Annotated in this window: 59 protein-coding genes, 2 tRNA genes and 1 riboswitch (2 of these 62 cut by a window edge); of the genes, 44 read left to right on the forward strand and 17 right to left on the reverse strand. The window is 48.4% G+C overall.

All coding sequences use genetic code 11. The features are described 5' to 3' along the window. Positions 1–423, forward strand: the end of a protein-coding gene (locus tag OUY18_RS02195) for a methyl-accepting chemotaxis protein (RefSeq protein ID WP_268057076.1). It extends 1,641 nt beyond the left edge of the window; 423 of the gene's 2,064 nt are visible here — the last part of the coding sequence; the start codon falls outside the window, past its left edge; its stop codon occupies positions 421–423. 125 nt (positions 424–548) lie between these two features. Here the strand turns inward: OUY18_RS02195 and tnpA are convergent, their stop codons facing one another. Together tnpA and OUY18_RS02205 are read right to left on the reverse strand one after the other, a co-directional pair. Continuing rightward, complete coding sequence (gene tnpA, locus OUY18_RS02200; RefSeq protein ID WP_268057077.1) at positions 549–995, reverse strand: IS200/IS605 family transposase; 447 nt, start codon at positions 993–995, stop codon at positions 549–551. Between the two features lie 203 nt (positions 996–1,198). Further along, a complete protein-coding gene (locus OUY18_RS02205) occupies positions 1,199–2,731 on the reverse strand; it encodes a YifB family Mg chelatase-like AAA ATPase (RefSeq protein WP_268057078.1) in 1,533 nt (510 codons plus the stop codon). A gap of 161 nt (positions 2,732–2,892) precedes the next feature. Between OUY18_RS02205 and dinB the strand changes: the two genes are divergently transcribed. The 11 genes from dinB (at position 2,893) to OUY18_RS02260 (ending at position 14,243) form a co-directional block, all read left to right on the forward strand. Next, positions 2,893–4,107 carry a DNA polymerase IV gene (gene dinB / locus OUY18_RS02210; RefSeq protein WP_268057079.1) on the forward strand — a complete coding sequence of 405 codons (1,215 nt, stop codon included), beginning with the start codon at positions 2,893–2,895 and terminating at the stop codon, positions 4,105–4,107. Positions 4,108–4,258: 151 nt separating this feature from the next. Then, entirely contained in the window at positions 4,259–4,849 is a 591-nt protein-coding gene (locus OUY18_RS02215; RefSeq protein ID WP_268057080.1) for a sigma-70 family RNA polymerase sigma factor, read from the forward strand. 108 nt (positions 4,850–4,957) lie between these two features. Further along, positions 4,958–5,233 carry a zinc-ribbon domain containing protein gene (locus tag OUY18_RS02220; protein ID WP_038323857.1) on the forward strand — a complete coding sequence of 92 codons (276 nt, stop codon included), beginning with the start codon at positions 4,958–4,960 and terminating at the stop codon, positions 5,231–5,233. A gap of 155 nt (positions 5,234–5,388) precedes the next feature. Further along, a complete protein-coding gene (locus OUY18_RS02225) occupies positions 5,389–5,592 on the forward strand; it encodes a DUF1858 domain-containing protein (protein WP_268057081.1) in 204 nt (67 codons plus the stop codon). Between the two features lie 118 nt (positions 5,593–5,710). After that, entirely contained in the window at positions 5,711–6,415 is a 705-nt protein-coding gene (locus tag OUY18_RS02230; RefSeq protein ID WP_268057082.1) for a class I SAM-dependent methyltransferase, read from the forward strand. Continuing rightward, a complete protein-coding gene (locus OUY18_RS02235) occupies positions 6,412–7,182 on the forward strand; it encodes a Nif3-like dinuclear metal center hexameric protein (protein ID WP_268057083.1) in 771 nt (256 codons plus the stop codon). Before OUY18_RS02230 ends, OUY18_RS02235 begins: the two co-directional genes overlap by 4 nt. A gap of 24 nt (positions 7,183–7,206) precedes the next feature. Then, complete coding sequence (locus OUY18_RS02240; RefSeq protein ID WP_268057084.1) at positions 7,207–8,997, forward strand: Rqc2 family fibronectin-binding protein; 1,791 nt, start codon at positions 7,207–7,209, stop codon at positions 8,995–8,997. A 31-nt stretch (positions 8,998–9,028) separates the two neighbouring features. Further along, on the forward strand, positions 9,029–10,561 hold the full coding sequence (locus OUY18_RS02245; RefSeq protein ID WP_268057085.1) for an O-antigen polysaccharide polymerase Wzy family protein: 1,533 nt from the start codon (positions 9,029–9,031) through the stop codon (positions 10,559–10,561). After that, on the forward strand, positions 10,558–11,778 hold the full coding sequence (locus tag OUY18_RS02250) for a glycosyltransferase (RefSeq protein ID WP_268057086.1): 1,221 nt from the start codon (positions 10,558–10,560) through the stop codon (positions 11,776–11,778). The genes OUY18_RS02245 and OUY18_RS02250 overlap by 4 nt, the downstream gene beginning before the upstream one ends. Beyond that, complete coding sequence (locus OUY18_RS02255) at positions 11,775–12,947, forward strand: glycosyltransferase (RefSeq protein WP_268057087.1); 1,173 nt, start codon at positions 11,775–11,777, stop codon at positions 12,945–12,947. Before OUY18_RS02250 ends, OUY18_RS02255 begins: the two co-directional genes overlap by 4 nt. A 33-nt stretch (positions 12,948–12,980) precedes the next feature. Continuing rightward, positions 12,981–14,243, forward strand: coding sequence for a polysaccharide biosynthesis tyrosine autokinase (locus OUY18_RS02260; RefSeq protein ID WP_268057088.1), 1,263 nt, complete (start codon positions 12,981–12,983; stop codon positions 14,241–14,243). Between the two features lie 119 nt (positions 14,244–14,362). Here OUY18_RS02260 and OUY18_RS02265 read toward each other — a convergent pair whose 3' ends face one another. Then, a complete protein-coding gene (locus OUY18_RS02265; RefSeq protein ID WP_268057089.1) occupies positions 14,363–15,448 on the reverse strand; it encodes a radical SAM protein in 1,086 nt (361 codons plus the stop codon). Positions 15,449–15,677: 229 nt separating this feature from the next. Beyond that, positions 15,678–15,753, reverse strand: a tRNA-Trp gene (locus OUY18_RS02270). 212 nt (positions 15,754–15,965) lie between these two features. On the opposite strand from OUY18_RS02270, the gene rpsU reads away from it, so the two are divergent. From rpsU to OUY18_RS02315, 9 genes are all read left to right on the forward strand, one after another. Further along, positions 15,966–16,142, forward strand: coding sequence for a 30S ribosomal protein S21 (gene rpsU, locus OUY18_RS02275; protein WP_009060718.1), 177 nt, complete (start codon positions 15,966–15,968; stop codon positions 16,140–16,142). A gap of 93 nt (positions 16,143–16,235) precedes the next feature. After that, a complete protein-coding gene (locus OUY18_RS02280) occupies positions 16,236–16,751 on the forward strand; it encodes a YqeG family HAD IIIA-type phosphatase (protein ID WP_268057090.1) in 516 nt (171 codons plus the stop codon). Between the two features lie 12 nt (positions 16,752–16,763). Beyond that, the gene (aroQ, locus tag OUY18_RS02285; protein ID WP_268057091.1) at positions 16,764–17,201 is read left to right on the forward strand and encodes a type II 3-dehydroquinate dehydratase; all 438 of its coding nucleotides are present in this window, start codon (positions 16,764–16,766) and stop codon (positions 17,199–17,201) included. A 78-nt stretch (positions 17,202–17,279) separates the two neighbouring features. Then, complete coding sequence (efp, locus tag OUY18_RS02290) at positions 17,280–17,837, forward strand: elongation factor P (protein WP_268057092.1); 558 nt, start codon at positions 17,280–17,282, stop codon at positions 17,835–17,837. Positions 17,838–17,882: 45 nt separating this feature from the next. Then, positions 17,883–18,296, forward strand: coding sequence for a CD1247 N-terminal domain-containing protein (locus OUY18_RS02295; protein WP_268057093.1), 414 nt, complete (start codon positions 17,883–17,885; stop codon positions 18,294–18,296). A 126-nt stretch (positions 18,297–18,422) separates the two neighbouring features. Beyond that, entirely contained in the window at positions 18,423–19,469 is a 1,047-nt protein-coding gene (locus OUY18_RS02300; protein ID WP_268057094.1) for an ABC transporter substrate-binding protein, read from the forward strand. Then, complete coding sequence (locus tag OUY18_RS02305; protein WP_268057095.1) at positions 19,444–20,229, forward strand: ABC transporter permease; 786 nt, start codon at positions 19,444–19,446, stop codon at positions 20,227–20,229. The genes OUY18_RS02300 and OUY18_RS02305 overlap by 26 nt, the downstream gene beginning before the upstream one ends. Positions 20,230–20,243: 14 nt before the next feature. Further along, the gene (locus OUY18_RS02310) at positions 20,244–20,861 is read left to right on the forward strand and encodes an ABC transporter ATP-binding protein (protein WP_268057096.1); all 618 of its coding nucleotides are present in this window, start codon (positions 20,244–20,246) and stop codon (positions 20,859–20,861) included. Between the two features lie 101 nt (positions 20,862–20,962). Continuing rightward, positions 20,963–22,873 carry a nucleoside-diphosphate sugar epimerase/dehydratase gene (locus OUY18_RS02315; RefSeq protein WP_268057097.1) on the forward strand — a complete coding sequence of 637 codons (1,911 nt, stop codon included), beginning with the start codon at positions 20,963–20,965 and terminating at the stop codon, positions 22,871–22,873. Positions 22,874–22,926: 53 nt separating this feature from the next. Here the strand turns inward: OUY18_RS02315 and OUY18_RS02320 are convergent, their stop codons facing one another. Then, complete coding sequence (locus OUY18_RS02320; RefSeq protein WP_268057098.1) at positions 22,927–23,511, reverse strand: thymidine kinase; 585 nt, start codon at positions 23,509–23,511, stop codon at positions 22,927–22,929. 126 nt (positions 23,512–23,637) lie between these two features. Here OUY18_RS02320 and OUY18_RS02325 point away from each other — a divergent pair, with 126 nt between their 5' ends. The 5 genes from OUY18_RS02325 (at position 23,638) to OUY18_RS02345 (ending at position 26,626) form a co-directional block, all read left to right on the forward strand. Then, positions 23,638–24,414 carry a polysaccharide deacetylase family protein gene (locus tag OUY18_RS02325; RefSeq protein ID WP_268057099.1) on the forward strand — a complete coding sequence of 259 codons (777 nt, stop codon included), beginning with the start codon at positions 23,638–23,640 and terminating at the stop codon, positions 24,412–24,414. A gap of 165 nt (positions 24,415–24,579) precedes the next feature. Further along, positions 24,580–25,389: a delta-lactam-biosynthetic de-N-acetylase gene (gene pdaA, locus OUY18_RS02330; RefSeq protein ID WP_268057100.1), complete on the forward strand. Its 810-nt coding sequence runs from the start codon at positions 24,580–24,582 to the stop codon at positions 25,387–25,389. A 104-nt stretch (positions 25,390–25,493) separates the two neighbouring features. After that, positions 25,494–25,712 carry a hypothetical protein gene (locus tag OUY18_RS02335; RefSeq protein WP_268057101.1) on the forward strand — a complete coding sequence of 73 codons (219 nt, stop codon included), beginning with the start codon at positions 25,494–25,496 and terminating at the stop codon, positions 25,710–25,712. Between the two features lie 75 nt (positions 25,713–25,787). Next, a complete protein-coding gene (locus OUY18_RS02340; RefSeq protein WP_268057102.1) occupies positions 25,788–26,330 on the forward strand; it encodes a hypothetical protein in 543 nt (180 codons plus the stop codon). 98 nt (positions 26,331–26,428) lie between these two features. Beyond that, positions 26,429–26,626 carry an alpha/beta-type small acid-soluble spore protein gene (locus tag OUY18_RS02345; protein ID WP_268057103.1) on the forward strand — a complete coding sequence of 66 codons (198 nt, stop codon included), beginning with the start codon at positions 26,429–26,431 and terminating at the stop codon, positions 26,624–26,626. A 54-nt stretch (positions 26,627–26,680) separates the two neighbouring features. On the opposite strand, the gene OUY18_RS02350 is transcribed toward OUY18_RS02345, so the two are convergent. Both OUY18_RS02350 and OUY18_RS02355 read right to left on the reverse strand, forming a co-directional pair. Then, positions 26,681–27,337 (reverse strand): pentapeptide repeat-containing protein, encoded by a 657-nt coding sequence (locus OUY18_RS02350; protein WP_268057104.1) that lies wholly within the window; start codon positions 27,335–27,337, stop codon positions 26,681–26,683. Between the two features lie 212 nt (positions 27,338–27,549). Beyond that, on the reverse strand, positions 27,550–28,077 hold the full coding sequence (locus OUY18_RS02355) for an acetylglutamate kinase (protein WP_268057105.1): 528 nt from the start codon (positions 28,075–28,077) through the stop codon (positions 27,550–27,552). Between the two features lie 367 nt (positions 28,078–28,444). On the opposite strand from OUY18_RS02355, the gene OUY18_RS02360 reads away from it, so the two are divergent. Then, the gene (locus OUY18_RS02360; RefSeq protein WP_268057106.1) at positions 28,445–28,720 is read left to right on the forward strand and encodes a hypothetical protein; all 276 of its coding nucleotides are present in this window, start codon (positions 28,445–28,447) and stop codon (positions 28,718–28,720) included. Here the strand turns inward: OUY18_RS02360 and OUY18_RS02365 are convergent. Continuing rightward, positions 28,717–29,118 carry a ferritin-like domain-containing protein gene (locus tag OUY18_RS02365; protein ID WP_268057262.1) on the reverse strand — a complete coding sequence of 134 codons (402 nt, stop codon included), beginning with the start codon at positions 29,116–29,118 and terminating at the stop codon, positions 28,717–28,719. The genes OUY18_RS02360 and OUY18_RS02365 overlap by 4 nt on opposite strands. A gap of 309 nt (positions 29,119–29,427) precedes the next feature. Here OUY18_RS02365 and OUY18_RS02370 point away from each other — a divergent pair. From OUY18_RS02370 to OUY18_RS02415, 10 genes are all read left to right on the forward strand, one after another. Then, positions 29,428–29,503: transfer RNA gene (locus OUY18_RS02370), tRNA-Ala, on the forward strand. A 222-nt stretch (positions 29,504–29,725) separates the two neighbouring features. Continuing rightward, positions 29,726–29,932, forward strand: coding sequence for a hypothetical protein (locus OUY18_RS02375; RefSeq protein ID WP_268057107.1), 207 nt, complete (start codon positions 29,726–29,728; stop codon positions 29,930–29,932). 171 nt (positions 29,933–30,103) lie between these two features. Then, positions 30,104–30,781: a hypothetical protein gene (locus OUY18_RS02380; protein ID WP_268057108.1), complete on the forward strand. Its 678-nt coding sequence runs from the start codon at positions 30,104–30,106 to the stop codon at positions 30,779–30,781. Continuing rightward, positions 30,757–30,954 carry a tyrosine-type recombinase/integrase gene (locus OUY18_RS02385; RefSeq protein WP_268057263.1) on the forward strand — a complete coding sequence of 66 codons (198 nt, stop codon included), beginning with the start codon at positions 30,757–30,759 and terminating at the stop codon, positions 30,952–30,954. The genes OUY18_RS02380 and OUY18_RS02385 overlap by 25 nt, the downstream gene beginning before the upstream one ends. Positions 30,955–31,070: 116 nt before the next feature. After that, positions 31,071–31,162: riboswitch (cyclic di-GMP riboswitch) on the forward strand. A 401-nt stretch (positions 31,163–31,563) separates the two neighbouring features. Continuing rightward, positions 31,564–32,013 carry a sigma factor-like helix-turn-helix DNA-binding protein gene (locus OUY18_RS02390; protein ID WP_268057109.1) on the forward strand — a complete coding sequence of 150 codons (450 nt, stop codon included), beginning with the start codon at positions 31,564–31,566 and terminating at the stop codon, positions 32,011–32,013. Positions 32,014–32,203: 190 nt separating this feature from the next. Then, positions 32,204–32,449 carry a helix-turn-helix domain-containing protein gene (locus OUY18_RS02395; RefSeq protein WP_268057110.1) on the forward strand — a complete coding sequence of 82 codons (246 nt, stop codon included), beginning with the start codon at positions 32,204–32,206 and terminating at the stop codon, positions 32,447–32,449. Then, complete coding sequence (locus OUY18_RS02400) at positions 32,430–34,415, forward strand: TerB N-terminal domain-containing protein (protein WP_268057111.1); 1,986 nt, start codon at positions 32,430–32,432, stop codon at positions 34,413–34,415. The genes OUY18_RS02395 and OUY18_RS02400 overlap by 20 nt, the downstream gene beginning before the upstream one ends. 13 nt (positions 34,416–34,428) lie before the next feature. After that, entirely contained in the window at positions 34,429–35,766 is a 1,338-nt protein-coding gene (locus OUY18_RS02405) for an ATP-binding protein (protein ID WP_268057112.1), read from the forward strand. Further along, positions 35,763–37,943 (forward strand): DEAD/DEAH box helicase, encoded by a 2,181-nt coding sequence (locus tag OUY18_RS02410; RefSeq protein WP_268057113.1) that lies wholly within the window; start codon positions 35,763–35,765, stop codon positions 37,941–37,943. Before OUY18_RS02405 ends, OUY18_RS02410 begins: the two co-directional genes overlap by 4 nt. Before the next feature lie 20 nt (positions 37,944–37,963). Then, the gene (locus OUY18_RS02415) at positions 37,964–38,269 is read left to right on the forward strand and encodes a hypothetical protein (RefSeq protein ID WP_187035032.1); all 306 of its coding nucleotides are present in this window, start codon (positions 37,964–37,966) and stop codon (positions 38,267–38,269) included. 76 nt (positions 38,270–38,345) lie between these two features. Here the strand turns inward: OUY18_RS02415 and OUY18_RS02420 are convergent, their stop codons facing one another. The 8 genes from OUY18_RS02420 to OUY18_RS02455 form a co-directional block, all read right to left on the reverse strand. Further along, a complete protein-coding gene (locus OUY18_RS02420; protein ID WP_187035034.1) occupies positions 38,346–40,982 on the reverse strand; it encodes a calcium-translocating P-type ATPase, PMCA-type in 2,637 nt (878 codons plus the stop codon). 577 nt (positions 40,983–41,559) lie between these two features. Beyond that, the gene (locus tag OUY18_RS02425; protein WP_187035036.1) at positions 41,560–42,780 is read right to left on the reverse strand and encodes an iron-sulfur cluster carrier protein MrpORP; all 1,221 of its coding nucleotides are present in this window, start codon (positions 42,778–42,780) and stop codon (positions 41,560–41,562) included. Positions 42,781–42,793: 13 nt separating this feature from the next. After that, on the reverse strand, positions 42,794–43,624 hold the full coding sequence (locus OUY18_RS02430; RefSeq protein WP_187035038.1) for an MBL fold metallo-hydrolase: 831 nt from the start codon (positions 43,622–43,624) through the stop codon (positions 42,794–42,796). Further along, positions 43,621–44,496 carry an ATP-binding protein gene (locus OUY18_RS02435; protein ID WP_187035041.1) on the reverse strand — a complete coding sequence of 292 codons (876 nt, stop codon included), beginning with the start codon at positions 44,494–44,496 and terminating at the stop codon, positions 43,621–43,623. The genes OUY18_RS02430 and OUY18_RS02435 overlap by 4 nt, the downstream gene beginning before the upstream one ends. After that, positions 44,468–45,349, reverse strand: coding sequence for an ATP-binding protein (locus tag OUY18_RS02440; protein ID WP_268057114.1), 882 nt, complete (start codon positions 45,347–45,349; stop codon positions 44,468–44,470). Before OUY18_RS02440 ends, OUY18_RS02435 begins: the two co-directional genes overlap by 29 nt. Next, positions 45,339–45,704, reverse strand: coding sequence for a NifB/NifX family molybdenum-iron cluster-binding protein (locus OUY18_RS02445; RefSeq protein ID WP_187035046.1), 366 nt, complete (start codon positions 45,702–45,704; stop codon positions 45,339–45,341). The genes OUY18_RS02440 and OUY18_RS02445 overlap by 11 nt, the downstream gene beginning before the upstream one ends. After that, complete coding sequence (locus OUY18_RS02450; RefSeq protein WP_187035048.1) at positions 45,679–46,083, reverse strand: DUF134 domain-containing protein; 405 nt, start codon at positions 46,081–46,083, stop codon at positions 45,679–45,681. The genes OUY18_RS02445 and OUY18_RS02450 overlap by 26 nt, the downstream gene beginning before the upstream one ends. Before the next feature lie 105 nt (positions 46,084–46,188). Next, on the reverse strand, positions 46,189–46,416 hold the full coding sequence (locus tag OUY18_RS02455; protein WP_268057115.1) for a DUF5320 domain-containing protein: 228 nt from the start codon (positions 46,414–46,416) through the stop codon (positions 46,189–46,191). Between the two features lie 1,215 nt (positions 46,417–47,631). On the opposite strand from OUY18_RS02455, the gene OUY18_RS02460 reads away from it, so the two are divergent. Continuing rightward, complete coding sequence (locus OUY18_RS02460; protein ID WP_268057116.1) at positions 47,632–48,015, forward strand: recombinase family protein; 384 nt, start codon at positions 47,632–47,634, stop codon at positions 48,013–48,015. Between the two features lie 411 nt (positions 48,016–48,426). On the opposite strand, the gene OUY18_RS02465 is transcribed toward OUY18_RS02460, so the two are convergent. Next, positions 48,427–48,621 (reverse strand): RNA polymerase sigma factor, encoded by a 195-nt coding sequence (locus OUY18_RS02465; RefSeq protein ID WP_268057117.1) that lies wholly within the window; start codon positions 48,619–48,621, stop codon positions 48,427–48,429. Positions 48,622–48,755: 134 nt separating this feature from the next. Between OUY18_RS02465 and OUY18_RS02470 the strand changes: the two genes are divergently transcribed. From OUY18_RS02470 to OUY18_RS02495, 6 genes are all read left to right on the forward strand, one after another. Further along, positions 48,756–49,961, forward strand: a complete 1,206-nt coding sequence (locus tag OUY18_RS02470) for an ROK family transcriptional regulator (RefSeq protein WP_268057118.1) — start codon at positions 48,756–48,758, stop codon at positions 49,959–49,961. A 442-nt stretch (positions 49,962–50,403) separates the two neighbouring features. Next, complete coding sequence (locus OUY18_RS02475; protein ID WP_268057119.1) at positions 50,404–52,527, forward strand: FAD-dependent oxidoreductase; 2,124 nt, start codon at positions 50,404–50,406, stop codon at positions 52,525–52,527. Positions 52,528–52,603: 76 nt separating this feature from the next. Continuing rightward, on the forward strand, positions 52,604–53,764 hold the full coding sequence (locus OUY18_RS02480; RefSeq protein ID WP_268057120.1) for a substrate-binding domain-containing protein: 1,161 nt from the start codon (positions 52,604–52,606) through the stop codon (positions 53,762–53,764). A gap of 208 nt (positions 53,765–53,972) precedes the next feature. Further along, the gene (locus OUY18_RS02485; protein ID WP_268057121.1) at positions 53,973–55,478 is read left to right on the forward strand and encodes a sugar ABC transporter ATP-binding protein; all 1,506 of its coding nucleotides are present in this window, start codon (positions 53,973–53,975) and stop codon (positions 55,476–55,478) included. Then, positions 55,475–56,494, forward strand: coding sequence for an ABC transporter permease (locus OUY18_RS02490; RefSeq protein WP_268057122.1), 1,020 nt, complete (start codon positions 55,475–55,477; stop codon positions 56,492–56,494). Before OUY18_RS02485 ends, OUY18_RS02490 begins: the two co-directional genes overlap by 4 nt. Then, positions 56,491–56,716, forward strand: partial view of an ABC transporter permease gene (locus OUY18_RS02495; protein ID WP_268057123.1) — the beginning only. 746 nt of this gene lie beyond the right edge of the window; the window shows 226 of its 972 coding nt (coding positions 1–226); the start codon lies at positions 56,491–56,493; the stop codon falls past the right edge of the window. Before OUY18_RS02490 ends, OUY18_RS02495 begins: the two co-directional genes overlap by 4 nt.

A 56,716-nucleotide genomic window follows, 5' to 3' on the forward strand; every position in this document is an offset into this window, starting at 1 on the left:
GAGGCGGCGAAAAATACCACTACGCTGATTCAAAATTCGATTCAAGCTGTGGAGAACGGTTCCCGGATTGCACATGAAACCGAAGAATCCCTCAACGCAATTATCGGAAAGGTAAAGAGTGCAACCGAACTGATCGGTGAGATTTCCAGATCCTCCAAAGACCAGGCGTCTTCCATCAATCAGATTACCTTGGGGGTCGATCAGATTTCCGCAGTTGTGCAGACGAATTCCGCCACTGCCGAGGAAAGTGCGGCAACCAGTGAGGAATTAAGCGGCCAGGCACAGCAAATGAAGGATATTTTGTCTATGCTGAAACTGAAGGATGTTTCCGGTGAAATCCAGCATGGCCCGACCGGTGAAACGAATTTCCCCGCAGCAGAATCCCCAAGCCGGAATACATATAACACTTCGGATAAATATTAATAATCGATAGTCAATACCACCCGTAAAACGGGTGGCCTGAACGAGCCCTAAAAGGGCATAAGATTGCCAGCGCCTAAAAGACGCTGGCTTTCACTTTGTTCAAGCCGTAGTGGATTGAATACCGGCTAACCCTTAAAAGGGTCTTGGTATTCCTTTGTTGTTAACTTATCCTCAATGAGGTCCTGCTTTTCCTGATCTCGGATATATTTTGCTATAGTTGCCTCATTGAGCCCAACCGTACTCACGTAATATCCTGTTGACCAAAAGTGCTTGTTGCCAAACTTGTATTTCAGATTTCCATGTTTCTCAAAAATCATAGTTGCTGTCTTTCCTTTGAGGTATCCCATGAAACTTGAAATATTGTGTTTTGGTGGGATAGACAGTAAGAGATGGATGTGATCTGGCATCATGTGTCCCTCTATGATTTCTACGCCTTTCCATTTACACAAGTCTTTTATGTCTTTTTGAATATCTGCCCTCAACTGGTTATAAATGATCTTTCTGCGATATTTGGGGGTGAAAACGATATGATACTTGCACACCCATTTTGTGTGTGCTAAACTGTTTGCCATAGAGCATCACCTTTCTTCTGCTTTTTGACGGCTTGAACACTCGTCATTATACCAGAAAGGTGATGCTCTTTTCTTAAGCTTTTAATCTCACGCGCGTAGCGCGCGGGTTTTTCTTTTTCAAACGGCAAGACGTTTGAAAAACCTGCTAAAGCAGACTAAAAGGAATCCCCCGTAACTTCACAAGTGAAGTTGCGGGGGATGTTCTATAATTCTTTCGTCCAGTATTTTCGGTCCAGACTTCGGTACTGGATTGCTTCGGCAACATGCCTTGGTTCAATCTCCTCACTTTTGTCAAGATCCGCAATCGTTCTGGAAACTTTCAGAATTCTGTCGTACGCCCGGGCGGAAAGGCCGAGCTTCTCGAACGCTTTTTTAAGAAGGTTTCGGCCGGGGTCGCTAAGATGGCAAACCTCATGGAGAATATCCGGTGTAATGCGGGCATTGCAGGCGATGGCGGTGCCTTTAAAGCGCGCATTCTGTATGCTTCGGGCTTCATTGACGCGGGCTTTAATCACACTGGAGCTCTCCGCTTTTTCATCCGAACTGATTTCATCAAATTCGACGGGGGGAACCTCGATATGTAAATCCAGCCTGTCTAAAAGCGGCCCGGAAACGCGGGAAAGATAGCGGGAAACCGCATGGGCGGAACAGGTACAGGGCTTTGTCGGATGCCCGAAATATCCGCACGGACAAGGGTTCATGGCCGCGACAAGCATGACGGTACAGGGGTAGGAAATGGTTCCGTTGACGCGGGAGATCGTCACTTTTCCGTCTTCAATCGGCTGGCGCAGAACCTCCATTGCGCTGCGTGAAAACTCCGGCAGCTCGTCCAGAAACAGAACGCCGTTATGGGCGAGCGAAATTTCCCCGGGGCGCGGGATGCTTCCGCCGCCGGAAAGGCCGGCGGGGGAAACCGTGTGGTGCGGCGCGCGAAACGGACGGGTTTGGATTAAAGAGGCTCCGTCCGGTATTGCGCCTGCTATCGAGTGTATTTTTGTTGTTTCGATGATTTCTTCGAAAGTCATGTCCGGCAATATGGAGGGCAGCCGTTTCGCAAGCATGCTTTTGCCCGCGCCCGGGGAACCGATTAAAAGAACATTGTGCCCGCCCGCTGCCGCTATCTCGAGCGCACGCTTGGCTTCAAACTGACCGCGCACTTCCGAAAAATCCGGGAGCGGGACCGGATTTGAAAGAGTATCCTCCCGTTTAACGGCAGGAAGGATTTCTTCCTGCCCACTTAGATGCCTGAGAAGCGAGGGCAGATCGCTGACGGGGTAAACGGTCATTCCTTCGACAACAACCCCTTCGGGGGAATTTGCCGCCGGAATATAGAGCTTTTTGTAGCCGCTTTTCTGTGCCTGTATCGCCATCGGAAGAATTCCGCGTACGGGCCTTGCCTCGCCGTTCAGGGAGAGTTCCCCGATGAATACACTGTCATCCAGATTAGCGTCAAGCTGGCCGCTGGCCTTCATAAGGGCAATAAAAAGCGGCAAATCGTAAATAGGCCCTTCCTTCCGTTTATCTGCCGGTGCAAGATTTACCGTTATTTTATGTACCGGAAACTGAAAACCGCAGTTTTTCATAGCGGAACGGACTCTGTCGCGCGATTCCCTTACGGCGGCGTCCGGAAGGCCCACTACTTCAAAACCGGGAAGCCCAACGCTTACGTCGGCTTCCACCGCAACGACGAAAGCCTCCATGCCGTACAGCCCCATACTGTAGGAACGAGATACCATTGCCTTCCCTCCCAAAATCGAATAAGGTTATTATACTATATAAGAATTGCAATCGCAAATTTATGTGAATAGGGAGTGATTTTTGCTCTTTACGGAACATAAGTTCTGATGTATAATGAATGAGGAAATTGAAATCATGTAGTGGGAAAGGGAGGCTGAAAATGGAACGGATCATACTGCACTGTGATTTGAATAATTTTTTTGCCTCCGTTGAATGCAGGGATCATCCGGAGCTGAAAGACCGGCCCATTGCCGTTTGCGGCAGTGTGGAGGACCGGCACGGGATTGTCCTTGCCAAAAATGAACCGGCAAAGCGTTTCGGCATAAAAACGGCGGAAACCGTCTGGCAGGCAAAAAAGAAGTGTCCCGATCTTTTTATTGTGCCGCCGCATTTTAACCGATACTACTATTTTTCAAAGTTCATAAAACAAATTTATCTTTGCTATACGAATCAGGTGGAATCTTTCGGAATTGATGAATGCTGGCTGGATGTTACCGGAAGCACGCGCCTTTTCGGCAGCGGAACGGATATTGCCGAGGAAATTCGGGCACGCACAAAAGCAGAAGCCGGGCTGACGGTGTCCGTCGGCGTAAGCTTTAATAAAATTTTTGCCAAATTGGGAAGCGACCTGAAAAAGCCCGATGCCGTAACGCAAATCAGCCGTGAGAATTTCAAGCAAAAAATATGGCCTTTGCCGGTGGATGCGATGCTCGGTGTGGGGAAAAAAACGGCCAAACGCCTGAAAGAATTGGGTATCCGGACAATTGGCGACCTTGCCGCGGCGGATTTGAAATACATGGTATCGATTTTCGGAAAATCCGGGCAGGATATGTGGAGGAATGCAAACGGCCTTGATCTGTCCGAGGTTTCGGCGGCCGATGCGGACCCCGCGCCCAAAAGCATTGGAAACAGCGTTACCTGCGTCCACGATTTATTCGATATGGAAGAAGTATGGCCGGTCCTTCTGCACCTTTCGGAGAAGATTTCCCGCAGAATGCGCGACGCCGGCGTGATCGCTTCGGGTATCCAGCTTTCCGTTAAAGACAGCCGTCTGCACGTTACACAGCATCAGGTGCATTTTTCCGCGCCGACACGCCTTACGATGGATCTGGCCGCCGCGGCGAAGGAAATGTTTTTGAAAAACTATACCTGGAAATCCCCCGTCCGCGCTTTGGGAATCAGCGGATTTGCCCTGGTTCCCGAATCCGAAATGCAGCAGGCATCCTTTTTTCAGAATATCCTGCAAAATGAAAAGAATGAACGGCTGGAAAGCGAGATGGAAACCCTGCGGGAAAAATACGGGAATGCATCCATCACACGCGCCGCGTTGATGACATCCATGCCTCTGCCCGGAAGCCAAAACCATGAGAAATAGAAAACTTGTTGAGAATTTAACGGTTTCAAAATATCTTTTTATAAAATAAAACAAATATTTAGCTTCAAAAGCAAAATATTTGTTGACTTAATAGACACAATGAGGTATGATATATCCAGTGTTTAATTAATGTAGCCATGAGGTGTTGGGCTTGGTTGATAATGACCATTTTAATAAAATGGCAGATTATACCGACAATCAGCTTGCTGACCTTGTGAGCGATGGAAATTCAGATGCTTTTGTTGAACTGACCGCGCGTTACATGTCGTTAATCAGAGTAAAGGCGGCGCCGTTTCGCAGTACGATGCTTGAAGCCGATGATTTATGCCAGGAGGGTCTGTTGGGCCTTTTGAATGCTGCGCGTACTTATGACGTGTCCGGGAAAGCCGGTTTCAGAACTTATGCCGGTGTTTGCATTCAAAATCGTATCATTATGGCGTATCGTACATCCGGACGTAAAAATCTGCCTCTCAATAATGCCGTTTCTTTAAATGACGACGGGGCGCACGTGGATATATCGAATTGTGCCGTAGATCCGGAAACATTGCTGATGGACAGTGAAAGTTTTAAAGCAATGCAGCAGTGTATTCGGCAATTGCTCTCCAAATTGGAACAGCAGGTTCTGATGCTTTATTTAGGCGGTTGCAGCTATAGTGAAATCGCTGAAAAACTCAGGGTGACCTCTAAGGCAGTTGATAACGCTTTACAGCGGGTTCGGCTTAAACTGAAACAACTGCTTTAGTAAAAACTAAATATGCCCAGGTAGCTTAAGTAGAGCGTTGGTAATCAAAGGCGTCGGTGCGAATCCGTCTATGGGCAAATATCTTTATCCAAAAGCGAGGTAAATTAAATGTACGAAGACAAGACTCTCATCTGCAAAGAATGTGGCGCTGAATTTGTATTCACCGCCGGTGAGCAGGAATTCTATGCTTCCAAAGGCTTTGTAAATGAGCCGCAGAGATGCAAGGCCTGCCGCGATGCTCGTAAAAATGCTGCTAAGCCTGAGCGCGAGATGTACACAGCCATCTGCGCAAGCTGCGGCAAAGAAGCAAAGGTCCCCTTTAAGCCGCGTGAAGACCGTCCTGTATATTGCAGCGAGTGCTTTGCAAAGATGAGGGAAGAATAAGCATATATTCCTTATTCGAGACCAGGGTACCCCGGATTTTTATCCGGGGTATTTTTTATAGGAAATCGGCGGGAAAACAGAAATGTATTGCAATGCCGGAATACGGGTATTATAATAGACATGAAAAATATGCAGAATGCTGGAGGATGAAAATCATGGCAGTTATAACAAAAGATACAATTATCGGAGATATTCTTGATATTGACAAAACTACGGCGCCGTTCTTTCTGGAAATGGGAATGCATTGTCTCGGCTGCCCTTCTTCACGCGGAGAAACTTTGGAGCAGGCCTGTATGGTACACGGCGTAGATGTGAATGAGTTGGTGGACAAGCTGAACGCACATATTTCTGCCAAATAATCCCGATAAAATCAATACGATCTTTTCTTTCTGTGTGAATATGGCCGTCCGTCAATTAAGTTGCCGGGCGGCAATTCGTTGTTTGGAATGATAACTGCTTCGATAGGAGGTTTGCTTTGTGGGTCTGCATCCCTTATTTACACTTGGCGGAAGGCTACAGCTTTGCGCTTCCATGGTACGAGACCAAACCACGCTGGCGGATATCGGAACGGATCATGCCTATCTTCCGATTTGGCTTGCAAAGCAGGGGCTTGTTTCCAGAGCGATTGCCTCCGATGTCCGGCCCGGGCCGCTGAAGACGGCGGAACAGAATATCCTCCGGTACCGTGTGCAGGATATTGTTTCCACCCGGCTTTCCGATGGGCTTCAGGCGATTTTGCCGGACGAAGCGGAGGATATCGTTCTGGCCGGAATGGGCGGCGAACTGATGAAACAGATTCTCTCTGCCGCGCCTTGGGTGAAGGAGGAGCATAAAAGGCTGATTTTGCAGCCGATGACCTCCATCCCGCAGCTTCGCGGTTTTCTGGCGGAGCGGGGCTTTGCCATCCTGCGGGAACAGGCGGTTATGGAAGAAGACCATGCCTATACGGTCATGCTTGCCGGTTATCGGCCGCAGGAAGTGAGTACGGACGCACTGTATCCCTACATTGGGAAACTCGACGCCAAAACGGCGGACAACCGGGAATACATGCGACGGCTGGCTGCGAATTTAGAAAAAAAAGCGCGCGGATTCCGCATTTCCGGTAAAAACGAGGACGCGGATGCGTTAAATGCAATCATCGGGAAGATCAAAGAAATCACGGAAAAGGGGGAAAGGCAATGATTTTTGCGGGTGACATCTACGACTTTATCGACGGTATAGCACCGTTTCATACGGCAATGGGTTTTGACAACCCCGGCCTGCTGGTAGGCGGACGCAATACGCCGGTTCAGGCGGCGCTACTCTCGCTGGATATTACCCCCGCAGTTGTCCGGGAAGCGAAGGAACTGCAGGCCGATTTAATCATCAGCCACCATCCGGTGATTTTTCATCCTTTGAAAAGAATCGATGCGGATACCGCACCGTACCTGCTTGTAAAATTCGGTATCGCGGCGATCTGTGCCCATACGAATCTCGATATGGCTGCGGAAGGGGTCAATACCTGCCTTGCAAAAAGGCTGCGGCTGAAAAATATCCGGATGTTGAAAGAATATGAAAATACGGGTCTGCCGGAAGCCCTCGCGGGGGAAACGGAGCAGGAATATTCTCCCCGGGCGTTCGCCGGGTTTGTAAAGGAAGTTCTCGGCTGCGACGGGCTTCGCTATACGGACGGAGGCCGTCCCATTTCCAAAGTGGGCCTTTGCAGCGGAGGCGGGGCGGATCTGGTTTATGATGCGGCCCAATACGGATGCCAGGCCTTTGTTACCGGCGAGAGCAAGCATAATATTCTGCTTGATGCCGAAAATATGGGGATAACGCTGGTGGACGCCGGGCATTTCTACACAGAAGATGTCGTGATCGGACCTTTATTGGAGAAGCTGCAAAGCCAATTCCCGAAAGTCCGCTTTACAAAATCAAAGCAGATGCATAGTCCGGCGCATTTTATATAATGTACCTGCACAGGAGGAATTCGAATGGCTCTTGACGGAGCTTTTTTAAGCCATATAAAAAAAGAAATCGAAGAAACCGCGCTTGGCGCCAAGTTGGATAAAATTTATCAGCCGAACAAGGAAGAAATGGTTTTATCCTTTCGCACCCGAAGCGACACCATGAAGCTTCTGATGTCGGCGAGGGCGAACAGCGCGCGGATTCATTTTACCCGGTATGTTCCGGAAAATCCGAAATCCCCGCCGATGCTTTGCATGCTTCTGCGCAAGCGCCTGATCGGGGCGCGCCTTGCGGCGATTCGCCAGCCGGGGCTGGAGCGGCTGCTGTGCCTCGATTTCGACGCGGTGAACGAGTTAGGCGATCCGGTTCGACTGACGCTGGTTATGGAAATCATGGGGCGGTACAGCAATATTATTTTCGTCGATGAAAACGGAAAAATCATTGATGCTTTAAAGCGCGTCGATGCGGAGATGTCTTCCGAACGCCTTGTTCTGCCGGGGCTGACCTATCAGCTTCCGCCGCCGCAGAACAAGCTTTGCCTGTTGCAGGCTTCCCTACAGGAAATTGAGGACCGCTTGCAGAGCATTCCGTCCGATATGGAGCTTTCCAAGGCGTTATTGAATTCTTTGCAGGGCGTTTCGCCGATCGTCTGCCGGGAGCTTGCGTATTTAACCGGCCGGGGCAGCGATATTACCATAAAAACCATGACAGAGCAGCAGCGTGACCGGCTCTTTTTCTTCCTCGGAAGAACGGCCGAAACCGTGAAGAACAGGGATGGAAAACCCTATATGGTCATCAGTCCCACGCAGAAGCCGATCGATTTTTCTTTCCTGAATATCGAACAATACGGCTTGACCGCCGTGGTAAAACCGTATGCATGTTTTTCTGAACTGCTGGATGCTTTTTATACCGAAAGGGATCGCATTGACCGCATGAGGGTGCGTTCCCAGGATTTGCTGCGCATTTTAACGACGGCGTCGGACCGGCTGAGCCGGAAAATCAACCTTCAGCGCGCGGAACTGTCCCATTGCGCCGAACGGGATCAAATGCGTATCTGCGGCGATCTGATTAACGCCAATTTATATACGATTCCCAAAGGCGCTCCGTTTGCTGAATTGCAGAATTTTTACGATGAAAATCTGCCGCTTGTAAAAATCAAGCTGAACCCCGCGCTTTCCCCGTCGCAGAACGCGCAGAAATACTATAAGGAATACCACAAAGCCAGCACGGCGGAAAAAATGCTGACGGTTCAGATTCGGCAGGCGGAGCAGGAACTCGATTATATTGATACCGTGTTTGAGGAACTTAGCCGCGCGGCGACGGAACGGGACCTGTCCGAAATTCGGGCCGAGCTGACGGAGCAGGGCTATATCCGCGCGCCGAAAGGCCGCCAAAAACAGCCTGCGCCCATGGGCCCCATGGAGTTTATGTCCTCCGACGGCTTCCAAATCCTTGTGGGGCGCAATAACCGCCAGAACGACCGTCTAACCTTAAAACAGGCGAACAATAACGATATCTGGCTTCATACGAAGAACATACCCGGATCGCACACTATCGTTGTAACGCAGGGGCGCAGTGTGACCGAAACCGCGATTTACGAGGCGGCGGTTCTGGCGGCGTTTTACAGCCGGGGAAAGGAATCCTCCAAAGTTCCTGTGGATTATACGGAGGTTCGCCATGTCAGCAAGCCACAGGGCGCAAAGCCCGGAATGGTCATTTATGTGAATTATAAAACCATATACGTAAATCCCGACCCCGATTTCATAGATTCTCTTAAATCAAATTTTAATGGTAAACCGATGGAATCCATGCTATAATATGGGACAAGTACTTTAGGGAAGTGTGCCAATGATCAAAATAAAATCCGAAGATTTTTTAAGAGATACCATCCTTTTTGGGATTACAATATTATTAATGCTAACTTCGAATCTCCTGACCGTATTCGGGGTCTGGAACACTGCGGTTGACGTTCTGTTTTTTGCCATCCTGTTTTTGGATGTTTCGATTGCCGCCAGTCTGATTCATAACGTAAGGCGTGACCTTGCATTACTGATCTTTCTAATTACCTATAATGTATTGCTTATGGGCCGTGTGTTTACCTCCTGGTTTGGGTATCACCATAAGCTCCTTCTTCTTTTGGAAGCGGATGATTTTCAAAAGCTTTTTCAGTCGCTTCAACTGGTGGCTCTTTCGTTGTTCTGCGTTTATTGTGCTTATCGGCTGGCTGGGCCGATTTTTCACAAACGCGAAGCGAAAATTGAACGTCTTCATACCAAAGCGGTTTCTCAAAGCCAATTGGTTCCGATTATCCGTCAGTTGAGCGCAATTGTGCTGTATGTCAGTTCGGTTCCGTTTCTCTATATTCTGTTTAAAACGGCGCTGGCTGTTGTAAGGCACGGTTACCTTCAATCCTTCACAAGTACAACGGATGTGCCGTCCATTATCAGCCGGCTTTCCATGTTCTTTGTCCCTGCTTTTGCGGTCTTTCTTGCAACCCTGCCGAGCAGGAAACAGATCAAACTGCCGCTTGCAGTTTACAGCGTTTATATGCTTGCATCCCTCTTTACGGGCAGGAGAAATACCATTGTCTGTGAAGCGCTGATGCTTGCCTTTTACTTTGTCATGCGCGATTCGCTTTTGGAAAAGGACAAGCGGGTTCTGAAGAAGAGGACGGTAGCCTATGTTGGGGTGCTCGGCATCATTGCTATGTACGGTTTGCAGTTTTTGGCGCTCGTCCGTTCAGGGGCCGAAAATACCAAGCGCGGGCTGGGCGAGATGCTGGTCAGCTTTATCGATTCCCAGGGAGCGAGCTTCCGTGTCGTTGTGCAGACTGTAAACCATATTCAGTCGTTTAACCCTTCTACGTCTTATATGTATTTATTTTATCCGTTTGAGCTGTTCGTTCACAATAACGTTGTTACACGCACCTTATTTGGACTGACGCCGATTATTGAAGTACAGACTTCGGAATTCGTACAGACAACGCATAATTTCGGCCATGCGTTAACCTATATGGTTGACCCGGAGCGGTACCTTTCGGGCGGCGGCTTCGGTACCTCTTATGTAGCGGAAGCTTATGTTGCTTACGGGATTATAGGAGTAATTCTTGTAAGCGCAATGATCGGCCTGATTTTCCGCTTCTTCGCTTCTTTACTGACGTATAACTGGGTTGTGATTACCTGCGGTTTGCTTGCTGTTAAGAGCTTTGTGTATATCCCCCGCAATTTTGCATTCTTATGGGTGACCGAGGTATTCAACATCACTTACATCTGTTTCTATGTCGCGATTTATCTTGCGGCGCTGCTTATCGCAAAGGGAATGCATGTCCGAAAGACGAATATGAGCGCTCCCGAACCTCTTGCATTGGAGGAACAGATATGAAACTGCTGCTTTTGCTTACCACTTCTTTTCCGTACGACAACGGCGAAGAATTCTTACTCAATGAAGTAAAGTATATCCGGGGGTTTGATAAAGTATTGATCTGCCCCTGTAATTTAAAGAAGGATTCCGCAGTTACGAAAAAACTGCCGGATTTCGTTTCCTGCCATCCTCTGAAAACAACCGACAGCGGCAAGGGCGCATACGCTTCTCTTTTATGCAAGCCTTATATCTGGGGTGAAATGAACCGTTTGCTGAAATCCGGTTCGTTTACCACCGCAAAAGCGCATGAGATGCTTTTCTTTATGAAACGCGCATTTGAAATTTACGAAGCGCTTTCAAAAATAGAAGACCTCCGTTCGGCGGATGAAGTTACCATTTACAGCTACTGGCTGTTTGACGCGGCGGCGGCAGGCGTACTGCTTGCGAATGATTTAAAGCGACAGGGGAAAAAGGTATTGCAGATTTCCCGCGCCCACCGTTTTGATATTTACAATGAATTTGCAAAATACAATTATATTCCCATGCGAAAATTTATACTGGAGCATATCGACCGGGTATTGCCCTGTTCGGCTTCCGGTGCGGAGTATATCCGCGCACAGTTTCCGCAGTATGCCGAAAAAATCCAGCCCGCCTTTTTGGGAACCACCGATCACGGCGTAAAACAAGGCAGCAGGGAAAACGGGTTTCATATTGTTTCCTGCTCTTTTATGGTGCCGGTTAAACGCCTGCATTTGATCGTGAAAGCGCTGGAAAAAGCGGATTTTCCCATTCTGTGGACACATATCGGCTCCGGCCCGCTCAGCGACGAAATAAAGGCCATGGCCTCCAAGCTTCCTTCCTGCATTCAGACGGAATGGAAGGGGCAGATGGACAATGCTTCCATTATGAATTATTATAAAACCACCGAAATTTCCGCTTTTGTGAATGTAAGCGCCAGCGAGGGCATTCCGGTTTCCATTATGGAGATCAGTTCGTTCGGGGTACCGGTGATCGCAACGGACGTGGGCGGTACCGGGGAAGCCGTTCTTACCGGTGAAAACGGGTATCTTTTACCGGCGGATTTTTCGCCGGAGATGCTTTTGGCGCGGCTTCGCACGTTAAAGGAGCTTCCCGACGGGGAGTATGCGCGCCTGTGCCAAAACGCGCGCAGCCTGTGGGATGAAAAATTCAACGCGCAGCGGAATTACGAGAAATTTTATAAGGAGATCAATCAATGAATCTGATGTATCTCACTTTTCAGGAGGACGCTCCGCTGTATTTGGGTGTGAAAAATAAGATTGAAGGCCAAATCAGCGCGTTCGAAAAACTGGGTTATCAGGTAACCTGTTCCATGTGGCAGGACAACCGCTTTTGTTTCTTTGGAGCGGACTCTTTTCAAAGGCCGCTCGACCCGGCGAAAAGGCTTATGAAGCAGATGACATCCATTGCAAACGAATATATCGGCGGGCATCCTTTTGATGTGCTGTATCTGCGGCTGGACCGCGTTAGCTCCGATATGATTCAAATCTGCAAAACCGCCCGGGCGAATCATGTAAAAACCATCGCGGTGGAAATTCCGAATTATCCTTATTTAGCCGATTACATGCGCAATGTAAAATATGCAAAAACCCTTGGAACCAAAGTCAAAACCGCGGCGAAGGTTGCGGTAACGGCCGCGGACGACCGGCTGTCGGGCAGAAAGCTCAAGCAGTACGTCGATGCCGTTGTGCTGTATGGAAACAAGGCGGATTCTTTTTTCGGCGTAAAAGCGATGAACGGCGACAACGGGATTAACATTGACCGGATTGAGCCGATCCCGCATTGTGCGGATACCTCAAAAGATATCGCAATCCTCGGGGTGGCCGGTACGCTCTGGTGGCAGGGCTATGACCGGATTTTACAGGGGATGAGCACTTATAAAAAAAGCCGTTCCGACGGTCCGGCGCTGAAATTCGTACTGGTCGGCGGAGACAAAACGGAAATGCCCGAATTCCGCGCATTAGTGGAAAAACTGGGTTTATCCGAGGATGTAACTTTTTGCGGCTTTAAAAAAGGGAAAGAACTCTCCGATATTTACAAAACGGTGGATGTCGGCGCTTCCTCGCTGGGGTGTTACCGCAGGGGGCTGACGCGCTGTTCCTCCTTAAAGGCGCGGGAATACTGCGCTGCGGCGCTCCCGTTCCTGTATGCCTATGACGACGCGAAATTGAAAGAGGATACGCCGTTTGCCTTAAGGCTTCCGAACGACGAATCGCCCGTCAATATGGACAGGGTGGTTGAATTTGTTCAGCACTGCCGTAAAGACCCCTCCATTGCAAAAGAGGAACGCGAATTTGCGGAGAAAAATTATGACTGGAAAACAATTATGAAGCAGGTTCTTGAATTTGCCGGTGCTTCAATGAAATAAACTGAAAAAAGATTATAATTTGGAGGATAACATATGGAATTATTCGTAAGCTTTTCAGAGGTAATGGACTTTTTTAAGAAAACGAAACTTCGGTTTCTTATTGTGGTAGCGGTGTTTGGCATCGTATTCGGCTTGATGCCTCTTAAATTTGTTAAGCATGTTTATACCTGCGATACAACCATTGTGATATCCTGTGCGGTGCCGGAGAATGCACAGACCGATTACCGGCTCCAGTATACGAGCATTTTGAACAGCCGTGTGCAGACGGCGATCGCAATGGCTTCCAGCAAGGACATTATTACGCAGACGGCGCAAAGACTGAACCTTCCGGATAAAAAAGTGATCAGTTCGATTTCCGCTGTACAGGTGAATACCGCTCCGGTTATAAAGCTGTCGGCAAATACGCCGGACGCGGCGATTGCGGACCAGGTTGCGAATACCGCCGCGCAGGTTCTTTCGGAAAAGCTGACCGACGCGTTCCCGTCGCCTAAGTTAACGGCCATCATCAGCGACAAGGCGATACCGGCTGAAATCCAGTCCTACAAGGCGCAAATGGTTAAAGCCGGTTTATTGGGTTTGATTATCGGCTTTATTCTTTATGTCTGCTACGGTATTTTGATTGTCCTGACGGACAAGACAATCCGCAACAGCCATTATGTAAGCGAGGCTTTAAGAACAAAACTTCTTGGTACAGTACCGCAGGGCAATGATCATGCGAAAAAGGATGACAGCTTCCGGAAGCTGCGGGCGGCGGCTGAGCATAATGCCGCGGGCAAAAAGAGCTTCCTTGTGACCGATGTCTGCGAGCACAACGGCGCCGCTTCCGTAGCGGCAGGCCTTTCCCGCGCCCTTACCTTTTCCGGTAAATCCGTTCTGCTGATCGATGCGGACCTGCGTGACAGCGGAATCGCGAACATGCTGAAAACAAAGCCGGAGCATACCATTTCCGATGTTCTGAAAGGAACCTGCACGGCGGAACAGGCTGTTGCAAAGACCGGTGTTAGTGGTTTAAGCCTGATTTCCGGCTCCGACGCGGCGCAAAATCCGGCGGACTTGCTGTTCTCCGCGGAATTTAAAACGCTTGCAGAGGAACTTTCACAGAAATTTGATTATGTGATTCTCCATACCCCTTCGGAAGTCCGTTATCCGGATGCGGATAATATTGCGGGGCTTGCCGGGTCGGTTATTATGGTTGCCAAATATGGCTCAACGCCTTATCAGGAGTTTAAGGATTCCTTTAAACGTCTGGAATCGGCCGGCGGACATATTATCGGCTTTGTTACGACGGATGTCTGAAAACAAAGCTGCAAAGAAAATCAATTCTTAGAAAATCAATTCTTAAAATGGAAAAGCCTGAAAATCGCATCGAAGTGATTTTCAGGCTTCTTTGTATCGTATGGAAATGTGCGGCAGATTTAAGCTTGCGAAGCAAGGAGGTTCTTAACGGTATCCTGCTGTTCAAACAGGGTACAGCCGCCCTTGTGTTCCGCCTGTAGAATATCCCCTGTCTGCAATTTCTGAAACAGCGGCGACCGCAGCGCTTCGAGAAGCGAGTGGTCTTTCAGGCTTGTATCGGAGAACGGGGAAAACGGACAGGGTTCCGCTCCGCCCGCGGCGTTGATATGGAAGAATCCCCGGCCCGCCGCAAGACAGCCGCCGACGGCCTTTTCATCCCCGGGGAAAGACAGGAAAACCATATTTTCAAATGTGCTTTTCAGTTCGTTCTGGCGGGCGGAAAGCTGCTCCCGCTCTTCCTCGCTCAGGGTAAGCGATTCGGTGGACTCCTGTGCGGGCACATATTCTACGAATAAGACCAGCTTACAGCCCTTTGTATGAAGGCTTTCCAGAAACTCCCGGCTGGTAACCGTTTGCAGGTTTTGGGAGGTTACGGTGATGGAAACGCCGTAAAAAATCCCGTTCTCTTTCATTTGATCGATCGCGCGGTTCAGAAGAGCGGAAACGCCTTCTCCCCGCCGGGCGTCCGTTTGTACGGAGTTTCCCTCAAGGCTGAGAATCGGAATCAAATTTCGTTTGAAATAAAACAGTTTCAATGCTTTCTCATCGAATAAGGTTCCGTTCGTAAAGACCGGGAAAATAATATTTTGAAAAAGGGCGGCCGCCTGCAAAATATCCATCCGCATCAGCGGTTCCCCGCCGGCCAGAAGGATAAAGGAAATGCCCAGGTTCGATGCTTCCCGAAAGATTTGCTCCCATTTTTCGGCGGTTAACTCTTCGTGCGTATCCTTGCCGCAGGCTTCATTTGCCCGGGCGTAACAGCCTTTGCAGTATAAATTGCACTGTGAGGCGATGCTGGCAATCAGGAAGGGGGGAATGTGCCGCCCGGATTCTTCCGCTTTCCGCCGCTTTTTCGCCGCTTCGCTTTGCGATAATATAAATTTTGCTATAAACGCGCTTTCCAATGGATTCTGCACACAGGATTTCAAAGCCTGATGGATGATATTCTCCACTGCACTATTCAAATATTCTGTTAATTCATTCATTCAAATTTCCTTCTTTAAAGTAGTTTGCATTCCGTTTTCAAAAGAGCTTTTCGCTGTTTTTTCTTTCCGCATTCATATGATGAAAAAATAATATTTATCTTCTGCTATTGTAAGAAAGACAGGATTCAATTGGTGTAGAATTTAGAAAATTAAATATTTTTAGAGGCTTTTACATGCAAGTTATAAAAAAGCAAAGCCTGAAAAGCAAACGCTTTTCAGGCTTTGTGCTTGGCAGGGGCAGAAGGACTTGAACCCTCGGCACGTGGTTTTGGAGACCACTGCTCTACCAACTGAGCTATACCCCTATCTTTATTGCACCATATGTAAATTAAGCTGCGTTTAATATTCTATCATTTTCTGTTTTTTATGTCAATACTAAATTCCAGATTTTCTCTAACTTCTGCAAAGTTTAGCAGATTGGGCTTGACATATTCCGGCTCGGTATGTATAATTATTTTTATGTAATATGACTTACACGAATACCCCTGCCTTATGGCGGATGGGAGGGAAAAGATAAATGGCTGAGATTAGAATTAAAGACAACGAGTCCCTGGACAGCGCCCTGAGAAGGTTTAAAAAGCAGTGCGCAAGAGCAGGAGTCATTGCTGAGGTTCGCAAGAGAGAAGCTTATGAAAAGCCTTCTGTTAAGCGTAAAAAGAAATCCGAAGCAGCCCGCAAACGCAAGTTTAAGTAAGCTGGGACAGAAAAACAAATGTCATAGGAAAAGCGGGCTTTATTGCCCGCTTTTTTAGCTTGATTTTTCGTTCTGCGAAACGGAGGTATTGTTTTGGCACTATTTTTGCCTACCGCTGCTGTGGATAAAGTGCTGGATATTACTCCGAAACTTATTCACGCCATGAAAGCCCGCGCCATTATACTGGATGTGGACAATACGCTGGCCATTCATGGATCGCAGGAGCCGTTTAAAGGAACGATCGAATGGGCTCGTGCTATGCGCGAAAACGGAATTGATATCATTATCATGTCAAACAATTTTAAACGGCGTGTGGCGCCGTTTGCGGCGAAGTACGGGCTGCCGTTCATGTATCTTTCCTTAAAGCCTCTTCCGCTGGCCTATCACCGTGCAAAACGGAAGATGGGGGTAAAACGCAGCGATATTGTTGTTGTAGGGGATCAGGTTTTTACGGATGTGATCGGTGCAAATCTGTCCTTTATGAAATCAATCCTACTCGTTCCCACGGGCAAGGAGAAATCAATGTCCTTTGCCGTTCGTCGTTTTTTGGAAACTCCTGTTCGCTACATAATTAAAGCGACGAAACGTGGGAAAGAATACTTTGAATAAGGAGACGTTAGGATGGGCAAAAAAAGAGTACTCGTTCTTCTTGGGCCGAACCTGAATATGGTCGGCGTCCGCGAGAAGGGCGTTTACGGGGATGAAACAGCCGAAAGCATCCATCTTCAAATCGTTGAAAACGCAAAGAAATTAAATTACGACTGCGATATATACCAGTCCAACCACGAGGGCGATCTGATTGATAAAATCCACAGCGCGCGCGGCGTTTACCAGGGCGTTGTAATCAATGCCGGTGCGTTAACCCATTACAGCTACGCGCTTCGGGACGCCATCGCATGCGTTCGGATTCCTTTTGTGGAAACGCATATGAGCAACATCTATGCGCGCGAGGAGTTTCGCCATAAAAGCGTAATTTCGGAAGTGTGCGCCGGGCAGATTGCCGGATTCGGCAAAAACAGCTATTTCCTTGCGCTTGCCGCGCTGAAGGATCTTATGTAGTCTTTAAAAAATATCTTGAAAAAATATGTGAAATATTATAAGATATGAGATGGAAAAAAATTATTGGAGGATAAAACCATGATATCAGCAGGTGATTTTAGGAACGGCGTTACCTTTGAAATGGATGGCAACGTTGTATCCATTATTGAATTTCAGCATGTAAAGCCGGGGAAGGGCGCGGCTTTCGTCCGTACAAAAATCAGAAATGTTATTACCGGCAGTGTTACTGAAAGAACATTTAATCCGAATGATAAATATCCGACCGCTTATATCGAGCGCAAAGAAATGCAGTATCTTTACAGCGACGGCGATCTCTATTATTTCATGGACTCGGAAACTTTCGAGCAGACTCCAATTAATAAGAGCGTTTTAAGCGATAATTTTAAATTTGTTATGGAAAACATGATCTGCAAGGTTCTTTCCTATAAGGGCAATGTTTTTGGCGTTGAGCCGCCGAACTTTGTTGAACTCGAAGTTACAAAAACAGATCCGGGCTTCAAGGGCAATACCGCGACGAACGCATTAAAACCCGCTACGGTAGAGACCGGTGCGGAAATCAATGTTCCTCTGTTTATTGAGGAAGGCGAAAGAATTCGTATTGATACGCGCACAGGCGAATATATGGAGCGCGCGTAACCAACAATAAGCTTGTTAAACAAAGCGTTAAAAGGAGGCAAAATTATGACAAACAAAGAGAAGGTTTCCTACATTCGTGGACTAGCAGAGGGTCTTGAGCTTGATGAAAGCAAAAAAGAAGTAAAGGTTATCAATGCGATTATTGATCTGCTTGATGACATGGCTCTTTCCATTTCGGAAATGCAGGACAGCTTTGATGATATGACCGATCAGCTGGATGCGGTTGATGAAGATCTGGGATCTTTGGAAGAAGATTTCTATGAGGACGAGGAAGACGAAGAAGACGACGGGGAATGCTACTATGAAGTAACCTGCCCGAATTGCCAGGAGACAATCTGCCTGTCCGAGGATATTATTGAAGACGGCCAGATGGATTGCCCGAATTGCGGCGAAACACTGGAGTTTGACCTTGACGAGGATTGCTGTGACTGTGGCTGTGAAGACTGCGATCACGAATAATTCAGTATTTATGAATGGAAAAAGGGAGCACTGCGCGAGCAGTGCTCCTTCTGGCGATTAGCATTACCCTTTTGTATGTAAAAAAACAGGAAATGAATGCTTTTTGCCTGTGTAAAGAGGGATAAAATGAAATTAACAAAGAAAATAACGGCATTTTCACTTGCCGTATGTATGGCTGTAACTGTTTTCTCCGGCTGCGCGAAGACTTCTTCCCCGGCGTCAAGTCAGGCGGAGGCATCGAGCCGGCCTTCTTCCGGCGCGCAGTCCGCGCCGCAGCAGAAAACAACGATTAAAATTGCGGCGCTGAAAGGTCCGACCGGGCTTGGCATGCTTCAGCTTATGAGTGAAAACGATGCAAAAACGGCGACTGAAAATTATGAATTTACAATTGTAAATTCACCGGATGAAATCGTATCGAAAATCTCAAAGGGCGAAGTCGATGCGGCGGCTGTTCCCACCAATCTTGCGGCTGTGTTATACAACAAAACGGGCGGCAAGGTTCAAATGGCTGCGGTCAATACGCTTGGCGTTCTGTCGGTCTTAACAGACGGCGAAACCGTTCACAGTATAAAGGATTTAAAAGGGAAAACGGTCTATTCTTCCGGTCAGGGTGCTGTTCCGGAGTATGCGTTCAACTATATCTTAAAGCAAAACGGGCTGACGGTCGGCAAAGACGTAAAAGTAGAGTTTAAAGCGGAGCATGAGGAACTGGCTTCACTGGCCGCGACCGGGAAGGTGAAAATCGCCCTGCTGCCGGAACCGTTTGTTACCCAGGTGATGACGAAGAACAAAAACATGAAGGTTGCCCTGGATTTAACCAAAGAATGGGATGCCGCGTCGGCCGGGAAAAGCGTACTCACGATGGGCTGCTTAATTGTTCGCAAGGATTTTGCGGAGAAGAACAAAGCTGCTTTCAATGCGTTCCTGGACGAATATAAAAAGTCAGCGGAATTCACCAATTCCAATGTTGATGAAGAGGCTGCGTTATCGGAAAAGTATCAGATTATGCCGGCCGCGGTTGCCAAAAAAGCGATTCCCAACTGCAATATTGTCTATATCGACGGCAATGAAATGAAAACAAAAATTCCCGATTTCTTAAATATCCTATACACAGCCAACAAGAAGTCCGTTGGAGGGAACTTGCCGGGTGAAGACTTCTATTACGCAAAGTAAAGGGTTGTTCCGCTACAAAACAATAAGGAAGCTGTTGGCTGCCGTATTTTGGCTTTGTGTATGGCAGTTGATTTATTTCGCTGTTAAGCAGGAGATACTCATCGTATCTCCTGTTCATGTTTTGCAAAAACTTGCGGAGCTCTCCCAAGACAGCGTTTTTTGGCTGACCGCGCTGTTTTCCATGACGCATATTCTGGAAGGTTTTCTGCTGGGCGTTTTCGCGGGAAGCGTATTGGCTTTTCTAACATCCGTTTCCCGTATGCTGTATGATATTTTTCATCCGGTGATCAGTATCATAAAAGCGACGCCGGTCGCTTCCTTTATCATTCTCGCACTGGTCTGGATTCCTTCCGTCCATGTTCCGGCATTTATCTCTTTTCTGATGGTAACACCGATTGTCTGGGCAAATGTTTTTAACGGAATCGAGAAGACAGACAAAAACCTGCTGCAAATGGCTTCGGCTTATCGTTTTGGCGCTGTAAAAACGGTTCAGCGCGTTTATCTTCCATCCATTATGCCCTATTTTACGGCTGCCTGCACAACGGGGATGGGCCTTGCGTGGAAAGCGGGAATCGCTGCGGAAGTGCTGGCAAATACCCATTTATCCATCGGCGGTCAGATCTACAATTCGAAAATATATATTGAAACGGACAGCCTGTTTGCCTGGACGGTTGTGGTTATTGCCATGAGCGTGCTTTTGGAATGGCTGATGGTTCGTTTTATGAAAACCGCAGGACAAAAATATAATGTTGAACAATGATGGGAAAGTGCGAATTGGAAATCATCGACCTGACAAAAACATATGAAGGCAAAAACGTACTGGACCGTTTTTCCTTAACGTTGCCGGGGAAGGGGACAGTCTGCCTGTACGGCCCCTCCGGATGCGGAAAAACAACGCTTTTAAACTGTATTGCAGGGCTGGAGCCTTATGATTCCGGCAGCATTACGGGGACGGAAGACCTGAAAATCGCGTACCTCTTTCAGGAAGACCGTCTTTTGCCCTGGATTTCCGCTGCGGAAAATATTGCGGCCGTTCTTCGGGGAAGGAAAGAGCAGAATCGGGAGGAAGCCCGCAAATGGATGCGGCTTGTAGGGCTGGAGGGCGAAGATGAGAAACTGCCCGCCCAGCTGAGCGGCGGCATGAAGCGCCGCGTTGCCATTGCACGCACGCTTGCCTATGGCGGGAATCTTTTTCTTCTGGATGAACCCTTTCGGGCGCTTGACCCGGAAAGTAAGGAGCAAATGATCTCTTTAATGAAAAATAAAACCGATGATGCGCTGAAAATACTGGTAACGCATGATCTGCAGGAAGCCGAAATGCTTGCGGACGTTACCTATATTCTGAGCGGGCCACCAGTCAGGATTAATAAAAAAACAGTACGAAATTTGTAGAAAATTATGGGGTTAACCATTTCTTCATAATTTGTCTCTTTTATTCGTAACAGGTTTGTGCTATACTAAACCGGTTAAATTGTTATGGTAGGAGTATTCACATGAAGAATCAAAAAGCGACATTCGGAAAATCTTTTATACAAATTATAATAGATATCCTCTGCGTATTCTTTAGCTATTGGATTGCGTTTATTTTACGTTACGACGGTCAGATTTTTCCGCGTGACTATGACCTCGAATCTTTTCGGGCCTGGATGCCGTGGATTACGGTTATTTATATTGCCAGCTTCTTCCTGTTCCGTTTTTATTCAACGATGTGGCAGTTTGCAAGCCTGGATGAGCTTTTGCTGATCTTTTATGGGACAACCTTTGCGGCGCTGATTGTTACGATTACAGGCTTTGCCTTTTCGCAGCAAATATCGTGGCAGATTTTGCATGTACGGCGTTTCCCATGGGGCGTTTATATTATGGCATGGGTAATCGCCATCTTCCTGGTTGGCGCGTCCCGATTCAGTTTTCGACTGATTCGCCGGATGAAGCGAAAAAGCCAGATCAATAAGCAGGACAGCGAAGAATTCCACCGCGTTATGGTTATCGGCGCGGGGGAAATGGGTTCCATGGTTATCAAAGATATGAAGACCGCGCCGGAAAGCAAGGGGATTCCTGTTATCGCAATTGATGACGACCGGAGAAAAAGAGGAACCCGGATTCACGGCGTAAAAGTTGTGGGCGGCCGGGAAAGCATTCCGAAAATGGCGGCCCGGTATAACATCGACCAAATCCTGCTGGCGATTGCTTCCGCGAAAAAGAAGGACAAGCAGGATATCCTGAACATATGCTCTAAAACGGGCTGCCAGCTGAAAACCATCCCAGCGCTGTATGAAATCATTGAAGACAGCGCCGACCCGCTCAAAATCCGCGATGTGGATATTATCGACCTTTTGGGCAGGGACGAAATTCATTTAAATACGGATGAAATCAGCGGTTACCTGAAAAACAAGACCGTTCTGGTAACGGGCGGCGGCGGATCGATCGGCAGCGAGCTTTGCCGCCAGATCGCCTACTTCAATCCGAAAAAACTGATTATTTTTGATATTTATGAAAATAACGCGTACGATTTGCAAAATGAACTCCTGATGCGTTTCAAGCATTTGAATCTGGAAGTTCTGATCGGTTCTGTCCGTGACAAGGGAAGAATCGAGCATGTCTTTTCCGTTTGCAAGCCGGATGTCGTTTTCCATGCGGCGGCGCACAAGCATGTTCCGCTGATGGAAATGAGCCCGGGCGAAGCGGTGAAAAACAATGTTTTCGGTACGCTTAATGTCGCGCAGACATGCGACAAGTTCGGCGTAAAGCGCATGGTGCTGATTTCTACGGATAAGGCGGTTAACCCGACCAATATCATGGGTGCGACCAAACGCATATGCGAATTGATTATTCAGTATTACAGCCGGCACAGCAAAACGGATTATGTGGCGGTTCGCTTCGGTAATGTGCTGGGCAGCAACGGCAGCGTGATTCCTCTCTTTAAAAAGCAGATTGCGAACGGCGGCCCGGTTACCGTAACCCATCCGGATATCATCCGCTATTTTATGACCATTCCGGAGGCGGCCCGGTTGGTTATTCAGGCGGGCGGAATGGCGCGCGGCGGAGAAATCTTTGTTTTGGATATGGGCCAGCCTGTCAAAATCGTTGATTTGGCGCGCAATTTAATCCGTCTTTCCGGTTTGCAGCCGGACGTTGACATTAAGATCGTGTACACCGGCCTTCGTCCCGGCGAAAAGCTATACGAGGAACTGCTTCTGGACAGCGAAGGCGGATGCCAGAAGACGAGCCATGAACTGATTTACATCGGAACCCCGATTCCTTTTAATGAAGACACCTTTATCAGCCAGGTAGAACAGCTCAGAGCGGTTGCCGGCGTCGATAACGTAAAGATGATGGGTATTGTCCATGAGCTGGTGCCGACGTATTCCGGCCATGCTGAGGAAACGGATGCGCTCGCCAATTAAGTCTTGCTATTTTTGTACAGAAAACCCGCAGACAGTTTTGCCTGCGGGTTTGTTTATTTCTGTTCTGAATTTCGAATTACACCGGTTCGGTTGTTTTTCCAGCATTTGTAGCATAAACCGATATAGCTTTCATTTCCTCCCAACAGCACCTGCTCACCCTCCCGGACGATTTTTCCATTGCATATTCTGGCGTTCACTTCCGCCTTCCTTCCGCAGGTGCAGACCGATTTGATTTCCGTTAAAGAATCCGCGATTTCAAACAGCCGTTTGCTTCCTTCAAACATGTGCGTCTGAAAATCGGTCTTCAATCCAAAGCATAGAACAGGTACAAATTCCATCGCGATATCTTTCAGCTGATCGATCTGTATGCCGGATAAAAACTGTGCTTCGTCTATAATCAAAACATCGTACCGGTTTTTCAAATACCAGTCGTAGAGATTCATGGACTTATCAATGAGAATTCCGTTGTCCTTTAACCCGATCCTCGATTTTACAATTGTCAGGCCGTCCCGGTTATCGATGGAAGGCTTCATCAGCCCGACACGGTATCCTTTTTCTTCATAATTGAATTTTACCATCAATGCCTGAGCGGTTTTGCTACTGCCCATAGCGCCGTATTTAAAATAAAGCTTTGGCAATTTGATTCCTCCATTTTTGTTTGTCTCTTCATAGTATAGCATCCTTTTGTCCATTCGAAAATACCGGAGTTTTCCCGGATTGTTCCTTCTAAACGGCGCATATACATAAACTAAGGAGGCTGTATTATGAGAATTCTGATTCTAACGCGAAAAAGGATGCTGACGGTTCTTTGCTGTCTGCTTTGCGGCGTTCTGGCGGTTTTTCTTGCTTTTCAGGGCATAGCGGCGCTGACGGCGTCGTCCAGTAAGCGTCTCATTCCGATTTATTGTGTGAAAACGAACGAGAAGAAAGTCGCTATCTCTTTTGACGCTGCATGGGGAAATGAGCAGACACAGACATTAATTGATATTCTAAATAAATATCATGTAAAAACAACGTTTTTCGTGGTCGGCGCGTGGGTGGATAAATACCCGGAATCCGTAAAGGCGCTTACCGACGCCGGGCACGAGGTCTGCAATCATTCCGATACCCATCCGCATATGCCAAAGCTTTCCCGCGGTGATATGGCGGCCCAAATAACCAACTGTAATGAAAAATTAAAGAAAGCAGCCGGAAAGAGCCCTATCCTTTTCCGCCCTCCGTACGGGGACTATGACAACGCCTTGATGGAGACGGTGAAGTCGGTGAATATGTATTGTATACAGTGGGATGTCGACAGCCTAGACTGGAAGAATCCGGCGCCGGATGCCATTGTAAAGCGCGTTATGTCGCAGGTGAAGCCCGGTTCCATTGTTCTATTCCATAACGGCGCGAAAAATACGCCGACGGCTTTACCGTCTGTGATTGAAGCGCTGCAAAGTCAGGGGTATCAGATTGTTCCGGTGTCGCAGCTCATTTATAAGGACCATTACACAATCGACAGCTCCGGAATGCAGGTACCGGACGGAAATGCGTCAAATTGAAAAAAAGGCTTAAAAGAATACAGGAATCGAATCATAAAAATTGTCCTCTCAGCTTCCATTCTGAAAGGATGATTTTCTTTTTCTAAACGGTCAACGTTCAAAAACAGGCTGATCTTCTATGCAGGCCGATACTATATTTTACAACAAAGGCAGGTGTTCGATGCGATGTATATTACCATTCAGAAAAAACAAATAGCGATCGTATTGGGGTGTTTCGTTCTCCTTTTGGCAGCCATCCTGAAATTCAGCCGTCAGCAGCCGACAGCCGCTGTAGAAACTTTAGCCGCCAATACGAACTGGGGACTTGGCTTTGGAGAGAAAGGGAAACAGCCTACGGGCAATGCTTCCCCCGATTTTTTAAAGCAATATAACGCATACTATGTGGGAGCGGCGGATAAGAAAGTTATTTATCTGACATTTGACGCCGGGTACGAAGCCGGATATACGCCGGCAATTCTGGACGCGCTGAAAAAGCACAATGTAAAAGCAACCTTTTTTGTGGTGGGAAATTATCTGAATACAAGCCCGGATTTAGTGAAACGGATGCTTGCGGAAGGCCATATTGTAGGGAATCATACCAACACGCATCCGGATATGTCAAAAATTTCGGATATGGAATCGTTCAAGAAGGAAATTTCCGGGGTTGAAACGAAATTTAAAGAGATCACGGGGAAGGATTTGCAGAAATATTATCGCCCGCCCCAAGGAAAATACAGCGTCAACAACCTGAAACAAGCCAACGAGCTTGGTTATAAAACAATCTTCTGGAGCCTTGCCTACGTGGACTGGTACAGGGATAAGCAGCCTACAAAGGAGCAGGCGTTCGATAAACTCCTTACCCGAATCCATCCGGGCGCCATCGTACTGCTTCACAGTACTTCCAAAACAAATTCGGAAATATTGGATGAATTACTGTCCAAGTGGGAAGCTCTGGGGTATACCTTCGGAACCCTGAATGAATTGAGCGGAAAATAAATTGATCCTAGGTGGTCTTCGAAATCGGGTATCGGGCGGAAATCGCCGCATTGTAAAAAAACGAATTGTAAATTATAATGGTATCAAGGAAAAAAAGTGAGAAAATGGCCAGGATTATGGATATACGGAAATGCGACCGGGATATTCGGGTGAATAATAAGACCGTTATGGATGTCCACTACAATGATGAATATTTTTCCATGTGGGTATACAAAGCGGGGCAGGAGCGCGGGATGGATCTGTGCCCGCTCAATATTCAGCTGGATTCTGAAATGGCCGGGCGGCTGGTAAATTATCTGAATCTGTTTTTAAATAAAAATTAACAAATTTTATTGTTACATACTTTCCGCGCAACAGTAAATAATGTTTATAGAACTTACGGAAAGCGAGCGTAAACAATGATAAATATTATTTTGTGCGGCAAGCCGGTCGACACGACCGTATCATGCACGCTGCTTCCCACATTGGAAAGATACGGCGGCGTTCAGTACTTTAACGGAAAAAGCCTTGAACAATATGGAAGCGGGACCATAAAGTATCTTGTATATGACTGTGAAAACCTTCCGCAGATCAATTTTGAAAAAGGCATTATTCTGTTTAAAAACAGTTTTATTTCCTCAGAAAAAATGAATATACCGAATGGTTTTTTATGTATTCTCGAAATGAAAAATTCCCATGCCGCGGAAATCCTGAACGGTACTGGAGCCGCGGCAATCACCTGCGGAACGAGTTCAAAAGACACGCTGAGTATTGCGGGACTTGATGAAGCAAGCGCCACGCTGAGCCTTCAGAGAAGCGTACGGACGGTTGAAGGAAAGATTCTGGAGCCCCATGATTTTACGGTAAAGCTGCTGTCACAGCTAAGCCCGACCCGGATTCTGGCCGTATGCGCCGCATTGCTACTTTCAGGGGAAGATTCGTCACTGGAATATGTCATTTAATTTTCAATAAATTTACACTCATAAATGCTTTTAAGATACGCAAAATAGAAATGCAAACGCAAGACAAACAAATTTGAAATTTAAGGAGTGTTTTGATTATGCCTTCTAGAAGTAATAGAAGTGTTGTCCCTGAAGCAAGAGCAGCCCTTGATAAGTTTAAGATGGAAGCCGCTTCTGAAGTTGGCGTTAACTTAAAGCAAGGTTACAACGGCGACTTGACCTCTAAAGAGGCTGGTTCTGTCGGTGGCCAGATGGTCAAAAATATGATTAAGAGCTACGAGCAGGGCATGAAGTAAATTCCCTAAAATGAAGCGTCACGCCGAAAGGCGTGGCGCTTTAAAATTTGCCTGTCATTCGTGTTTAACGATTACGCCTAACAGGCCGATTAAATCCGCTGCCTGAAACATATTGATAATAGCGCCCTTTAGCTCAACGGGCGGGGCCGACACGATCGGCGCGGTAAATTCATTGTTGGTAAAGTCTACGGTAGCCAACATGGTTTTGAAAAAGTTATTCTTCACAAATTTGGATTCCCTTGCCGCAAATTTTTTCAGCTTGGTTTCTGCCATCGACGATTCTGTAAAATCGATGTGATCGAATAAGACGTCCGTTAATTTCGCTTTATTAAAATACGAAAACTGAAAATTTGATTTTTCAAAAGTTCCTTGTTTTATAATCGTCTCATTCATATCTACGCCGATGCATTTACAGGAACCGAACCGGCATCGTTCAAAATAAGCGCCCGTAAATTTACTGTTTGACAGATCGCAGTTTTGAAAGAGAACATCCGTAAAACTTGCATTTTCAAAATTGCAATGATGAAAGACGCAATTTTCGAAGATACAATTTTTCACTTCCATTTTAAAAAAATCCATGCTTTCGATTTGCTCTTTCGCGCATTTTATTTCCGAAACCGGCCGTTCTTCCAACAGGCGGCCTTGGGCAAAGGAAGAAAAGTCATCAACCGGATGGAGCTCTTTTGCTGTTTGTGGCTGTATGATATTCATATTACGATTCCTTTTGTAAAATTATTTTGCTATAGCTGAAAATTTCCTTATACGCAAAATGTTTTTCTGTCTTTATATTACAAAGTATACAATACGTTATTCGCATAATCAAGTTGGATTCGTTTCAGAAAAATACTTTATAAAAAGGAAGGAGCAGAATTTCGATCTGCTCCCTGTAACTTTTGTTAAATTGGTTTTATTTGCGATCGATATTAGCCGAATTGCTTTTTAATCCCTTTTGCCATATAATCCGCCATCATCGAAGCCTGATCTTCGATAATGTCATACAACGCTATATCTTTGGCATACTGGCCGCGCAGGCGGTATGTCGCTTCATCTTCTGTTAACTTCAAATGTTCATGGAGCATAAGTTTCCATTCGTTTTCAGACCAATACGGATTGATACTTGCCAGGAATTTAGCGATCTCATCTGCGTTTGCATACCATTTCTTTCTTTCTTCGTCTGCTGCTTCCGTATCACCGGCCTTGGCGGCGTTAACCAGTTTGCTGGCTGTAATAAGATGGTCAGAGAGAAGCCTTTCAAACCTTCTTGCTTTTTCCTCGCCGTAAAAAGGTTTTAAAACGGTGTAAAGGTCCGCAGGATTCCGCAGAAGTCTTTTCGTAACATATTGCAGGTCCCCTAAATCCGCCGCAGTACTGATAATCAATGATCTTGTCCACAGAACATGCTCTTGCCATAATTTTCGAAAAAGATTTATGAATTCACAGTTATCGTTCATACACTTTGTCCCCTTTATCGTATTGTACTGGTACTATAATATGCGGCTTATGTCATGTGATAAACTGCAATTCCAAAAGGGGAGTCGGCCAATAAAAAAGCAGAGGGCTAAGCCTCTGCAACAATGTCTTCCAGACATTTAATTAAATCCTGAATGGTATATAGCCTGACGTTGCGCTTTAGAATTTCATTTTTTAAGTCAATTGATAAAGATTCAAACCGGCTGCGAAGTTTTGGATCAATATAAGACATAAAATCACCTCTTGAATAGATTACCCAGCGTATGAATTTTCATACCCTTTTGCAGATAAAAAACAGCGGGGCGGTTCCGTTTCCGCTCCGCTTTGTTTAATATTCCCGAGGTGGTCTTGGATGAATGGGTGGATGGGGAGGTCCCGGTGGGTGAGGAGGTCCCGGCGGATGAGGAGGTCCCGGCGGATGGTGAGGTCCCGATGGATGGTGAGGCCATGGTGGATGGGGAGGTCTGTGTCTTCTGCGTCTTGGCCTTAAAAAATCCCACCAATGCGCAGGAAAGGAGCTTGTCGGCATTTTATTCATCTCCTTTTCCTATAATATGCATAAAAAGTATCCTGTTGAAAGAAAGAAAAAACGGCTCAAGCCTTTTGAACCGTTTCCATGTTTAATGCTGCATACTGATCAAATATAATAATCGTAATGCGTGTACATTTTCATCGGTTCTGGCTCGGTAATAGGCGTTTTTCAATGTATCATTCTGGGTGGTCAGTAAATACTGTTCTCCATATTTTCGAAAATCCACGCTTTCATCCAATACCCTGTCCCTTAAAATATCATAATAAGGCTCTTTTAATACAACAGGCGGAACAATGGGAATATAGCTCCTGCCTGTCATGGCCCGGTAAATCCTTTTAAATTCATCTGCATGGGATTGCTCATCTTCCGAGAATTCCATCAGGAGCTGGCGGTCTGTTTCACTTGGCGCGATCTTGGCCAATTCCTTATATAATGCCGAATCACTCAACTCTGCGTTAATATACGTTTGCAGCTTTTGAACCACAGTCATTTCCAAAACAAATTCCTCCTTCCACACTTTTTTACAGTATACGTTCTGTAGAATAACAATGTGATTTTTCGAATACGGCTTGTGATTTCCAATAATTAACATTCTCTGATAAAAAGTTATTTTTTTTACAAAAGGGCTTGAAATATCCTCAAAAATATGATATTATTACAAAGCTGTTTCAAAACAGCCTACGGGGCATTAGCTCAGCTGGGAGCGCAAGCTATCCGGTATGCACCCCAAGAAAAATCAGCAACACTGAAAAACTAAATAGCCAGGAAACCAAGTGAAATCAACGGGTTTCCAATATCTGGGGGTATAGCTCAGCTGGGAGAGCGCTTGAATGGCATTCAAGAGGTCAGCGGTTCGATCCCGCTTATCTCCACCAAAAACAATAAGCCACAAGGCCAAAACCTTGCGGCTTTCGTTTTACCTATTTGACCGGACACTTGATAAAGAGCAAAGTATAAAAAGAGACGCGGTTTCATATGACTGCGCCTCTTTTTTGCATATCACCCTTATTCCCTTCAGGCACAACAGTGTAAACCCTTGATTTGATTGTGAAACGAGCTTATACTGAACCTATACATTATAGAGAAGGGTGATTAAAATGCCGCGCGGATCACGTAAAAAGCCCATTGAAGAACAGATTGCGGATGTTGAATCCAAGATTCAGGAACTCCAGACGAAAAAGAAAGAACTGCTGCAGGTAAAAGAGCAGGAAGATATCCGCCGCCTTCTGGATGCCGTAAAAGAAGCTGGCACAACTCCGGAAGAACTTGTAAAGCAGCTTCTCTCTCAGGACAAAAATCAGTGATCTTTGATTTATAAAAACGAAGGCGTAAGGAAGATTCCTGATGCCTTCGTTTTTTATAAAGTGAGCGCAAACATAAATAAATTTGGACAGGGCCATGTTTTCCGATTGGAGAGCATGGCTCTTTTTTTATACCCCAATATAAAAATTCAGAAAAGAAAGGCGGAATGCTCCATGGTCTACGCAACCCTATCAAATTCAAACCGGCCCGGCTCACCTGCCGTGACAGTCGGCTTCCCCATCACGGAAAATGTATACGCAGATTTGGAGTCCATCGGTATCGGCAACGCTACGGAGCGTGACTGCTATGCTGCTTCGGTCGGCGGTGACATTCCGATCCTCAAGCGTCTTGAAAAGACTGCAGTGAACGTCGACGAGCTGGACTATCTCGTCAAGCGGCTGGACAGCTTTGACCGGCGCGAGCTCGCACAGTTTCAGGGTGTGGCTGTCAGCCGCGGCTATTTTGACATGACCGAACTCATCAATCTGACCTTTTGTTGTCAGAGCGCAACGGTGATACAAGATTTTTCCGACCTCGCCTCCATTGGCCGCGCGCATTATCTGGACATCCATGGTGGTGCGACGGCAGAAGAACTGCAATCCGTTGACGCCCGAAAGCTGGCCCTGTCCCTTCTGCTCAACAAGGATGGTAAGGTCACGCCTTACGGCGTCGTCTATGACAACGGCATGCAGTTGGAACAACTCTACGATGGACAGCACTTTCCCGACTACCTATACAACGGCAATACCGTGCTGACTGCGGCAATGACGGATCGCAGGCTTTCTGAAGATACCGCGCTAACCACCTGGCTCCACTTCCCTATATTCTGTCGGGAAACTGCGGGTATGTAGAGCCCCGGCTTTGCCAGTACCGTTTCAAAAAGTTTCTTCGTGAGGCGGGCATCGATGATATAAACTTTCATGCGCTCCGGCATACGTTCGCTACCCGGTGTGTGGAATTGGGCATCGATGTGAAAACCATCAGCGAATTGCTAGGACATTCCAATGTAAATATTACCCTATGAAGCCAAAGGACTTGGTCGCTCAAGAGCAATGGGACGTCAGGAAAGTGGACTTTTTATAGAGTAGGGTTAAATATCGTACGCCACAAAATTTTTACATACAGCATGATGAAAATAAAATACGCCAATAGCAAACCTGACTAAAGTCAGGGACGCAAAGCCACAGGATCTAAGGTGCTGGTTAAAGCGCTATGACAGCCTGGCTGCCGTTTGTCGCAAATATAAAACCTGCCTTTCCATGGACAGGTTTTGTTTTTTTACGACTTTAAGTGCCCTTCTTTGATACTGTGGTCTCTTGCCGCCTTTTGCTAGCGGCTATGAGGGGAGCTTCACATATGCAAAGATGCACTCATAAGGTACGGAGGTTGAAATAAAGGTCTCTTCCGTATAGCACATCAACTATATGGATATGTAAAAAAGGCAGCAGTTTGTAACGTGCAAACTGCTGCCTTTTTTTGTTCGACTTTTTTCTTATCCGTTCGACCGGATAGTATCTTTTTTGCACTCTGTGGGTTCTTGATCAGAACGCTGAAAAAACATTTGCGCTGCAGATCTCCGCCGCTTGTTCTTCGTTTCCGGATTTCAACAATCACGAAATGGAGGACGAGCCTTATGGCAAAGTATCAGAAGAAAACGGATTACCAAGCAAAATATCCCGGTGTAAGTGAAAAAATCATTGAGGTTTTAGAGAAAAGCGACCGCCAGATGGAATACCTGCAGTATGACATCAAAGTCGAACGGTGCCGGATTGATTCCGCCAGCGGAACTGTTACATATCTCCCCAGCCGGGAGGACTCCTACGAGCGGCTTCTGGAGGAAAACAAACAGTTTGCAGCTGCTGGAGAGAGTGTGGATGATGTCGCAATCAAGACCGTGATGATCGAAAAAATGCTGACCTGTCTCAAGCACCTCAGCCCGGAGGAACAGAAGTTGATCACTGCCTTGTTTTTCAATGATAAAAGTGAGCATCAGATGTCCAGAGAAACCGGCGTTCCGCAGCGGACCATTCATGACCGGAAGGTAAAAATCCTGGCGAAATTAAGAAAACTCATGGAAAAATAAAAAATTTTCTGCTGGCCCCCCTCGCTCAACGTGGAAATAAGCGAGGAGGGCCAGTTCCTCAATTTCATAGGCTCATATGAATGCGGACTTGTGACATCATCTCGGATTTTTCTTTGATTTCTCCCAAATATATTTGAGAATTCGACATAAACGTTGTATAATACGAATATCCAAATTTAGGAGGATGCCTATGTCTGTTAGCTATAAAAAGCTGTGGAAACTGCTTATCGACCGTGATATAAAAAAGAAAGACCTGTGTGCCTCGGCCGGTATCAGTCCTTCCTCACTTGCCAAGCTGGGCAAAAGCGAAAATGTCAATACGGATATTCTCGTGAAAATCTGCAACGCGTTAAGTTGCGATGTGTCCGATATCATGGAGGTCAAGCCGGCATTCGCAGAAAAGGAGGCATCCGAGAATGAAAAGCACGGCTCCTAAGTTGCCCGGAAAGTTCTGCAGGGTACTCTCCTTTGTTCCGTGGATCAACTGGCTTTCCGTGCTTTATATCGGAATCGTGAACACAAATGCACTGCATATTATCTGCGGAATTGTTTATGCGGTTGTAACCTTCGCGATCCCATCTACAGCGCCGTTCCTCTGGATTGTCGGGATCGTTCATTATATTTTTGCTTACCGGAGCATTAAAAAACGAATGAATTTGGCTGAGACTCTTCCCGTCAAGCCGCAGGAAAAGGCCAATACCCATTTCCCATCACCGACGCCCACCGGCTTTTCCGACATGGTGCTGCCAGGGGAGCCGGAGAAAAAACAGGCCGTTCCCGCAAGGCCGCAGTATTCCGCTCCCACGGTTCGGGTTCCGATCCATGATCCGCATGAAAAATTCTTTGCGGATATGAAAAGGTTTGCCCAGAAGGATGGGAAAGCGGTTCCCTTGGTTCCCTTCATGTCTTATTGGCCGACTTACGACAGTATGAACAAAAGCCAGCAGGCATGGTACTTCTACTGGCGCTCCCAGGTTCGCCAGGGAAATTACATCGACACGGATCTGTCGTACATTTTCGTACTGATCTACGAGTTGCTCAGCGGAACCGGATGGGAAACCCCGCGGGAAGGCTATGAAAAGCTCACTCGGGTATGGAACGCCTACCGGGAGAGATTTCCCGCGTTGGACCGTTATTTGGCAGATTGGACCTTTGACTTTGCCCAACAGTACGAACTCAAAGATATTTTGCTTTCAGGGCAGGAGAACCCTCACGCCTCGCCCTCGGCCAAAACAGATCTGATGATTGCCCAACATGCGTCCGAGGTTCCATTGAAGCTCTCTTTTTCTCTCATCGACGCGCTGTGCGACTATTCCCTTGTCAGCAGCAAGTTCTATAAAGACGGCAATCAGGAAGTGATGCGGGAGGCTATCCCTCGGGTTGTGGCTCTTGCCGACGCCGCGCTTCAAAAGAAGACGGGAAAGGGCATCTTGGATACCTATGGTCCGACCCGAGTAAAAAAGCAGGAGTACTATGCGTTTGCAAGCGCTGTATGTCCTCAGGCAAATCAAAAAATGACCTTTACGGTCAAGGGTTATTCCGCTAACCCAAAACTGCGCGCTTACATCAATGAGCTGGTTCGCTATGGCGAAAACTCGCTGAGAAGCCTGTGCGGATGCCGGGGCCGTCTTCGCGGGATTACGCTGGACCCGGAAATCTCAAAACTGATCGACAGTTTCCTGACAAAAGAGTACGGCAATCGGCAGAAAACCGATTCATCAGAGGAAAAGCCCACGAAGGTGGTTCTTAATTTTGAAAGCATCAACACGCTGCGGGAAGAATCGGATGCCGTGCGGGAAGCACTTTCGGTGGAAGAACCGGAATCCAAAGCAGAAAAGGCTTTGCTGACCGATGTGAAAGAGGTTACCTCGATTTATCTGGCGCTGTCGCCTGAGTCACGCGGTCTTCTAGACCGTTTGCAGCAAAGCGCGTGGGAGGCTCCTTCCCATCCGGGGGACGAAGCTCTGATTCAGGAGATCAACCGGCAGGCAGAACGATATCTGGGGCGTGCGCTTCTGGCCGTGGAAAATCACGATATCATCGCGGAGGACGATTACCGGGACGAGCTTGCCTATATTTATGAAAATCCGCCCGCGATACCGGCGGAGGAAGCCCGAACAAAGCGCTTTGACGCATCTCTCCTGCCGGAAGAATTCCGTGACTTTATGGAAGCGCTCTCGCCGGAGCAGGAAAAGGCTCTGCTTGCCGTGACCGCGTCTGCCGATTCGCAGCCGGAATTGGAAAAAATTGCGGAGGAAGCTCTGACCATGCCGCAGATTCTTCTGGACGACATCAACGCGGCGGCCATGCAATACCTGGGGGATATTCTGATTGATACAGCCGAGGAAGCGCCGCAAGTTCTGGACGAATACGCGCCGGCTTTGAAAAAATCGATTGCTTAGGGGGAACGTTATCATGCAAACCGTGAAGATCAGCCGCCGGGAATCCGGCGCGCTTCTCAATTCTCTGATTGCCGGCGTCGTGCCGCGCGTCGGGCTTCGGCACATCGCTGTCGGACGGCAGAAAGAGGTAGGCGCTTTTTTACAGGATTTATCCACCATTGAAGACGGCGGCGCGTCGTTCCGCCTTGTGACCGGCCAGTACGGCAGCGGCAAAAGCTTCCTGCTGCAGATGATCCGCAATAACGCCATGGAACGGAATTTCGTCGTCGCGGACGCGGATCTTTCCCCGGAACGCAGGCTGACCGGCACGAAGGGACAGGGCCTCGCAACCTACCGGGAGCTGATGCAGCATCTTTCGATTCTGACCCGACCGGAGGGCGGGGCGCTGGAGGCAATCCTGCAGAAATGGATCAGCTCCCTGCAAGCCGCCGTCATTCAGGAAAGCGGCTTGCATCCCGGCGATCCGGGAATGGTTGACGCCGTCAGCGGAAAAATTGCGGCGGTCATGGCGGAGCTTTCCGAAATGGCCTATGGCTTTGCTTTTTCCACAGTGATCGAAGCCTACTGGCGCGGGATGAAAACCGGGCAGGAGGAACAGAAGCAGTCGGCGCTCCGTTGGCTGAGAGGCGAGTACACAACAAAAACGGAAGCGCGGCAGAACCTCTCAGTGGACTGCATCATCGATGACCAGAGCTGGTATGATTTTCTGAAGCTGTTCGCTCTGTTTGCGGTAAGGGCGGGCTATCAGGGACTGCTTGTCTTTCTGGACGAGGGCGTCAACCTCTATAAGATTACCAATAAGCAGGCAAGAGACAGCAACTATGAAAAAATCCTGACGATCTTCAACGACACCATGCAGGGCAAAGCCCGGTATATCGGAGTCTTTATGAGCGGCACGCCGCAGTTTGTCTATGACGAACGCAGAGGCCTGTTTAATTACGAAGCCCTGCGCTCCCGCCTGGCGGACAACCAGTTCAGCGCAAACGGCTATACCGATTATTCCGGACCAGTGATCAAGCTCAATCAGCTGACCCCCGAGGAAATCTATCTTCTGCTGGAACGCCTTTGCGAGCTTCACAGCTGCCATTACAATTATACCTGCCCGCTGGGGCAGCGGGAGCTTACCACGTTTCTGAACGCGGTCGTTTCCCGCATGGGAGCGGATCAGCTTCTAACGCCCCGCGAGGTGACAAGGGACTTTCTCGGCCTTTTGAATATCCTCCATCAGAATCCGGAGCTGAGCTTCGATACTTTGGTGAATGAGAAGGGCTTTTCCGTCCAGAGCGCCGAACAGAACCCGGAAGAAGTGCCGGACAAAGAGGATGAGCTCTTCGCGGAATTTAATATATGAGCGGGACCGCATTCGAGCGCTACGCGCCGTTTATTCAGGAATACATCTACCGGAAACGCTGGACGGACCTGCGCGAGGTACAGGCGGAGGCCTGCTCCGCGATTCTTGACACGGACGATCACGTTATTATTGCTTCCGGCACGGCATCGGGCAAGACGGAAGCCGCTTTTTTCCCCATTCTGACCACTCTGTACCATCACCCATCGAACTCCGTTGGCGTTTTGTATATCGGGCCGCTGAAAGCCCTGATCAATGATCAGTTCGAGCGGCTGAGTGGTTTGCTGGAGGACAGCGGTATCCCAGTCTGGCCGTGGCACGGGGATGTTTCGCAGTCTATGAAGCAGCGCGCGCTGAAAGAAGCACAGGGCGTCTTGCAGATTACGCCGGAATCGCTGGAAGCCCTGCTCATGCTTCGTCCGGCAGAGGCGGCCCGCCTTTTCGGGGACCTGCGGTTTGTTGTCATCGATGAGATTCATGCCTTTATGGGAACGGATCGCGGACTGCAGGTGCTGTGCCTGCTGGCCAGACTGGAGAAAATCGCGGGCTGCCACCCGAGACGCATCGGCCTGTCCGCCACGCTGAACGACTACGAACCTGCGCTCCGGTATCTGGCGGCTGGGACGAACCGCCATGCGCAGGCCGTTGGTATCCGTCATCATGGACGCACGATTTCCCTCTGCGCCGACAGCTTCCTCCTGCCTCACGACCCGGAAGAAGCGGAAAAGGTCATGGCGGAATACAATTCTTTTCTCTACGATAACTGCCATGACAAAAAGTGCCTGATCTTCACGAACAGCAGAAGCAACGCCGAAAAGGTCATCGCCGACATGAAAGAGATCGCGCACAAAAGGCAGGAAAAAGATGTTTTTTTTGTACATCACGGCAGCGTTTCCGCCGCGCTGCGGCAGGAAGCGGAAGCCGCCCTGCGCGACCGGGAAGGCCCGACCGTCGCCGCAGCCACGCTGACGCTGGAGCTGGGTATCGACATCGGAGATCTGGATTCCACCATACAAATCGGCGCGCCTTACTCCTGCACCAGCTTTGTCCAGCGTCTGGGACGTTCCGGTCGGCGCAGCGGAAAATCGCAGATGATGTTTCTGGAACTGCTGGAGCCGTCGGAGCGGAATGTTTTTGAACAGCTGCCATGGACGCTTCTACGGGCGATTGCCATCATTCAACTTTACCTCGAGGAAAGCTGGGTGGAGCCGTTCACCCTGAAGCCGAAGCCGTTCAGCCTTCTTGCGCATCAGACGCTAAGCACCTTGATGACCTACGGAGAGCTCAGTCCGCCGGAACTGGCCCGGAGCGTCCTGCTTCTTCCCGCCTTCCGTGAGACGATCACCCAAGAGGAATACAGGCTGATTCTTCGCTATATGATCGCTGAGGATTACCTGCAGCGTGTGGAAAACGGGGCAATTATCGTAGGTATCCGTGGCGAGCGGATTACCAACCATTATTCATTCTACGCTGTTTTTCAGGATGAACAGGCTTACCATGTGCAAAGCAAGGAGGGAGAAATCGGCACTCTGGACAGCTGCCCGACAGCGGGAGAAGTTTTTGTTTTGGCCGGACGAACCTGGAAAACGCTTGATGTCGATATGGAGCGGAAAATCGTATATGTCGCGCCGGTGAGAAACAGCCGGATTCCCAGCTGGAACGGAAGCGGAGGGCATATCCACACCAAGATCGTTCAGAGAATGAAAAAAGCTCTGGAAGAAGACGTCTGCTATCCGTACCTGACACCCAGGGCGCAAAAGGTGCTGGAAGCCGCCCGCTCTCTGGCAAGAAAGTCCGGTATGCTGGAAAGCAGCATCCTCCCGTGCGGGGAAAACTCCTTCTATTTCTGCCCATGGGTAGGCTCAAAGACAATGAAAACCATCAAGTGCCTGTTCAGCTGCGGACTTAAGGAGCCGCTTCAGATTTACTCCGTTTTTGGGGGCGACCATTACTTGCAAATCACAAGCGGCTTTTCAGGGGCTGAGTTTTTCCGGAGAATGGCGGAACTGTCCATTGACATGGACGACCCGGACATGGTTTTGCCGGAGGATCAAATCCCACAGGTGGACAAATACGACGCCATGATTCCGGGAGAATTGCTTCGCAGCGCTTTTTTGCATAACGAGCTGGATCTGGAGTCGGCAATTGATATTTTGAAAGATGTGGAAACCTGCAGTTAGTGCGGAGGTGTTAAAACAGTATGAGAACAGCAATTACTCAGGATACCTATGATGAAGTTTCACGCATTGTGGAATGCGCCTTAAGCTCTGACACAAAAAAGCAGGCGGAACCGTTTACAAAGCGCCTGGAGTTTTTACGTTCCTCCGGTGGATATGGGGGATATGCAAATTGTGTTTTTGGTGACTTGATCGCGTCGACAAAACGCGCGTCCGGGAAAGTGGCAGACAAGGAAAGATTGAGCAGTTTCGCACGTACTGATCTTTATAAATTGAAAAGTCAGATCAGCAATTTTGCCGATAGCAAAAATATAAATGTCAGGGATTGACGTACAGGCAAAACGAACGCATAATGCGTCCGTTTTTACCGGGGATTTGGATACAACAAGCAAAATTGTTTTAATCTTAAGTTGTTTTTCCGAAATGCCTTTGAATGAGTTTAACTACTTCAACCATTGGAATGATGAGAAAAGCAAGACCCATGGCAGTCATATACTCCACAAATGAAATTGAGGTAAATCCAAAGGCGTTCACCAAGAACGGAACATAAATAACGACTGTCGTCAGAATGAGCGCAAGCGCAGCGCCACACCAAAGCCAGATATTCTGGCCTTCCAGCTTAAAAATTGAACCCCGGCGGGAACGCATATTAAAGGACTGAAAAATTTCAGCCATTGACATGGTGAGAAATGCCATTGTCATGCCATCCGGGCTATTGGTGATCTCCCAAGCACCCGCTTCCATGCGGTGACCAATGAAGTACGCCGCTAAGATCAGAATAGTGACAAATACGCCCTGATAAAGGACATCAATCCCGACGCCACCGGAGAAGAGGCCTGCTTTCGCATTGCGCGGGCGCTTTTTCATGGCATCCGGCTCCCCGCGTTCCATGCCGAGCGCCAGCGCGGGGAAACTATCGGTAATCAAATTGATCCAGAGAATGTGAGCTGGCTTCAGCAAGGTAAAGCCAAGCAAGGTAGCCAGGAAAACGCCAAGGACCTCGCTTAAATTGGATGAAAAAAGGAACTGAATCGCTTTGCGGATATTGGCATAGATTTTCCGCCCCTCCTCGACGGCCGAAACGATTGTCGCAAAGTTGTCATCCGCAAGGATCATATCCGCAACATTTTTTGTCACATCGGTACCGGTGATACCCATCCCGACGCCGATGTCCGCAGCCTTTATACTTGGCGCGTCATTGACTCCGTCCCCCGTCATGGCTGTGACTTTCCCGCAGCGTTTCCATGCATTTACGATCCGCACCTTATGCTCCGGCTGTACGCGTGCATAAACGTTGTATTTTCCAATGACGCGATCCAGTTCCTCATCTGACAGAGAATCCAGTTCCTGCCCCATGATTGCCTGGGAACGGTCTTTGAGAATTCCCAAGTCCTTTGCAATGGCAATTGCAGTATCAATGTGGTCTCCGGTAATCATGACGACACGGATTCCGGCTTCCCTGCATTTTTCAACTGCCGCCTTGGCCTCGGGCCGAACGGGATCAATCATGCCGTACATTCCAAGAAAAACCATATCATTCTCAAGCTCTTTGGGCTCAAAGCTGCCCGGCTTTTCAGGGAAATCCCTATAAGCAGCGGCGAGGACACGCAACGCCTTGTCCGCCATCTCCTTATTTTGACGCCGGATTTTATCTTTTTCATCCTCCGTGAGTGCCACTACTCCGTTTTCGGTACAGATCCGGGTGCAACGGCGAAGAATTTCATCCGGTGCCCCTTTGGTATACTGGACATAACCGGTTTCCGCTGCATGGACTGTCGACATCATTTTCCGCATGGAATCGAATGGTGCTTCGCCCACACGCGGCCATAATTTTTTGAGCTTATTTTTATTGAGGAATATTTTGTTCGCATAATTAACCAAGGCACACTCTGTTGGCTCACCTACCGCAGAGCCTGTTTCTTCATCGAGCTCCGCGTCCGAACAAAGGCACATCGCCGTGCCGAGCTTCTCTGCGTCAGCGCCGTAGGAATCCACTACGGTCATCTTGTTTTGTGTAAGCGTTCCGGTTTTATCCGAGCAAATGACTTGGGCACAGCCAAGCGCCTCCACTGCTGTCAGGCGGCGGATAACAGCATTCTTTTTCGACATCTTGGTCACGCCGATCGAAAGAACGATTGTGACTACGGCCACAAGACCCTCCGGAATTGCCGCAACCGCCAAACTGACAGCTAGCATAAAAGTATTCAGGACAACGAGAGTGGAAAACGCCCCCGCTTTGATGAGCCCAATTACAAAAACAATCACGCAGATTCCCAGTACGGCCCAAGTCAATATCTTAGACAGCCCCGCGAGTTTTAATTGCAGCGGTGTTGCCTCCTCTTTTGACTGAATCAGTGCATCCGCGATTTTACCCATTTCCGTCTGCATGCCAGTGCCGCAGACAACTGCGACGCCGCGTCCATAGACAACAGAACTGCCCATGTAAACCATATTTCTGCGGTCGCCCAATGGAATTTCCTGCCCATTTGCGTCAAGCGAATCCGACGTTTTTTCCACTGGAACAGATTCGCCAGTAAGTGCGGATTCCTCCACCTTCATGGATGCACACTCTATAATCCGCGCGTCGGCAGGGACTGAATCCCCTGCCTCGAGACGGATAATATCACCAGGAACGAGTTCCTCGCTCTTCACAACTATTACTTTTCCATCCCGCAACACCTTTGAGGTAGCTGCTGTCATTGTCTTCAGAGCGTCGATAGCCTTTTCGGCCTTATTCTCCTCAACAACGCCAAGTACAGAGTTCAGCACGACAACGAACAGGATAATAAACACATCTGCAAAAGATTCGCCTGCATAGGCAGATGTGATACCAGAAAGAATTGCGGCTGCCAGCAAGACAAGGATCATTGGATCGGCAAGTTGTTTCAGGAAGCGGGCGAACAGGCTTGTCTTTTTTTCTTCCGCAAGCTTATTTTTACCATACGTTCCAAGCCGTTTTTCCACCTCAGACGCTCTAAGTCCGCTCTCCGAAGACTGAAGCGCTTTCATAACCGCTTGCTTTTCCTGAAAATAGTATTTCATAATGTCAGTACTCCTTTGAGAAAATTGTAAGCAACAAAAAAACCCACCTACAACACGCCGCGATACCAATCAATGGAAACGCAGCAAATGTTGTACATGAGTCTCGTTCATTAAGATATGTCAGGCCAGATCGACCGTGTATGTTGACATATCACACTTTCGTGCAAACTACTCCCTCAAGGGTAATTTGTTCTTATATTAATTTCTTATACTGTACCGCTTAATTTTGTTTTTGTCAATGCTCTTGTGAAACTGCTGTCGAAATATAATGATACCAAAAAACAAACGAAACCGTGTACAAAACGGCCGGAGTTTTTGCATTTCTCTGCAGATATGGAGGGTATGTTAATTGTGTATTTGGTGACTTGATTGCGCTGACAAAACGCGCGTCCGGGAAAGTGGCAGACAAGGAAAGATTGAGCAGCTTCGCACGTGCTGATCTTTACAAATTGGAAGGTCTGATCAGCAATTCTGCCGATAGCGAAAATGTGAACGGCGTGGATTGACGTACAGGCAAAAAGAGAAGCAGTACCTTGGGGTGCTGCTTCTCTTTTTACAAGAAATTGATTATTGCTTTTTACTCGCCGCACTCGTCGTGATGCTGATGCTCGTGGCAGACGCTGCCGGTGGATTTCAGTTCGCCTTTCAAGTAACTCTCCGCCGCTGTCCGTGCGTCGCCGGAAGCACCCGTCACGACCTCCACATCCCGCTCATTGAAAATATCCACAGCACCCTGACCCATGCCGCCGCTGATAATGACCTTTACGCCCTTATCGGCGAGAAAGTTGGGCAGAAAACCAGGTTTGTGGCCGGGATTGTCAACGGATTCCTCTTTCGTAATCTGATTGTTCTCCACGTCAAACAGCATGAAATTGACACAGTGACCGAAATGCTCCGTTACTTTTTTGCCTTCAGCGGCAACCGCGATTCTAAACATACTTTTTCCCTCCGATTCATTTGATTGATTGATTTGCCCCGCCAGCAGTTCGCCAACAGTATCGAACCAGTTTCCGTTAAACAGTTCGATCATCCCGGCGTCACAAGCGGCCGAAATTTTGGGGTCGATGGGGAGCTTTGCCAACACCTGCAACCCATGTTTTCCGGCAATCTCGTCGATATGGCTCTCCCCGAAAATTTTGTAGTCCTTCCCGTTATCCGGACACCGGAAATACGACATGTTTTCGACCAGCCCCAGCACAGGGATCTTCATCATCTCCGCCATCTTCACCGCTTTGGAGACAATCATGGAAACCAGCTCCTGGGGCGAAGTCACAATGATGATGCCGTCCACGGGGATGGACTGGAAAACCGTCAGCGGCACATCGCCGGTTCCGGGGGGCATATCAATGAACAGAAAGTCCAGGTCGCTCCAAATTACGTCAGTCCAGAACTGCTTTACGGTGTTCCCGAGAATCGGGCCGCGCCAGATGACCGGGTCGGTGTCGTTCTCCAAAAGCAGATTGACGGACATGATGGCAATGCCGGTCTTGCTCTGCCTGGGGTACAGCCCCAATTCGCTTCCCTCAGCCTTTCCGCGGATGCCGAAGGCTTTGGGAATGGATGGCCCCGTCACATCCGCGTCCAGTATGCCGACCTTGTATCCAAGCCGCTGCATGGTGACTGCCAGCATTGCGCTGACAGAGGATTTCCCGACGCCGCCTTTTCCGCTGACGACGCCGATCACTTTTTTCACATGGCTCAGCGCATTGAGCGCCGCCCGGAAATCATGCTTTTCCTCTTTGCGGTCCGCGCACTCCATGCCGCAGCTTCCGCAGTTGTTGTCACAGCTTTTACTCATATTCTTTCACCTCTTACAGACTGATTGCCAGCCGGCTTCCGGTCGACAGATAGCCGATACGGTTTCCCATCACGGCCTTTAACCGCTGATACGCTTCCTGCCCCGTGCAGTGGCAGGTGTAGTACCGCGCGCCGGTTTGCAGAAGCTCCCGCGCCAGAGTGTCCACCGCCTCCGGGGATTCGCTTTTCCCGGAACCACGGCTGTGAAGATGGAATCCGCCGATTACCACGTCGGGAAAATGCCCGTAGTCCGACGTAAACTGCCGGACAATGTTGAGAATTCCCCGGTGGGCACAGCCGGCAATCAGAACGGCCCTTTTGTTCTGCCAAATGACCAGATTCTGCTCATGGGCAAAATCATCCGGCACAAAGGCTTCGCCTGCCTTTCGGTACAGCTCCGCATTGCCGGAGGGAACGGGCGTGATTTCCCGCACTTCCGAAAACAGCTCCAATTCCCCGTCAATCTTCTGACGCCCTCCGCAGAACACAAAGCGTTCATTGGGCAAAAGTTCCGGAGCAAGGCCGATATAGGCCTTGTGCCCGTCAGGGCGGTCGGCATAATGCGGTTCAAAGGCCCGCTCCTGCACATAGACCTTTGCCCGTTCGTTTTTTTCCAGAAAGGTTTTCAGCCCCCCGCCGTGGTCATAGTGTCCATGGGACAATACGGCAATATCCACCGCCGAAAGGCTGGCGCCCAGCTTGTCGGCGTTTTCCGCAAACAGCCCGCTTGCCCCGGTATCAAACAGCAGACGGTGCTGACCTGTTTCCACATACAGGCTGAGGCCATGCTCGCAGCCAAAATCTTCGGACGCCGCCGTGTTTTCCGACAGGACTTTGAGCATCATCTCGTTTCACCTCCTAAAAGCAGTTCCTTCACCTTTTCATAGACGTTCCGCACCGCCCGGCCGGACGGACAGTCCAGCTCCGCAATGCTTCTGCCGCTGTTGACGGCTTTCACCGCCTCCGCGTCAAAGGGGATTACCCCGGCAAAAGGAATCTGTTTTGCGCGGCAAAATGCGCGTATTTCCTCCGTTTTGGCGGGATTCACGTCGGCCTTGTTGACACAGACCGCCGTCTTTGTCCGGAACGTTTCCGCCGTTTTCACAATGCGCTCCATGTCGCTGATGCCGGAAGCAGACGGTTCCGCCACGATTAGCACCATGTCCACTCCGCTGATGGAGGCGATAACCGGGCAGCCGATGCCGGGGGAGCCGTCAATTACCGCCAACTCCGCATCTCCGGCGGCTGACGTCATTCGTTTTTTCACCTCGGTCACCAGTTTACCGGAAGTGCCGCTGCCCATCGCGAGCTTCGCCGTGGAGAAAACGCGGGTATCGTCCCGATACAGCGCCAATTCCCCCGCAGCAGTTGGTTCCATGGATACTGCCCCCGCCGGGCAGACCGCCGCGCAGACCCCGCAGCCCTCGCAGGCGAAGGGTTTCACTCGGAACGGAGTACCGGCTTCGATTGCATCAAACCGGCAATGGGAAAGGCAAGCCCCGCAACCGATACATTTGTCTGAATCAATCTGGGCTTTCGGCATCCCGAAATAGTCGGTACGCTGGGGCAGACTGCTCCAATGGGAAATCAGATGCAGGTTGGGTGCGTCCACATCGCAGTCGGCATAGGCATTTGCCTTGAATAGAAAGAGGAAGGCTCCGGCGACGGTGGTTTTTCCCGTGCCGCCCTTACCGCTGAGAATCAGAAGCTGCTTCATGCCGCGCCTCCTTTCCGATTTGCTCCAGCAGGGAGCCAAACAGCGCGCGGTACCGCTCGTTTTCCCGTGCGGCAATTCCGCCCTCCGCGTTCAGAGCGCCCAGCTCGGCATCGAACGGGATACGCCCGAGAATGGGAATCCGGTGCTCCAGACAGAACGTCTCCGAAGGGTTTTCACCCGCCTGACATTTGTTGAGCACCGCGCCGAAGGGCTTATGAAACAGCGAAACCAATTCATAAACCATGGCCAGATTGTGCGCGCCGAATATGGTAGGCTCCGCCACCAGAACACAGAAATCCGCATCCTGAATGCTCTCCATCACGGCGCAGGCGCTGCCGGGGGGACAGTCGATGAAAACGGGGCGGTTCCCGCTGTTTGGAATTTTGCTAAGCAGTCGCTTAATCACCGGAATGCCGGAGGCTTCCCCGATGTTCAGCCGCCCCGTATATACATCTACACCATCAGATACTCCGGAGAATACCGTTCCCACGGCCTTGTCCGTTTCCCGGATAGCACCGGCGGGGCAGAGCAGGGCGCACCCGCCGCAGGAGTGACAGACCTCATCAAACAGCATGGGGTGATTTCCGGTAAAGGCCCGCGCGTGAAACGCGCAGAACTCCACGCATTTCCGGCAGCCGGTGCAAAGGGCTGTATCAATTTGTGGAATTTTGACTGCAACGGTTTCCTCTTCTGCTGCTTCGGGCTTGAAAAACAGATGGCCGTTGGGTTCCTCCACGTCGCAGTCCAGATACACCGCGTCCCCGGCCGCCGCCGCGAGATTGACCGACACCAGCGTTTTCCCCGTGCCGCCCTTGCCGCTGAGCACCGCTACGGTCAGGGGCTTATCCGCCATGGCCGTGAAAGCCCGCGTGAAATTCGGAAAGCGGCGAAAGCTTTCCCGCGGCCAGAGCTTCGAGATTTTCCTTTGCCGTTCCGTCCATGGCGCGGTAAGCCTTGATCTTCGCGCCGCTTAGTACCTTTTCCGCGTTTTCTCCGCAGCGGGGCGTAATCAGTTCGTCCGCGCCGCTGTCCGCCAGAAGCTGCGCCGCGGCGATGCCTGCTCCGCCCGAGCTTTCCGCCGCGCTGTTGGCAATCCATTTGATTTCCTTCGTATTGGTATCATAGAGCAAGAAATACGGCGCGCGTCCAAAGGACGGGCATACGCCGGATTCCGCATTTTGCTCATTCATGGGAATCGTGATTTTCATAAGGTTCCTCCGTTTCATTTTCCGTATTCTCAAAGCGCCTGCCACACCGGTGCCTGCGGCATCCGTTTCCGCCGCAGCCGTGCCCCTGCCCGTCGCAGAGGCGGTATTCTCCGCCCTCAATCAGCAGCGCCTTGCCGTTTACCAGCGACTGCGCCAGCTTCTTCCGGGCGCTGTCGTAAATGCCCTGCACCGTGGTGCGGGAAATATCCATCTGCGCCGCGCACTGCTCCTGCGTAAATCCGTCCAGGTCGATCAGCCGGATGGCTTCAAACTCATCCACCGTCATGGTAACCGTGTCCTCAGCCTGTGCATCCAGCGGGCCAAAGCGATTATTTTCGGGCAGGCAGCAAACTCTTCTCCATTTTCTTGGTCTTGGCATTTTCTCACCTCGCTTTTAGACAGAAACAAACCGGAGCGTCCCCCGGTTGTTTCCGCCCGCCTTACAGACTTTCCAGCTGACGGTCAATGTCCGCAAGCCGGTTTTTCAGCGCGTTCTTCTGCAGCTGAAGCAATCCTTTGCGATCCTCCGCCGATAGTTCATTTCCGGCAGGAAATTGGCGAAAGCCTTGCCAAAGCCGCGTCTGCAGGCCATGCCGAGTCCAAGGCCAAGCCCCGCGCCTTTGGCAAGGCTTCCCGTACCGGCGCACGGCCCTAAGCTCCGTCCAGTCATGGCGCCGGCGCCCATAGGGCCGGTTCCGTTTCTTCCTGGCATATTGTTCACCTCCTTATAGTTTCCGGCATATGTCGTTTACAAATACTATTATAACCAGTTTCGGGCATATGTCAATAATAAATGCAAATCTTTTTCAGCGGACAACAGAATCCAGAATTTATGCATTGCACATTACGTTTGTATTGAGAATAATAGTAAAAACCGTGCGTTGAGTTCGTGCAGCACAAGCTCTAATAAGGCATAGACTAGCATGCTTCCCAAGACGCATTGAACGGCTGTCAGCCTCATTACCATCTTACAGCCAATTAACGGGCAGCCTGCGCGAACCTTATTTTTATGTAATTAATGTGATTGTCAGTTTCCCCGTTTCGATCTAAAATAAAGGAAACTTCTAAAAGTACTTGATTTCACCAGCAGATTTGGTAATTTAATACGCTGTAGCTACACTCAAAAAGTCGACAGTCCTTTATAAGTTGCGACCTTTTTGTTCCTATCACTAAAAGTGAACGTCAGCTGCCCAGAAACAATGGCATGCTACAGCAAACGATTCACGACAGAAAGGTAAAAGAACCTAACCAAGTTAAAAAAATTATGGAAAAGTAAAATTTTTTCCGCTCAACCCCCTCACTCAACGGGTAAGTAAGTGAGGGGGTTTTTTCTATTTCCCTCATTTGTTCCTTGAAAATTTCATATCCGGCAGCATAAATACATGATCTGTCCGGCCGTGATGAGCGGCAGCGACGATGACGGGCGCGCCAAGACTACTTGCGGATGGGTGACAGACATCCGTCGAACCGATGGCATCGAAGGCGACGAGCGGCAAGGCCCGGTCNCCGGCCGTGATGAGCGGCAGCGACGATGACGGGCGCGCCAAGACTACTTGCGGATGGGTGACAGACATCCGTCGAACCGATGGCATCGAAGGCGACGAGCGGCAAGGCCCGGTCATAAAACAGCCTGTGGTGGGCTGTTTCGCAATGAAACGGACAGTGCCAACGCTACTTCCGTCCAGCCACAGACTCAAGCAATGGGGGCGGCTCGCAGAGATCCTGGGAGAGGTGAAATTCCTATGGCGTTTGCTTAACCGGCAAACCGTTTATGCCGCCGCCCTTGCTTCGGGAAGCAGTGCCGAATAGAAGCATTAAAATGAAGAATAAGTGGATTTTTTGATCTTAGAAACTACGCGGCAGGGCAAATGCGCCCTGCCGCGCCCTTGTAAGATCAAATCGTATTTAAAGAACTGGAGGTGTACGTATGGAACTGAAAAAAAGAGCATGGCTGTACTGTCGCATCGACGCTCCGGAGGATGCTCATGGTGCCTTAAAGGGACAGCGAAGGGAACTTTTGGATTACGCGGAACAGATGGGCCTTGAAATCGTGGGGGCTTCTGAGGATCTCGGCAGCGGGCTTAATTTTGACCGTGCTGGCCTTATGGAAGTCATGAAAGCGGCGGGAGATGGGAAAATGGATGTGCTGCTGGTAAGAAGGCTGGACTGTCTTGGGCGAGACACCGTGAAGATGCTTGAATTTCTCCAGGGCTTGGATCAGTTGGGTATCAAGCTCTATTCGCCATTGGAAGGCGAAATCAGGTTGCTCAAAGATATCGATGCGATCCATGGGCTTATTCAAAGGTTATAAGCTGGACATTGAGCTGAACCTGAACGTGCAGCAATTTCTGAATGGACTTGACAGCATCAGCGTCGATGAAGAACCGACCCCTGCGGCGGCATCATAATTGCTGCAACTCCAAAATACTCTTTTCAGCTGAGTAGATATCCACATATATGGGTTGGGTTTTGTGGTGGTGCACACCCGATACTTCGGGAGAGCGCCACACTGGCAGTGTGGAGGTCAGCGGTTCGATCCCGCTATGCTCCACCAAAGCAGGATTATCCGAACTTCATCTTTATGGTGAATTGGTTCGCGTTAATCGTCAAAATGCCGCATAACAAGCGGTAAGCAGATCCCCCTGTAAACTAATTAAAGTTTACAGGGGGATCTGCTATTGCACTGGAGATAAATCGTGTGTCACTTTTCAGCTTCCCGTATTCAGATTACTGTTGTCACCCTTGTGATTTCTTCGAGCTTCATATCCTCAAAATAGCGCAGCAGGATCATGCTTTTCAGCCGCGGCGGCAGGCGGCCGATCGCTCGGTACAGATCCAACGCTGCAGCCGTGTCGGTTCCCGCGGCGGGGAGCTTCCCCAGCGCGTCGTCCGAAACATTGTTCTTTCTTCTGCGCAACGCGCCCAGCGATTCGTTGGTAAGAACCGTATTTTATAAAAACTTTAACTGTATAATCAATTTTCTATTGCAATTTTACCATATTTGTGGTATCGTTTGATTGTAAAGTTAACTTACAAATAAAGGGTCAAGATATGAAAGTTGTTAATCAAACAATCATTAAGGATGCAAATTTAAAAAATTTATATAATCTTATTCACTCCAATGACGGAATTTCCAGAGCCCAGTTGGCTAAGCTCACGAATCTGAGCAAGACCACAGTATCTACTTTGATTGATGAACTGACCAGCCGGAATTTCGTTTATGATTCCGGTACTTCCGAGACGGACTCTGTCGGACGAAAGCCCAACAGTTTGCATATTAAACCGAACAGTTACTATGTCGTTAACATCGTCTGGATTAACAATACCATCGATGTGTTTTTGATGGATATTGCGGGCAAGACCGTGTATGGAGAGCACATGGAACTTAAGGGATGTGATACCTATGTCACGCTTTCGCAGAGATGCGTTTATAATTCTATTCTTAGCAAGGTCGAAAAAGATAAAATCCTTGGAATATGCGTTGTTGTTTCCGCTATGATCGACCCTCCCCAAAATGTCTTTTATTCTACGACTTTGAATATATCGGAAGCAGAGCAGGCAAATTTGATTCATGACTTGGATACGGCATTTTGTGATTTTCCGGTGGCTCTGTTGAACGATACCGCCTGCTATGCTTATGCGGAGAAAATCTATGCGGGAGTGAAAGAGAGCGATTTCGCATTTATCAATTTCTCACATGGTATTGGCGCAACTTTATTTATCGATAATGAGATGATGGGTCATGCCAGCGGCGCTTCCACGCAATTCGGCCATTATTCCATAAACCCCAAAGGTAAATTGTGTGTTTGCGGCAACAGGGGATGCCTGGAGGCCACAATGGGCGAGCCCGCCCTAAAAGAAAGAGTTGATAAAACGGGATACAGTATCTTTTTGAATCATCTGGAAACAGTGACCTTTGCTGATCTTGGAAATGCCGCAAAGCAAGGCGATGTCGTTGCCCAGACAGTAATAAAATCAATGGCACAGGATTTGTCTTATGCTTTAAGCAACCTCATCAGCATTGTTGATCCCAAATTAATTATTTTAGGCGGAGAAAGCAGAAAATTAGGGGATTTATTCCTGAGTGAGATTAAGCTTAACCTGAAATCCATCGGCTTTAGAAGAATGGTGGAAAACGTGAACGTGTCTTACTCTAAACTGGATCAGGACGTTTATAAGCTGGGCGCAACGAAGTATTTTTTTGATAAATACTATAAATTCGGAGAGGATATCTCAGGCACTTTGTTTATGGGATAACGGAATGCTTGGGATGCTGAATATTTTAAAATATGTTAGTTGGACTATGGGAGTCGAGTCAATAATTAATTAGTTAGTTGGCCTTATTAATTTAAGCGGTTGTATGAAACAACTTTATTAGGGGAGGAGTTTTTTTATGTTTCAGCTTATTTATCCATATCTCGGGCAAATAGTTCCTCGGGAATGGTATATTCCGAAAGCAGCACGGGACCCTCGAAAGGCAATTTATATCGGGAAACCGGTCGAGCCGGGCAATGACCGTTCTCTTCCGATTCAAATTCACAATGTGAAAATAACGGAGTCGGAATTTTGGCAGGCATGTACCGGACGACCGTTTTGCGAAACCGTCCAAACCGGATTCCCCGTGAGGATGATAAAGAAATGAAGTCTATGAATTCCGTTAGCCCTTTGATACCAAATTTATTATAGCAGGAGGATTTTTATGAACAGCAGCAACAATTATCCTAATCTATTTAAGCCCATTAAAATTGGCAACATGGTATTAAAAAACCGCATTGTGCATGTTCCGACTGATGTAAGTTCGTCCCACGCGGATGGTTCCGTCAGCGAAAGAGATCTTCATCATCATGCGGAGATTGCCAAGGGCGGCGTTGCCATGTTAATCGTGGGGGCAACCTCGCCGGACGGAAAAACAGGCAGACCCACTGTTACCGGTTTGGTAGCCGACGCCGACAACTACATACCCGGTCTTGCAAGGCTGGCAAAGTCTATACAGCGCTATGGCGCAAAGGCCGTCTGTCAGCTTCAGCATCCGGGAAGACAGGCCGCTCTGCCCAGGCATAATTATATGTCGGCCAACGACCGTGTAATTAAGCTTCCATGGTCTGCCGGTCATGAAATTGTATATGAGAATGCTGCGGAAAAGGGGAAGGCCGTACGTGCGATGAGCACAGAGGAAGTCCTTGAAATGATTGAGCTTTTCGCCGAGGCGGCCTGGCGTGTTAAATCCGCAGGCTTTGACGGCGTAGAGATTCACGCGGCACACGGATATCTGGTTTCAGATTTTATGAGTCCTTATCTCAATAAGAGAAATGATCGTTTCGGCGGCAGCTATGAGAACAGAATGCGTTTCCCCTTGGCGATCATTGCCAAGATCCAGGAAAAATGTGGGTACGATTACCCGATTCTGGTACGTTACTCCGTAGATGAATGGGTGCCGGGCGGACGTGAACTGGAGGAAAGCATCCAAGTTGCGAAAACATTCGAAGAGGCCGGAGTTGCCGCACTTGATCTCAGCCAGTGTATTCAGGAAACTCCCGGAGCAGGGTTTGACCCAATGCAGTATCCGGAGGGCTGGACAATTTATGCTTCTGAAGCAATTAAGAAGGCAGTTAAGATACCGGTAATCAACAGCCATTCTCTCAGAAATCCCGATTTTTGCGAGAAGATTGTTGCGGAAGACAAAACCGATCTTGTCGGGCTGTCAAGACAGCTGTTGGCCGATCCTTATTGGCCGCTGAAGGTGCAATATGGAAAAATCAGCGATATTCGCAGGTGCATTTCCTGCTTGGAAGGCTGCTGGCAGGAATCCATGATGGCAAAGAAAGAAATTGCCTGCGCTATTAATCCCGCCTGCGGACACGCGGAGTTTGATGACATGAAGCCAGCCGCAAAACCGCTCAAAATCGCCATTGTCGGAGGCGGTCCGGCCGGCATGGAGGCGGCGAGAAGAGCGGCGATTGTAGGGCATAAGGTAACGTTATTTGAAAAGACCAAGGAATTGGGCGGGGCGATTTTGGGCTGCTGCATGGTTCCCGGAAAAGAAAAAATGAAGTGGTATGCCGACTGGCTCCGAGTTCAGATCGCTAAATTGCCGATCGAAGTAAAAATGGGTACGGAGCCAACTGTGGAGGATCTGCGCGGATTTGACGCTGTGGCTAACGCGACAGGGGCAACCTCTTATGTTCCGGAAGGCGTTTATGGGAATACGGATAAAATATTAGCTTTTGAAAAGGTGATTGCCTGTCCAAAGGTAAACTGCGAGTATCATCCGGATGGGCGCATGCCGGTAAAAGTTGGGAGCAGCGTTATCGTCTGGGGAGATGGTTATCCTGCAATTGATACGGCCACATATCTCGCTTCCATCGGCAAGAAGGTTACCATCGTCACGGAGAAGAAGGAATTCGGTATGGGTACCGAAGTGATTCATATGTACGTAACCAGAAAACGTTTCCAGCAGACCGACGCGGAAGCGCTCCACAGCAAGCCCTATAAATATCCCGTAACGATCATTGAAAACAGCCGCATTCGCGAAATTACGGAAAAGGGAGCCTTGGTGGAAGGAAAGGATTTTGCCACACAATTAGTCGAGTGTGACGATGTTGTGACCTGTCATGTCCGCTCCAACAACGAATTTTTTGAGAAACTTCGGAAGGCCGGAGTTGTTTCCTTTAATATTGGGGATTCTTCTATACCGGATAATTTGTCCCATGCGGTAAGGGAAGGCGCCGAGTTCGTATTAAATCTTGACGAGTCGATGATTGTGAATGCAAACGGCGCCGTAGTCAACCATATTCCGCTGGAAATCAAAAAGATGTTCAGCTGATTCACGGTCAATGTAAAAAGTCGCCGGACTTTTACATAGAAAACATCAGTGCCCAATTTCGTTAGGAGGTAGATCAATGAAAACGCGTATCAGGAATGTCCTTTTTGCTTCATTACTTGTACTTGCAACGGCTGTTACCGGCTGCACCAAAGCGGAGAACATCAATTCGGGTAACAGCAATGCCGCAGCAGGAAACACGACCGCTTCTGCACAATCCTCAGCCGGTGAAAATACGGCCGGGAAGAAAAACATTAATATTGTATTTTTGGAGGGAACCGACAGCAACTCCTGGAGAACGCAATGCGAAAATACAATGCAAAAGCTGGCGGATGACTATCAATCACAGGGGATTGTCGCAAAATACAAATTGATGGTCGCCAACAATGATGCCACAACACAGATTCAGCAAATGGAACAGGCAATTCAGGATAAGGTTGATTTAATCCTAATCAATCCTGTTACAACAACGGGCCTGTCAGCTACGATCGATAAAGCAGTTGCTCAGAAAATTCTGGTAATGAGCGTTGACCAGCATATCTCGCATCCGAACGTTATCAGCGTAACAAATGACCAGTATAAGTGGGCAAAGATTCAGGCGGACTGGCTGGTAAAGCAGTTAGGAGGGAAAGGACGCATCTACCGTATGGATGCCATCAAGGGTGCGCCGGCAAGTGATGTTCGTGCAAAGGCGTTTGAGGATGTTTTGAGCCAAAATCCCGGTATTAAGACCATCGCGCACGATTATGGTATGTGGGATGAAGGCAAGGGAAAACAGATTATGACCCAGTGGCTTGCCACAGATTCCAACTATGACGGGGTGCTTTGCCAGGACGGTAATGCGGTCGGGATTCTGGAAGCAATTGAAACCGCGAAACTGCCTTATCCCAAAGCTATTACTTCCGATGAATACATACAATACTTAAAGAAGTGGAAATCCATTAATGATGCCCACCCGGATAATCCTTTGCATGCAATTATTGTCGAAAATCCGCCTTCAATTGGTGCTTTGGCAATGAAGATCGGTGTGCGTTTAGTCCAGGGGGACACTTTAAAAGACGGTGCTTTGGCTTCGGATCCCAGCGATCCCGGTCACAAGAATGCTCTCTTCTATAATCCTACCGTTGTGATAACGAACGATAACATGGAACAATACTACGAAAAGTACAAGAATGCCGATGATTCCGCATATATCGATACGGATATGACGGATGATCTGGTTAATACCTACTTTAAGTAAAGGTCAGTCAGCTCTTCGGACAGGGCTGTCTCAAAAGTACCGATTCCGACGGAGACAGCCCTGTTTGATTCATAAGAAAAAAAACACGCGGTCAGGACACGCGGTCGAATATTATGGCTGCGGACTTAACGCACGCGGGGGTAAGACATTTGTCGGGGAAGAATGGTTTTAAAAAATGACATCCAGGTGGGTAGTGGAGGGATACTGATTGTTAGCAGCAAAAAGTATTAGTAAACAGTACGGGCAAACAAAAGCATTGGATCAGGCAGAATTATCTATGAAGCCTGGTGAAATCCATGCTTTGCTGGGATCGAATGGATCCGGAAAAAGTACAATCGCAAAAGTTCTCGGCGGGCTTGTAGGCAAGAACGAAGGAGAAATAACCATTGACGGGAAGGAGATACAGCTCCGCTCCGCAAAGGATTCATTGGCCCAGGGTATTGCTCTTGCATATCAGGATTATAGCCTTGTCGATCAGTTAACAGTGGAAGAAAATCTTTTTCTTAATTCGAGTGGAACGCTCAAGATGGGCTTTATTGACTACAAGAAGCGATTTGATCAAACGTTTCAGATTCTGAAGCAGTTTCATATATCCGCACAGCCGGATACCTATGTTGGCTCGCTGAACGAATCGGATAAAAGTCTGCTTGAGGTGGCCAAAGCGCTTGTCTATAAACCCAGATATTTGATTTTAGACGAAGTCACCGCATGCCTCCACAGAGACCAGGTGCTGGTTCTTTTTGATATTCTCAGAAAAGAGAAAAAAGAGGGCTTATCCATACTGTTTATCTCACATCGCTTTGATGAAGTCTATGAGCTGTGTGAAACCGTAACGATATTTCGAAACGGAAAGACGGTAATCACTACTGATTTAACTAAGGTTACAAACGATGACATCGTATATTATATGACAGGGCAGAAGGAAACGATCAAAAAGCAGCATAATGAAAAGCAGGCCGCTGAAAAGAAGGAGCCGCTGCTTTCCATTCAGCACTTAGGAGTCGGAACTCAGGTAAACGATGTTTCCCTTAATCTCTATCCGGGTGAAATTCTCGGCGTCTGCGGGCTGCAGGGACAAGGGCAAAGTGAATTTTTAAGAGCGGTCTACGGTTCCAGAAAGATATCCAGGGGCAACATCATCTACAAAGGAAAACGGCTGACGAAATTCTCGCCCGAGAGGTCATTAAAATCAGGTATGGCTTTTATCTCAGGCGACCGGAATTCGGAAGGAATATTTGCCGACCGCAGCATTTTTGAAAATATTAATATCAGCCGATCCGCGTTAAGATTTATCTTTCATGGAATCCGGCTAAATAAAAGCATGTCGGAAGCAAACCAATTGATTAAAAAGCTGGATGTCGTTATCGGCGAAATAGGCGATCCGGCCAGCAGCCTCTCCGGAGGCAATCAGCAAAAATTGATCTTCGCAAGAGATCTGTTGCTGAATCCGTCCGTAGTTTTGTTAGACGACCCCGCAAAAGGGGTTGATGTCAAAGCGAGGAGCGAGATACAGGGGATTCTCAGGGGCCTGTCGGATAAAGGAATGGCCTGCATTTATTATTCCAGTGATTATAAAGAACTGACGGCGGTCTCAGATCGGATTGTCGTTTTTTATGAAGGAGATATTATCGCGGAGTTTAATGATATCAGTGAAGAAATAGAAAGCGACCTGGCTGCGGCGATGCTGGGCGCAACCAGAACGGAGGCGGAATGATGCATACACTTATGATACGTGTGGAAAACAAAATGAAAAAATCGCAGGCATATAGTGCATATATTATGCTGCTTCTGCTGGTAATAATCAATCTGCTGATTCAGGGAGCGGGCTTTGCAAATGTATCCACCATCAATTCTTTGTTCCTGGTGAACACGCCGCTGATTTTAGCGACGATCGCGCAGGCAGTTGTGATTTTTTGCGGAGGTATTGACTTATCCATCGGTGCGACGATCTCGGTGGTGAATGCGTTTGCCATTACGGCGGGGCAATATATGCCGGTCCCCCTTGCATGGGCGGGAGCGTTTTTGATCGCCGTGCTGCTCGGAGCCGTAAAAGGCAGTATTGCGGCTTATTTGCGTGTCCCTGCAATTCTTGCGACATTTGCAATCTCCACTTTACTGGAAGGGGTAGCGCTGTTGATCCTTCCGAATCCGGGCGGATCGATACCATCCTCGATTTACAGCGTATACGGGGGAGTGTTTGCCGGCTTTATTCCGATTTCCGCTCTTGTGATCGCGGTCGTTTTAATCGGATACGGAATCGTGAACAGGCGCCCGCTGGGCGCCCAAATCAAAGCGGCCGGTGCGAATCCGCGAAGTTTATTCATTGCAGGCGTTTCTGTGGAGCGGACCAAGATGAAGGCATATGTCGCCTCCGGTATTATCACCGGAATAGCGGGTTTGTGCCTGACGGCGTTAGCCTCTTCAGGCGATCCGAAAATTGGCAACGCCCTGTCCTTAAATTCAATTGCGGCCACCATATTGGGCGGGGTGGATTTAAGCGGAGGCTGGGGAACCGTCGGAGGGGCGGCAGCCGGAGCATTGTTTTTGGGAATAGTAAACAATATTATCTTTTTTGTATTCAACAATATCATTCACAGCTCTACTTTTGCGGGAATAAAACTCAGTTATCTGCAGCAACTGCTCACGAATATTATTATTATCCTTGGCTTAAGCAGCTCGCTCTTGACACACCTGAAAAAAAGAACGGAAAAGGAGGAGAAGGATAAATGAAATTCAAGGCAATGGATAAGAAAACCATACCGGGTGTCTTTCATAACAACACTTTTATAGGGCTTGTACTGATTGCCGTCATGTTTCTGTTTGGCCTGACTGTGAATCATAATTTCCTTTCTCCTAAAAGTCTGGAAAATATATTTACAAATGCTTCTCTGCTTGCTTTCGCATCTTTAGGCCAGACTCTGGTTATCATTTCGGGCGGCGTTGATATGTCGA

It is taken from the genome of Caproiciproducens galactitolivorans, from assembly GCF_026672255.1.
Classification (GTDB): Bacteria; Bacillota; Clostridia; order Oscillospirales; family Acutalibacteraceae; genus Caproiciproducens; species Caproiciproducens galactitolivorans_A.

What these genes read in the sequence shown, in the direction of transcription:
- tnpA (WP_268057077.1), bottom strand. Translation starts at nt 995, where the DNA reads ATGGCAAACAGTTTAGCACACACAAAATGGGTGTGCAAGTATCATATC.
- OUY18_RS02205 (WP_268057078.1), bottom strand. Translation starts at nt 2,731, where the DNA reads ATGGTATCTCGTTCCTACAGTATGGGGCTGTACGGCATGGAGGCTTTC.
- dinB (WP_268057079.1), top strand. Translation starts at nt 2,893, where the DNA reads ATGGAACGGATCATACTGCACTGTGATTTGAATAATTTTTTTGCCTCC.
- OUY18_RS02220 (WP_038323857.1), top strand. Translation starts at nt 4,958, where the DNA reads ATGTACGAAGACAAGACTCTCATCTGCAAAGAATGTGGCGCTGAATTT.
- OUY18_RS02225 (WP_268057081.1), top strand. Translation starts at nt 5,389, where the DNA reads ATGGCAGTTATAACAAAAGATACAATTATCGGAGATATTCTTGATATT.
- OUY18_RS02235 (WP_268057083.1), top strand. Translation starts at nt 6,412, where the DNA reads ATGATTTTTGCGGGTGACATCTACGACTTTATCGACGGTATAGCACCG.
- OUY18_RS02240 (WP_268057084.1), top strand. Translation starts at nt 7,207, where the DNA reads ATGGCTCTTGACGGAGCTTTTTTAAGCCATATAAAAAAAGAAATCGAA.
- OUY18_RS02245 (WP_268057085.1), top strand. Translation starts at nt 9,029, where the DNA reads ATGATCAAAATAAAATCCGAAGATTTTTTAAGAGATACCATCCTTTTT.
- OUY18_RS02250 (WP_268057086.1), top strand. Translation starts at nt 10,558, where the DNA reads ATGAAACTGCTGCTTTTGCTTACCACTTCTTTTCCGTACGACAACGGC.
- OUY18_RS02255 (WP_268057087.1), top strand. Translation starts at nt 11,775, where the DNA reads ATGAATCTGATGTATCTCACTTTTCAGGAGGACGCTCCGCTGTATTTG.
- OUY18_RS02260 (WP_268057088.1), top strand. Translation starts at nt 12,981, where the DNA reads ATGGAATTATTCGTAAGCTTTTCAGAGGTAATGGACTTTTTTAAGAAA.
- OUY18_RS02265 (WP_268057089.1), bottom strand. Translation starts at nt 15,448, where the DNA reads ATGAATGAATTAACAGAATATTTGAATAGTGCAGTGGAGAATATCATC.
- rpsU (WP_009060718.1), top strand. Translation starts at nt 15,966, where the DNA reads ATGGCTGAGATTAGAATTAAAGACAACGAGTCCCTGGACAGCGCCCTG.
- aroQ (WP_268057091.1), top strand. Translation starts at nt 16,764, where the DNA reads ATGGGCAAAAAAAGAGTACTCGTTCTTCTTGGGCCGAACCTGAATATG.
- efp (WP_268057092.1), top strand. Translation starts at nt 17,280, where the DNA reads ATGATATCAGCAGGTGATTTTAGGAACGGCGTTACCTTTGAAATGGAT.
- OUY18_RS02295 (WP_268057093.1), top strand. Translation starts at nt 17,883, where the DNA reads ATGACAAACAAAGAGAAGGTTTCCTACATTCGTGGACTAGCAGAGGGT.
- OUY18_RS02300 (WP_268057094.1), top strand. Translation starts at nt 18,423, where the DNA reads ATGAAATTAACAAAGAAAATAACGGCATTTTCACTTGCCGTATGTATG.
- OUY18_RS02315 (WP_268057097.1), top strand. Translation starts at nt 20,963, where the DNA reads ATGAAGAATCAAAAAGCGACATTCGGAAAATCTTTTATACAAATTATA.
- OUY18_RS02325 (WP_268057099.1), top strand. Translation starts at nt 23,638, where the DNA reads ATGAGAATTCTGATTCTAACGCGAAAAAGGATGCTGACGGTTCTTTGC.
- pdaA (WP_268057100.1), top strand. Translation starts at nt 24,580, where the DNA reads ATGTATATTACCATTCAGAAAAAACAAATAGCGATCGTATTGGGGTGT.
- OUY18_RS02335 (WP_268057101.1), top strand. Translation starts at nt 25,494, where the DNA reads ATGGCCAGGATTATGGATATACGGAAATGCGACCGGGATATTCGGGTG.
- OUY18_RS02340 (WP_268057102.1), top strand. Translation starts at nt 25,788, where the DNA reads ATGATAAATATTATTTTGTGCGGCAAGCCGGTCGACACGACCGTATCA.
- OUY18_RS02345 (WP_268057103.1), top strand. Translation starts at nt 26,429, where the DNA reads ATGCCTTCTAGAAGTAATAGAAGTGTTGTCCCTGAAGCAAGAGCAGCC.
- OUY18_RS02350 (WP_268057104.1), bottom strand. Translation starts at nt 27,337, where the DNA reads ATGAATATCATACAGCCACAAACAGCAAAAGAGCTCCATCCGGTTGAT.
- OUY18_RS02355 (WP_268057105.1), bottom strand. Translation starts at nt 28,077, where the DNA reads ATGAACGATAACTGTGAATTCATAAATCTTTTTCGAAAATTATGGCAA.
- OUY18_RS02365 (WP_268057262.1), bottom strand. Translation starts at nt 29,118, where the DNA reads ATGACTGTGGTTCAAAAGCTGCAAACGTATATTAACGCAGAGTTGAGT.
- OUY18_RS02375 (WP_268057107.1), top strand. Translation starts at nt 29,726, where the DNA reads ATGCCGCGCGGATCACGTAAAAAGCCCATTGAAGAACAGATTGCGGAT.
- OUY18_RS02380 (WP_268057108.1), top strand. Translation starts at nt 30,104, where the DNA reads ATGGTCTACGCAACCCTATCAAATTCAAACCGGCCCGGCTCACCTGCC.
- OUY18_RS02390 (WP_268057109.1), top strand. Translation starts at nt 31,564, where the DNA reads ATGGCAAAGTATCAGAAGAAAACGGATTACCAAGCAAAATATCCCGGT.
- OUY18_RS02395 (WP_268057110.1), top strand. Translation starts at nt 32,204, where the DNA reads ATGTCTGTTAGCTATAAAAAGCTGTGGAAACTGCTTATCGACCGTGAT.
- OUY18_RS02400 (WP_268057111.1), top strand. Translation starts at nt 32,430, where the DNA reads ATGAAAAGCACGGCTCCTAAGTTGCCCGGAAAGTTCTGCAGGGTACTC.
- OUY18_RS02405 (WP_268057112.1), top strand. Translation starts at nt 34,429, where the DNA reads ATGCAAACCGTGAAGATCAGCCGCCGGGAATCCGGCGCGCTTCTCAAT.
- OUY18_RS02410 (WP_268057113.1), top strand. Translation starts at nt 35,763, where the DNA reads ATGAGCGGGACCGCATTCGAGCGCTACGCGCCGTTTATTCAGGAATAC.
- OUY18_RS02415 (WP_187035032.1), top strand. Translation starts at nt 37,964, where the DNA reads ATGAGAACAGCAATTACTCAGGATACCTATGATGAAGTTTCACGCATT.
- OUY18_RS02420 (WP_187035034.1), bottom strand. Translation starts at nt 40,982, where the DNA reads ATGAAATACTATTTTCAGGAAAAGCAAGCGGTTATGAAAGCGCTTCAG.
- OUY18_RS02425 (WP_187035036.1), bottom strand. Translation starts at nt 42,780, where the DNA reads ATGAGTAAAAGCTGTGACAACAACTGCGGAAGCTGCGGCATGGAGTGC.
- OUY18_RS02430 (WP_187035038.1), bottom strand. Translation starts at nt 43,624, where the DNA reads ATGATGCTCAAAGTCCTGTCGGAAAACACGGCGGCGTCCGAAGATTTT.
- OUY18_RS02435 (WP_187035041.1), bottom strand. Translation starts at nt 44,496, where the DNA reads ATGAAGCAGCTTCTGATTCTCAGCGGTAAGGGCGGCACGGGAAAAACC.
- OUY18_RS02440 (WP_268057114.1), bottom strand. Translation starts at nt 45,349, where the DNA reads ATGGCGGATAAGCCCCTGACCGTAGCGGTGCTCAGCGGCAAGGGCGGC.
- OUY18_RS02445 (WP_187035046.1), bottom strand. Translation starts at nt 45,704, where the DNA reads ATGAAAATCACGATTCCCATGAATGAGCAAAATGCGGAATCCGGCGTA.
- OUY18_RS02450 (WP_187035048.1), bottom strand. Translation starts at nt 46,083, where the DNA reads ATGCCAAGACCAAGAAAATGGAGAAGAGTTTGCTGCCTGCCCGAAAAT.
- OUY18_RS02455 (WP_268057115.1), bottom strand. Translation starts at nt 46,416, where the DNA reads ATGCCAGGAAGAAACGGAACCGGCCCTATGGGCGCCGGCGCCATGACT.
- OUY18_RS02460 (WP_268057116.1), top strand. Translation starts at nt 47,632, where the DNA reads ATGGAACTGAAAAAAAGAGCATGGCTGTACTGTCGCATCGACGCTCCG.
- OUY18_RS02470 (WP_268057118.1), top strand. Translation starts at nt 48,756, where the DNA reads ATGAAAGTTGTTAATCAAACAATCATTAAGGATGCAAATTTAAAAAAT.
- OUY18_RS02475 (WP_268057119.1), top strand. Translation starts at nt 50,404, where the DNA reads ATGAACAGCAGCAACAATTATCCTAATCTATTTAAGCCCATTAAAATT.
- OUY18_RS02480 (WP_268057120.1), top strand. Translation starts at nt 52,604, where the DNA reads ATGAAAACGCGTATCAGGAATGTCCTTTTTGCTTCATTACTTGTACTT.
- OUY18_RS02490 (WP_268057122.1), top strand. Translation starts at nt 55,475, where the DNA reads ATGATGCATACACTTATGATACGTGTGGAAAACAAAATGAAAAAATCG.